Origin of the sequence: Oceanisphaera litoralis (genome assembly GCF_016907015.1) — a bacterium.
Taxonomy (GTDB): domain Bacteria; phylum Pseudomonadota; class Gammaproteobacteria; order Enterobacterales; family Aeromonadaceae; genus Oceanimonas; species Oceanimonas litoralis.
Map to the genome: position 1 here is coordinate 114,665 of NZ_JAFBBE010000007.1, position 45,234 is coordinate 159,898.

The 45,234-nt window shown below is 58.4% G+C and carries 45 protein-coding genes and 1 rRNA gene (1 of these 46 running past the window's edge); 15 read left to right on the top strand and 31 right to left on the bottom strand.

Features of this window, described 5'->3' with window-relative positions:
• Positions 1–306: the 5' portion of a ketopantoate reductase family protein gene (locus HNR62_RS06195; protein WP_204795220.1), read on the bottom strand. It extends 627 nt beyond the left edge of the window; the window shows 306 of its 933 coding nt (coding positions 1–306); it begins with the start codon at positions 304–306; its stop codon lies beyond the left edge, outside the window.
• The gene (locus HNR62_RS06200; RefSeq protein WP_204795221.1) at positions 303–1,136 is read right to left on the bottom strand and encodes a DUF2797 domain-containing protein; all 834 of its coding nucleotides are present in this window, start codon (positions 1,134–1,136) and stop codon (positions 303–305) included. The genes HNR62_RS06195 and HNR62_RS06200 overlap by 4 nt, the downstream gene beginning before the upstream one ends.
• Before the next feature lie 138 nt (positions 1,137–1,274).
• Between HNR62_RS06200 and HNR62_RS06205 the strand changes: the two genes are divergently transcribed.
• A complete protein-coding gene (locus tag HNR62_RS06205) occupies positions 1,275–1,694 on the top strand; it encodes a VOC family protein (protein WP_204795222.1) in 420 nt (139 codons plus the stop codon).
• Here HNR62_RS06205 and HNR62_RS06210 read toward each other — a convergent pair.
• Positions 1,657–3,585 (bottom strand): alkaline phosphatase D family protein, encoded by a 1,929-nt coding sequence (locus HNR62_RS06210; RefSeq protein ID WP_204795223.1) that lies wholly within the window; start codon positions 3,583–3,585, stop codon positions 1,657–1,659. The genes HNR62_RS06205 and HNR62_RS06210 overlap by 38 nt on opposite strands.
• Positions 3,586–3,764: 179 nt before the next feature.
• Between HNR62_RS06210 and HNR62_RS06215 the strand changes: the two genes are divergently transcribed.
• Positions 3,765–4,808, top strand: coding sequence for an AI-2E family transporter (locus HNR62_RS06215; protein ID WP_204795224.1), 1,044 nt, complete (start codon positions 3,765–3,767; stop codon positions 4,806–4,808).
• A gap of 53 nt (positions 4,809–4,861) precedes the next feature.
• On the opposite strand, the gene HNR62_RS06220 is transcribed toward HNR62_RS06215, so the two are convergent.
• From HNR62_RS06220 to puuE, 3 genes are read right to left on the bottom strand one after another with little or no spacing between them, the layout of a single operon-like run.
• The gene (locus HNR62_RS06220; RefSeq protein ID WP_204795225.1) at positions 4,862–5,371 is read right to left on the bottom strand and encodes an ureidoglycolate lyase; all 510 of its coding nucleotides are present in this window, start codon (positions 5,369–5,371) and stop codon (positions 4,862–4,864) included.
• A 57-nt stretch (positions 5,372–5,428) separates the two neighbouring features.
• Positions 5,429–5,944, bottom strand: a complete 516-nt coding sequence (gene uraD, locus HNR62_RS06225) for a 2-oxo-4-hydroxy-4-carboxy-5-ureidoimidazoline decarboxylase (protein ID WP_204795226.1) — start codon at positions 5,942–5,944, stop codon at positions 5,429–5,431.
• The gene (puuE, locus tag HNR62_RS06230) at positions 5,941–6,864 is read right to left on the bottom strand and encodes an allantoinase PuuE (protein WP_204795227.1); all 924 of its coding nucleotides are present in this window, start codon (positions 6,862–6,864) and stop codon (positions 5,941–5,943) included. Before puuE ends, uraD begins: the two co-directional genes overlap by 4 nt.
• Positions 6,865–7,247: 383 nt before the next feature.
• Between puuE and uraH the strand changes: the two genes are divergently transcribed.
• The 5 genes from uraH to HNR62_RS06255 all read left to right on the top strand — a co-directional run bounded on the left by uraH (position 7,248) and on the right by HNR62_RS06255 (position 11,844).
• Entirely contained in the window at positions 7,248–7,601 is a 354-nt protein-coding gene (uraH, locus tag HNR62_RS06235) for a hydroxyisourate hydrolase (RefSeq protein WP_204795228.1), read from the top strand.
• 91 nt (positions 7,602–7,692) lie between these two features.
• Positions 7,693–9,036 (top strand): NCS2 family permease, encoded by a 1,344-nt coding sequence (locus HNR62_RS06240; protein WP_204795229.1) that lies wholly within the window; start codon positions 7,693–7,695, stop codon positions 9,034–9,036.
• A gap of 188 nt (positions 9,037–9,224) precedes the next feature.
• Positions 9,225–11,021 carry a SulP family inorganic anion transporter gene (locus HNR62_RS06245; RefSeq protein WP_204795230.1) on the top strand — a complete coding sequence of 599 codons (1,797 nt, stop codon included), beginning with the start codon at positions 9,225–9,227 and terminating at the stop codon, positions 11,019–11,021.
• A 20-nt stretch (positions 11,022–11,041) separates the two neighbouring features.
• Entirely contained in the window at positions 11,042–11,245 is a 204-nt protein-coding gene (locus HNR62_RS06250) for a hypothetical protein (protein WP_204795231.1), read from the top strand.
• Between the two features lie 74 nt (positions 11,246–11,319).
• Positions 11,320–11,844 (top strand): universal stress protein, encoded by a 525-nt coding sequence (locus tag HNR62_RS06255; RefSeq protein WP_204795232.1) that lies wholly within the window; start codon positions 11,320–11,322, stop codon positions 11,842–11,844.
• A gap of 104 nt (positions 11,845–11,948) precedes the next feature.
• On the opposite strand, the gene HNR62_RS06260 is transcribed toward HNR62_RS06255, so the two are convergent.
• The 7 genes from HNR62_RS06260 to HNR62_RS06290 form a co-directional block, all read right to left on the bottom strand.
• Positions 11,949–13,385: an NCS1 family nucleobase:cation symporter-1 gene (locus HNR62_RS06260; protein WP_204795233.1), complete on the bottom strand. Its 1,437-nt coding sequence runs from the start codon at positions 13,383–13,385 to the stop codon at positions 11,949–11,951.
• A 275-nt stretch (positions 13,386–13,660) separates the two neighbouring features.
• Complete coding sequence (locus tag HNR62_RS06265; protein WP_204795234.1) at positions 13,661–14,401, bottom strand: GntR family transcriptional regulator; 741 nt, start codon at positions 14,399–14,401, stop codon at positions 13,661–13,663.
• 186 nt (positions 14,402–14,587) lie between these two features.
• Positions 14,588–15,910, bottom strand: a complete 1,323-nt coding sequence (guaD, locus tag HNR62_RS06270) for a guanine deaminase (protein WP_204795235.1) — start codon at positions 15,908–15,910, stop codon at positions 14,588–14,590.
• 15 nt (positions 15,911–15,925) lie between these two features.
• The gene (gene xdhC / locus HNR62_RS06275; RefSeq protein WP_204795236.1) at positions 15,926–16,774 is read right to left on the bottom strand and encodes a xanthine dehydrogenase accessory protein XdhC; all 849 of its coding nucleotides are present in this window, start codon (positions 16,772–16,774) and stop codon (positions 15,926–15,928) included.
• A gap of 413 nt (positions 16,775–17,187) precedes the next feature.
• Positions 17,188–19,584 (bottom strand): xanthine dehydrogenase molybdopterin binding subunit, encoded by a 2,397-nt coding sequence (gene xdhB, locus HNR62_RS06280; RefSeq protein WP_204795237.1) that lies wholly within the window; start codon positions 19,582–19,584, stop codon positions 17,188–17,190.
• Entirely contained in the window at positions 19,577–21,022 is a 1,446-nt protein-coding gene (gene xdhA, locus HNR62_RS06285; protein ID WP_204795238.1) for a xanthine dehydrogenase small subunit, read from the bottom strand. Before xdhA ends, xdhB begins: the two co-directional genes overlap by 8 nt.
• A gap of 329 nt (positions 21,023–21,351) precedes the next feature.
• Entirely contained in the window at positions 21,352–21,972 is a 621-nt protein-coding gene (locus HNR62_RS06290) for a TetR/AcrR family transcriptional regulator (protein WP_204795239.1), read from the bottom strand.
• A 320-nt stretch (positions 21,973–22,292) separates the two neighbouring features.
• On the opposite strand from HNR62_RS06290, the gene HNR62_RS06295 reads away from it, so the two are divergent.
• Positions 22,293–22,865, top strand: coding sequence for a superinfection exclusion B family protein (locus HNR62_RS06295; RefSeq protein ID WP_204795240.1), 573 nt, complete (start codon positions 22,293–22,295; stop codon positions 22,863–22,865).
• Here HNR62_RS06295 and HNR62_RS06300 read toward each other — a convergent pair whose 3' ends face one another.
• The 15 genes from HNR62_RS06300 to HNR62_RS06370 all read right to left on the bottom strand — a co-directional run bounded on the left by HNR62_RS06300 (position 22,866) and on the right by HNR62_RS06370 (position 33,998).
• The gene (locus HNR62_RS06300) at positions 22,866–23,330 is read right to left on the bottom strand and encodes a methylglyoxal synthase (RefSeq protein ID WP_204795241.1); all 465 of its coding nucleotides are present in this window, start codon (positions 23,328–23,330) and stop codon (positions 22,866–22,868) included.
• Between the two features lie 182 nt (positions 23,331–23,512).
• Positions 23,513–23,704 (bottom strand): bacterioferritin-associated ferredoxin, encoded by a 192-nt coding sequence (locus tag HNR62_RS06305; RefSeq protein WP_204795242.1) that lies wholly within the window; start codon positions 23,702–23,704, stop codon positions 23,513–23,515.
• 139 nt (positions 23,705–23,843) lie between these two features.
• Positions 23,844–24,290 carry a protein tyrosine phosphatase family protein gene (locus HNR62_RS06310; protein WP_204795243.1) on the bottom strand — a complete coding sequence of 149 codons (447 nt, stop codon included), beginning with the start codon at positions 24,288–24,290 and terminating at the stop codon, positions 23,844–23,846.
• A 149-nt stretch (positions 24,291–24,439) separates the two neighbouring features.
• Positions 24,440–25,624: an elongation factor Tu gene (tuf, locus tag HNR62_RS06315; RefSeq protein WP_204795244.1), complete on the bottom strand. Its 1,185-nt coding sequence runs from the start codon at positions 25,622–25,624 to the stop codon at positions 24,440–24,442.
• A gap of 63 nt (positions 25,625–25,687) precedes the next feature.
• Entirely contained in the window at positions 25,688–27,784 is a 2,097-nt protein-coding gene (gene fusA / locus HNR62_RS06320) for an elongation factor G (RefSeq protein WP_204795245.1), read from the bottom strand.
• 75 nt (positions 27,785–27,859) lie between these two features.
• Positions 27,860–28,330 (bottom strand): 30S ribosomal protein S7, encoded by a 471-nt coding sequence (gene rpsG, locus HNR62_RS06325; protein WP_104486028.1) that lies wholly within the window; start codon positions 28,328–28,330, stop codon positions 27,860–27,862.
• A gap of 84 nt (positions 28,331–28,414) precedes the next feature.
• On the bottom strand, positions 28,415–28,789 hold the full coding sequence (gene rpsL, locus HNR62_RS06330; protein WP_071474210.1) for a 30S ribosomal protein S12: 375 nt from the start codon (positions 28,787–28,789) through the stop codon (positions 28,415–28,417).
• Between the two features lie 135 nt (positions 28,790–28,924).
• Complete coding sequence (gene tusB / locus HNR62_RS06335) at positions 28,925–29,239, bottom strand: sulfurtransferase complex subunit TusB (RefSeq protein ID WP_204795246.1); 315 nt, start codon at positions 29,237–29,239, stop codon at positions 28,925–28,927.
• Positions 29,240–29,246: 7 nt separating this feature from the next.
• Positions 29,247–29,603 carry a sulfurtransferase complex subunit TusC gene (gene tusC / locus HNR62_RS06340; protein ID WP_204795247.1) on the bottom strand — a complete coding sequence of 119 codons (357 nt, stop codon included), beginning with the start codon at positions 29,601–29,603 and terminating at the stop codon, positions 29,247–29,249.
• A gap of 27 nt (positions 29,604–29,630) precedes the next feature.
• Positions 29,631–30,032 (bottom strand): sulfurtransferase complex subunit TusD, encoded by a 402-nt coding sequence (gene tusD / locus HNR62_RS06345; protein ID WP_204795248.1) that lies wholly within the window; start codon positions 30,030–30,032, stop codon positions 29,631–29,633.
• A gap of 49 nt (positions 30,033–30,081) precedes the next feature.
• A complete protein-coding gene (locus HNR62_RS06350) occupies positions 30,082–30,465 on the bottom strand; it encodes a RidA family protein (RefSeq protein ID WP_204795249.1) in 384 nt (127 codons plus the stop codon).
• Positions 30,462–31,196, bottom strand: a complete 735-nt coding sequence (locus HNR62_RS06355; protein ID WP_204795250.1) for a helix-turn-helix transcriptional regulator — start codon at positions 31,194–31,196, stop codon at positions 30,462–30,464. Before HNR62_RS06355 ends, HNR62_RS06350 begins: the two co-directional genes overlap by 4 nt.
• A gap of 120 nt (positions 31,197–31,316) precedes the next feature.
• Positions 31,317–31,628, bottom strand: a complete 312-nt coding sequence (locus tag HNR62_RS06360; protein WP_338044079.1) for a DUF2845 domain-containing protein — start codon at positions 31,626–31,628, stop codon at positions 31,317–31,319.
• A gap of 157 nt (positions 31,629–31,785) precedes the next feature.
• The gene (ilvN, locus tag HNR62_RS06365; protein WP_204795251.1) at positions 31,786–32,280 is read right to left on the bottom strand and encodes an acetolactate synthase small subunit; all 495 of its coding nucleotides are present in this window, start codon (positions 32,278–32,280) and stop codon (positions 31,786–31,788) included.
• The gene (locus HNR62_RS06370) at positions 32,280–33,998 is read right to left on the bottom strand and encodes an acetolactate synthase 3 large subunit (protein WP_204795252.1); all 1,719 of its coding nucleotides are present in this window, start codon (positions 33,996–33,998) and stop codon (positions 32,280–32,282) included. The genes ilvN and HNR62_RS06370 overlap by 1 nt, the downstream gene beginning before the upstream one ends.
• 842 nt (positions 33,999–34,840) lie before the next feature.
• Here HNR62_RS06370 and leuA point away from each other — a divergent pair.
• The 4 genes from leuA to leuD are packed head-to-tail and all read left to right on the top strand — an operon-like array spanning position 34,841 to position 39,516.
• Entirely contained in the window at positions 34,841–36,406 is a 1,566-nt protein-coding gene (leuA, locus tag HNR62_RS06375; protein ID WP_204795253.1) for a 2-isopropylmalate synthase, read from the top strand.
• Positions 36,407–36,408: 2 nt separating this feature from the next.
• Positions 36,409–37,509 (top strand): 3-isopropylmalate dehydrogenase, encoded by a 1,101-nt coding sequence (gene leuB, locus HNR62_RS06380; protein ID WP_204795254.1) that lies wholly within the window; start codon positions 36,409–36,411, stop codon positions 37,507–37,509.
• Positions 37,509–38,906 carry a 3-isopropylmalate dehydratase large subunit gene (leuC, locus tag HNR62_RS06385; RefSeq protein ID WP_204795255.1) on the top strand — a complete coding sequence of 466 codons (1,398 nt, stop codon included), beginning with the start codon at positions 37,509–37,511 and terminating at the stop codon, positions 38,904–38,906. Before leuB ends, leuC begins: the two co-directional genes overlap by 1 nt.
• A gap of 10 nt (positions 38,907–38,916) precedes the next feature.
• Entirely contained in the window at positions 38,917–39,516 is a 600-nt protein-coding gene (leuD, locus tag HNR62_RS06390; RefSeq protein ID WP_204795256.1) for a 3-isopropylmalate dehydratase small subunit, read from the top strand.
• A 61-nt stretch (positions 39,517–39,577) separates the two neighbouring features.
• On the opposite strand, the gene HNR62_RS06395 is transcribed toward leuD, so the two are convergent.
• The gene (locus tag HNR62_RS06395; protein ID WP_204795257.1) at positions 39,578–39,868 is read right to left on the bottom strand and encodes a PilZ domain-containing protein; all 291 of its coding nucleotides are present in this window, start codon (positions 39,866–39,868) and stop codon (positions 39,578–39,580) included.
• Between the two features lie 200 nt (positions 39,869–40,068).
• Here HNR62_RS06395 and thiB point away from each other — a divergent pair, with 200 nt between their 5' ends.
• Genes thiB through thiQ form a run of 3 tightly spaced genes read left to right on the top strand, consistent with a single transcriptional unit; the run spans position 40,069 to position 43,338 of the window.
• Positions 40,069–41,052: a thiamine ABC transporter substrate binding subunit gene (thiB, locus tag HNR62_RS06400; RefSeq protein ID WP_420827143.1), complete on the top strand. Its 984-nt coding sequence runs from the start codon at positions 40,069–40,071 to the stop codon at positions 41,050–41,052.
• A complete protein-coding gene (gene thiP, locus HNR62_RS06405) occupies positions 41,052–42,653 on the top strand; it encodes a thiamine/thiamine pyrophosphate ABC transporter permease (RefSeq protein ID WP_204795258.1) in 1,602 nt (533 codons plus the stop codon). The genes thiB and thiP overlap by 1 nt, the downstream gene beginning before the upstream one ends.
• On the top strand, positions 42,637–43,338 hold the full coding sequence (thiQ, locus tag HNR62_RS06410) for a thiamine ABC transporter ATP-binding protein (protein ID WP_204795259.1): 702 nt from the start codon (positions 42,637–42,639) through the stop codon (positions 43,336–43,338). Before thiP ends, thiQ begins: the two co-directional genes overlap by 17 nt.
• Before the next feature lie 21 nt (positions 43,339–43,359).
• Here the strand turns inward: thiQ and HNR62_RS06415 are convergent, their stop codons facing one another.
• Together HNR62_RS06415 and rrf are read right to left on the bottom strand one after the other, a co-directional pair.
• On the bottom strand, positions 43,360–44,739 hold the full coding sequence (locus HNR62_RS06415; protein WP_204795260.1) for a PhoH family protein: 1,380 nt from the start codon (positions 44,737–44,739) through the stop codon (positions 43,360–43,362).
• 209 nt (positions 44,740–44,948) lie between these two features.
• A 5S ribosomal RNA gene (gene rrf, locus HNR62_RS06420) occupies positions 44,949–45,063 on the bottom strand.
• Positions 45,064–45,234 lie beyond the last annotated feature (171 nt).

The window sequence follows — 45,234 nt, forward strand, 5'->3', positions numbered from 1 at the left end:
CGGCACGCGGCCGCCCCCCAGCCAGCCGCTCAACTGCGCCATCACACCTTCGGTGGCCTGGGATTTCAGCGCCAGTATGATGAGATCAAAGTCGTCGGCAGCCTGGCGCTGCATGACGCCGTCCAGGCTCAGGGCCTGCACCGGCTGCTGGAAGCAAAAGGCCTCGTGCTCCACCCGCAGCCCCTGCTGCTGCATGGCGGCCAGGTGCTCACCGCGGGCCACCAGCACCACCTGATGGCCCGCCTGCTGCAAGCGGGCGCCGTAATAACCGCCGATGCCGCCGGCCCCGATCATCAGAAATTTCATGCCTCTTCTCCCGTTTGCAGGGTCACCTCGTAGCCGGTGAATTTGCGCAGGTTGATCACCCCGGTGTCGAGCATCAGGTACTGGCCCTTGATGCCGAGCAGGGTGCCCGATACCACCGGATGCTTGTCGAAGTTGTGGCTGGCGATTTTGGTCGGGTATTCCAGCACCGGATAGTTCAGCTCGACCACCGCCTCGTCCAGCACGGTGACCGCGTCTTCGCCGTATTTCAGCAGTAAATCACCGATCTTGTCCTGTATTTCCGGCAGCAGCCGTGCGGCTTCGGCCTTCAGATCCCTGTCGGCTTCGCCGCCTTTCAGCATGGCGCGCCAGTTGGTCTTGTCCGCCACCATCTCGGCCAGCGCCACTTCCACCAGGCCGGAGATCTGACGGGTGGCCACCCGCAGAATCGGCAGTGCCTGGGTGGCGCCCTGATCGATCCAGCGGGTCGGCACCTGGGTATGGCGGGTAATACCGACCTTGAGGCCCGAGGTATTCGCCAGATAGACGATATGCCCCACCATGCAATGAGTGTCGCCCCACTCGGGCTCGCGGCAGGTGCCTTCAAAATAGTGACAGGTCTCCGGCTTCATCACGCACATGTCACAGCGGGCCAGCTTCTTCATGCAGGGGAAGCAGTGTCCCTGGGAGTAGCTCTTGCTGGTTTTGCGGCCGCAGGCATCGCAGTAAATGTTGCCGGTGTGGGTCAGGGTCAGCGTCTGGCCCAGCAGGGGGTTGAGATCGATACGATGCTCGCCCAGCGCCAGCTGGTAGAAGACGGGGGCCGCCAGGGTGGCGGGCATTTTAATCAGGGTGCCGGTGATATTGCTCATGCTGCTTGATGATCGGTAGTGAGTTTGCCGTTACTGTAACAGCCACCGCCAACCGGCGCACCCGTCGGACGACCTTTTGGCAACCCGGCCCGACCGCGGCCATACTCGAGATGTCCCCCCTTCAAGGAGACCGCCATCATGTCTGAGCGGCATTATCCCCGCCTCACCCATATTGCCCTGCATGTGCGGGACATAGCAGCGTGTATCGGTTTCTACCGCGACTTCTGCGGCATGATCGAAACCCATCGGCGAGACAAGCCAACGCAAAGCATCGTCTGGCTCGCCGAACCCGGCCGCGAGCGGGACTTCATCTTCGTACTGATGAATGGCGGCGAGGATCTGCAACTGTCCGACCACGATTACCGCCACTTCGGCTTTGCCCTGCCCAGCCGGGCGGCGGTGGACGAGATCGCCCGCCGGGCCGAAGCCGCCGGTTGTCTGCTGTGGCCGCCCCGGGACGAGCCTTTTCCCGTGGGCTATTACTGCGGCGTGAAAGACCCCAACGGCAACCAGGTGGAGTTCAGCTTTGGTCAGCCCCTGGGTCCGGACGCGACCTGAGCGCCGGCTCGGTGCTGGCGTCCGGCTCAATAAAGTCCACCACCCCCTCGGGGGTGATCTGCTGCACACACACCGGCTCGCCCTGCTCGTTAAAGCGCACATAACCGATGCCGGCCCGGTTGAGCAGCCGCTCGCCCCTGGCGGCGCCCACCGGCGAATGGGGGGTAATGCGCAGCCGGCGCCGGCGGGTCAGCCAGTTCAGCGGCGAGCGGGGGGCATACAACCAGCGATTGAGGCGGTCGAGCACGTCCAGCAGCCGGCGCGGAAACTCGTTCTTGATGCCGCTGCTGGTGATCTGCCAGATATGGGGCTCGCCGCCCCTATGCCGTAGCTTGATGTCGTACATAAAGGAATAATGCACGTCGCCGGAGAGGATCACATAGTTGGCCGGGGTGCGGGCGTGGCGAAAGATATTGAGGATCACATTGGCGGTGCCCTGGTGGGCCATCCAGTTTTCCGCGTCCACCAGCAGCGGCTTGCCCAGCCAGGTAAAGATTTTCTGGATCACCTCGATAAGCTTGACCCCGAACACCGGCGTCGGCGACACCACCACGGCGGCGTCCTGATGCAGCATTTCCCCCTGCAACTCAATCAGCGCCTCCCAGTCCATCAGCCCGGAAGGCCGGCTGAAGTTGGACTCGGAGCGCCAGCGCCGGGTGCGGGTGTCGAGCACCAGCAGCCGGGGCTGGGTGTCGAGCTGATATTGCCAGCCGTCAAAGGCCAGCAGGCAGTCGATCAGCCGATCCTGATGTACGCCGGTAGGATCCTCGCTCCAGGCCTGCAGCCGTTCCAGGGGATCGCCGGCAAAGGCGTCGGGATCATTGCCCCAGCCCTGGCAGATCAGGTAGCCCACCAGGGCGTTACCGATGATCCGTTTGGAAAAAGGATGGCCATAGGCGCTTTCTTCCCAGGCGGCGGTGAGGTTCCAGTCGTCGGTGACGTCATGATCATCAAAGATCATCAGGCTGGGCAGGTTGGCCAGCAACCGGCGCACCGCCGGCAGCCCGTCCACAAAGGCCGCCAGCCGCTCCCGCTCAACCTGATAACGCACGGCCAGTTTGCCATCGAGCGCCGGCCGATCCGTGGGCAGCAGCCGCCAGGGCACCGGCGACCACACCAGCAAATACATGGCCAGCACCTCGGCCAGGGTGATCAGATGGTTGTCGGCGCTGCTGGTGGTAAAAATGGGCTTGCGCACGCCCTCAAAAAAACGCTTTTGCAGCGGCACGTTGGCCCGGGTGTCGGGCAGCAACCGGTGGCGCCGGTAGTAGTTGAGCGGGCTGGCAAACAGCTCGTCGCTGTCGGCCACCAGGGCCCCTTCCAGCCGCTCGGGGTACAGCCCCAGCACCTCGATCAACTGGTGAATGGCGGTGAGCATGGGACCGGCCACGTCGTCGGCGTAGATCTGATCGCCGCTCATCATCAGCAGCGCCGGCCGCTGCGCCGGCTGGCGGTGGCGTTCGGCCAGCCAGCCGTCCGCCGCCACCAGGCCGTCGGGAGAAGCGTGGTGGGGCTTGCGACAGGAGCCGTGCAGCAGGCTGTCGAGCCGCTCCCGGATCACCAGCGCCGGCAGGGCTTCGCCGTCGTAACACAGGTCTGCGCCCCAGTCGGCCATGCCGTGCCAATCCTGCTCGCCGGGCCGGTGCCACTGCAGATCGTAGGGCACATGGGTGTCGGTGGGCAGGGCCTCGTCCAGCTTCAGGTCGAGCAGCTGAATAAAGCACGACACTCCCACCTGCAGTTGCCGGTGGCCATCGCCGGAAAATGGCAGGGGAGTGCGCTCGGGCAGGCACAGCCGGAAGGTCAGCGGCTCGCGACTGGCCAGCCAGAACACCAGCCGTTCACGGTTGGCACGGCGCAACAGGGGGCCGGCGAGAATGGTGGAATCCATGAAAAATCCAATGGTTAAATCAACGTCACATCATAACCACTGCCGCCCGGGCTTGAAAGCCGGCGCTCCCCGGCCAGGACGGAGACTGCCGCAGCACACCGGCCTCCGCCATTCTGCTCTGGTCAGCCCCTGCTCCCTTCTTTACACTGGCTGTCCGTTTCTTTCGGATCCTTGCCAACATGCGCGAAAAACTCGAGCAACGCTCCTTTCTGTTTACCCTGCTGCTGGTCAGCCTGCTGTTCGGCCTGGTGCTCAAGCCGTTCTGGGGCGCCATTTTCTGGGCCTGTGCCATCAGCGTGATCTTCTACCCGCTGCAGCACCGCATACTGACGCACATTGGCGCCAAGCCCAACCGGGCGGCCCTGCTGACCCTGCTGATCTGCGTGGTGATCGTGGTGCTGCCGGTGCTGTTTATTGCCACCTCCTTTATTCAGGAGGGGGTGGCGCTGTATCAGCGCATCGACAAGGGGGAAATCAACCCGGCCAGGCTGCTGGAGCAGACCCGCACCGCCTTTCCGCTGCTGCCCGACCTGCTGGCCTATCTCGGCATCGATCTGGAGAGTGTGCGCCAGAAGCTTGCGGAAGCGGCGGTGGCCGCCAGCAAGCTGCTGGCCGAAAAGGCACTCACCGCCGGCCAGAGCACCTTTACCTTTGTGGTGGATGTGGCGCTGATGCTGTATCTGGCCTTTTTTTTGCTGCGCGACGGCCACCAGCTTATTGAGCTGCTGGTGCGGGCCCTGCCCCTGGGAGACGAGCGCGAGCGCAAGCTGTTCGCCAAGTTCTCGGAAGTCACCCGGGCCACGGTCAAGGGCAATATTCTGGTGGCCATGGTCCAGGGCGCCCTGGGCGGCTTTATTTTCTGGGCACTGGCCATTCCCGGCCCGCTGCTGTGGGGAGTGGTGATGGCCTTTCTGTCGCTGATCCCGGCCATTGGTGCGGCCCTGGTATGGCTGCCGGTGGCCATCTATCTGTTCGCCACCGGCGAATGGCTGTCGGGCGCCGTGCTGGTGGCCTTTGGCGCCCTGGTGATCGGCCTGGCCGACAACGTGCTGCGGCCGCTGCTGGTGGGCCGCGACACCAAGCTGCCCGACTACCTGGTGCTGTTCTCCACCCTGGGAGGCATCAGCCTGATGGGGGTCAACGGCTTTGTGATTGGCCCGCTGGTAGCGGCGCTGTTCCTGGTGTTCTGGGATATCTTTATGCGGGAGTTTAACGGCCGGTAAAAAAAGGCCCGCATTCATGGAATGCGGGCCTGTGCCATGCAGCGGGCTGACACTCAGTCCAGCGCAATGGTCAGCTGAACCGACTCGTCGAAGTAGACCTCGTCACAGTTGTTGCCCGGGCCACTGCGATCCACCACCAGAAACTCGTCGTGGTCACGCAGCACCATCAGCGGATGGTGCCATACGCCTCTGTGGTAATTCACGCCCTGGCGACCGCTGGCGCGGAAAACACGCACGGTAGACGGGTCTATGTTCATGCTGCCGTCACCCACCGGCGCCACCACCACCAGGTAGTCGTGACCGAACAGCGGCATAAATACCTGAGATCCAAACGGGTGACGCTCCAGCATTTTGAGCTGCAGCGGGTAGTCCAGCATCTCGGTGCGGAAAATACTGATAATGCCCTGACCCTGTTCGTCCAGCTGCACATCGGCCAGCTGGTGATAACGGCGGGTAGAGCCGTTGTTGATCATGAAATAATCACGACCTTCGGATTCAATCACATCGCCAAAGGGAGCAAAGGCTTCCTTGGTGAGCGGCTCGATCTTGAGCGTGTTGAGCATTGCTGCCTCCTGAAGGAAAAGGAAAGAAGGCGGAGCCTGGCGGCTCCGTCGGCCCGATTACATGTCGCTCAGACGGAACAGGGCGATCTTGTTGATCTCGTTCACGGCGCGATCAAACTCGGTGTCGTAGTCGTTGTGAATGCGCGCTTCAAACGCCGCCAGGATCTGGTGACGGTTGGAGCCTTTGACCGCCATGATAAAGGGGAAAGCGAACTTTTCTTTATAGGCGTTGTTCAGGGCGGTGAAGCGCGCAAATTCGTCGGCGGTGCACTGGTCGATACCGGCGCCGGCCTGCTCCTTGGTGGAGGCCTGGGTCAGCTCGCCCCGCTGGGCGGCCTTGCCGGCCAGATCCGGGTGCGCATTGATCAGATCGAGTTGCGCCTGCCGATCGGCATTCAGCAGCACGGCGCTCATGCGGGCGTGCAGTTGTTCGATCTCGTTGTCGGCAGCGGTCAGGCCCTGGTCAAAGGTCTGCTCGGCCACCCAGGGAGAATGCTCGTAGATGTCGGCAAAGGTATCGACGAATTCATCGCGGTCCAGGGTGCTGGGCTGACAGGTCTTGAACAGGCTCATGACTCATTTCCTTGATAGGGGTGATGTTCGTACCAGTGCCTGGCAATGTCGATGCGACGGGTGAACCACACCTGGTCGTGGCTGCGCGCATACTTGATGAAGCGCTCCAGACCCGCCATGCGGCCGGGACGACCCAGCAGACGGCAGTGCATGCCGATAGACAGCATCTTGGGGGCCTCGGCGCCTTCTTCATACAAGACGTCGAAGGCATCTTTCAGATACTGGTAGAACTCTTCACCGGTGTTGTAGCCACCCTGGCCAAAGCGCATGTCGTTGGTGTCCATCACATAGGGGATCACCAGGTGGCCCTTGCCCTTGTTGTCTACCCAGTAAGGCAGGTCGTCGGCGTAGGAGTCGGAGTCATACAGGAAACCGCCCTCTTCCATCACCAGCTTGCGGGTGTTGGGGCTGTCGCGGCCGGTATACCAGCCCAGCGGGCGCTCGCCACACACGCGTTCGAAGATGTCCAGCGCCTTGTGCAGGTGCTCGCGTTCTTCTTCTTCGCCCATGAACTGGTAGCTGATCCACTTGTAGGCGTGGGAGCAGATCTCGTGACCTTCGTCCATAAACGCCCTGGCGATGTCCGGGTAGCGCTCGATGGCGGTGGCCACGGCAAAGACGGTCAGCGGGATATCGTAGCGCTTGAACAGGCGCAGCAGGCGCCATACGCCGGCACGACTGCCATACTCGTAGATGGATTCCATGCTCATGTGACGCACGTCGGGCCAGGATACCGCCGCCGGCATTTCGGACAAAAAGGCTTCAGACTCGCCATCACCGTGCAGTACACAACGCTCGCCGCCTTCTTCGTAGTTCAGCACGAAGTTGATGGCAATACGGGCATCCCCAGGCCAGTTGGGGTGAGGCGGGTTGGCGCCATACCCGACGAGATCGCGCGGATAGTCCTTATTTGGGTTCATCGGAAACACTCCTTGAAACGCAGGTTGGGACACCAGCCGAAACAAGCTTACCGGGGCTGGCCAGTCATGATATTGATTGTATTGCATGCAATATAATCAATATCTGTAAATAATATGTTTTATTTTTGTATCATATCTCGCGGAATCTTGCTTTAAACCACTAAAGCAAAGACAATCCCGTCTTGTCAGGATAATGCATGGCGCAGTGGCCCCCGTGACTGTAAACATCATGCTTGATAATGTTAATCAAATACGCACCGCAATGTTAAATTGACATAAAATTAATTCTGTCACCGTACCTTCCCACGCCAACAGGCAAGGATAAATGCGAAGGCAGTACCTTGAATTCACGAAGACGCCTCATACGCGCAAGGTAACCCAACGTGGGAAGAGTAACGACACATATCCTCGACGCCGCCAAGGGCCTGCCCGGTTCCGATATCAAAATCGAACTGTATCGGGTCGAAGGTGAGCACACTACCCTGATCAATACGGTGTACACCAACCGCGATGGCCGTACCGATTCTCCGTTGCTGGAAGGTGAAGACTATGTACCTGGTAAATACCAGCTGGTATTCCACACCGGTGCTTATATGAAACAATCAGGCGTTGAACTGCTCGAGCCGGCCTTTCTGGATGACGTGGTTATCCGTTTCGGCATTGCTGCCGGTCAAGAGCACTATCATGTTCCCCTGCTGATCTCACCCTACAGCTACTCTACCTACCGAGGCAGCTAACGGGTAGAGAACAGCCCCTGTCAATGCCGGCAGATGAAACACAGCCCGGCATTGGCAGTCTGCCACTCTATCTATTCGAGGATTTCCGATCATGGAAAATACCAAACACGAGTCGACCCCGCACCCCATCCCTGCTTCCGGGGGCGTGCTGGACAAGTGGTTCAAGTTAAGTGCCCACGGCACCTCGGTTAAAACCGAACTGGCTGCCGGCCTGACCACTTTTATCACCATGGCTTACATCATCTTTGTCAACCCCAACATCATGGCCGCCTCGGGCATGGATGCCGGCGCCGTCTTCGTGGCGACCTGCATCGGCGCCGCCGTGGCCACCCTGTTCATGGGTCTGTACGCCAACTGGCCGGTCGGTCTGGCACCGGGTATGGGCCTGAATGCCTTCTTCGCCTTCACCGTGGTCGGCGACATGGGTTACAGCTGGGAGATAGCGCTGGGCGCCGTGTTCTGGTCCGGCGTGATTTTCACCGCCATGAGTTTCTGGAAGATTCGTGAATGGGTGCTCGAGGCCATTCCCGAGTCGTTGCGCCATGCCATGACCGCCGGTGTCGGCCTCTTTCTGGGGATGGTCGGCCTCAAGACCGCCGGCATAGTGGTACCCAGCCAGGCCACCATAGTCACCCTGGGTAACCTTACCCAGCCCAGCGCCTGGCTGGCTGCCGTCTGCTTCCTGCTCATCGCCATTCTGGCCTATCGCAAGATCTTCGGCGCCGTTTTGATCGGGGTGCTCGGCGTGACCCTGGCCGGCCTCCTGATGAACATAGTGGAATACAACGGCATCTTCGCCATGCCGCCCAGCCTGGCCCCCACCTTCATGAAACTGGATATCATGGGCGCGCTGGAGGTGGGCATGATCACCGTGATCCTGTCGTTTCTGTTCGTGAACATGTTCGATACCGCCGGCACCCTGATGGGCGTGGCCGAGCGGGCCAAACTGCGTCGGCCGGATGGTTCGATTGAAGGACTGAAAAAATCCCTGAAGGCCGACAGTGCCTCCTCGGTTGTCGGTACCTTCGTCGGCTGCCCGCCGGTCACCAGTTATGTGGAAAGCGCCGCCGGCGTCGCCGCCGGTGGCCGCACCGGCCTGACCGCCATCACCATTGCCGTGCTCTTTCTGCTATCCATGTTCCTGGCCCCGCTGGCCGGCATGATACCGCCCTATGCCACCGCCGGTGCCCTGCTCTACGTGGCCTTTGCCATGATGAGCAGTCTGGCCAGGATAAAATGGGACGATTATACCGAGATGGCCCCCGCCGCCATTACCGCCCTGATGATGCCGCTGACCTTTTCCATCGCCAACGGTATTGCCATGGGCTTTGTCAGCTACGCCGTACTCAAGCTGGCCACCGGCCAGGCGAGCAAGGTCTCGGTCGGCGTCTATGTACTGAGCCTGGTGTTCATCGCCAAGTTCATTTACATGTAAGCACCGAGCTACCGGCACTGAGGGCGGCCATTGCCGCCCTTTTTGCTGTCCGCTCCCCGGTTCACCGACCGCCGCTCACGTGCCCGGCCTGTACGACCTTCTCGGTATTACACCACAGGCGAGGGATGACGCCAGCGGTGATATACTGGAAAGACGTCCCCGGCGCCACAACAGAAGGGAGATCCTGCATGGTAAACCAAGCCCAGGGAAAGCCGGGTATCTGGGCCCGGCTGCTGCCGTTCCTGCAATGGGCACCGCTGGTCAATGCCGCCAGCCTGCGGGCGGACGCTCAGGCCGGGCTGACCAACGCCGTTATTGTACTGCCTCAGGGGGTCGCCTATGCCCTGATCGCCGGCCTGCCACCGGAATACGGGCTTTATGCCGCCATAGTGCCGGCCATTATCGCCGCCCTGTTCGGCTCCTCCTGGCACCTGATCTCCGGCCCCACCGCCGCCATGTCCATCGTGGTGTTCACCTCGGTCAGTCCGTTGGCGGAGCCGGGGTCGGCCGAATTCATCGCCCTGGCGCTGACCCTGACCCTGATGAAGGGGGTCTTTCAACTGGTGATGGCCGCAGCCCGGCTGGGTGTACTGGTCAACTTCGTGTCCCATTCGGTGGTGATCGGCTTTACCGCCGGCGCCGCCGTGGTCATCGCCGCCAGCCAGTTGCAGAACCTGCTGGGGTTGTCGCTGCCGACCGACGGCTCCTTTACCGACAACGGCTGGCAGGTGCTCAGTCATTTGTCCCTGATCGATCCCTACAGCCTGTCGGTGGGGCTGCTGACTCTGGTGAGCTGCATACTGATCAAAAAAATCCTGCCGCGCTGGCCCAATATGCTGATGGCCCTGGCGCTGGCCAGCGGCCTGGCCTTTATTCTCGACCCCGGGCAGCAGCATATTGCCATGGTGGGCGCCATTCCCGCCGGTCTGCCGCCCCTGAGCATGCCCGATCTCGGCTTCGGCAGCATGAGCGCCCTGTCCTCGGGCGCCCTGGCCATCAGCCTGCTCGGGCTGGTCGAAGCCTCCTCCATCTCCCGGGCCATCGCCAGTCGCTCCCACCAGCGACTGGATGACAATCAGGAGTTTATCGGCCAGGGCCTGTCGAACCTGGTCGGCGCCTTCTTCTCCTGCTACGCCTCTTCCGGCTCCTTTACCCGTACCGGCGTTAACTATACCTCCGGCGCCCGCACCCCCATGGCGGCGATTTTTGCCTCCTGCTTTTTGCTGCTCATACTGCAGTTGTTTTCCGGCATCACCGCCTGGCTGCCCATCCCCGCCATGGCCGGTCTGCTGCTGGTGGTGGCCTGGAACCTGATCGACTTTCATCACATCAAACTGATCGTCCGCGCGGCCAAATCCGAAACCACTGTGCTGCTTGTCACCTTTGCCGCCACCTTGCTGGTGGCGCTGGAATTCGCCATTTACGCGGGGGTGATACTGTCGCTGGTGTTTTACCTGAAACGCACCTCGACCCCTCGCATCGTCTCCATACTGCCGGATCCGGATGCCAGGCATCCCTTCTTTATCAGTGCCGAGAATAAACGCCTGCCCTATTGCCCCCAGCTGCGCATCATCCGCATCGAGGGCTCCCTGTTCTTCGGTGCCGTCAACCATGTACAGGAATACCTGCAGAATATTCGCGAGCCCCGCTTGCTGATCGTCGGCAACGGCATGAATTTCGTGGATATTGTCGGGGCCGAAATGCTGCTGCAGGAATCGATGCGGCGGCGGGCCGCCGGGGGCGATCTCTATCTGAGTAATCTCAAGGAAGGGGTGCTGCGTGTTCTCAAACGCAATAACCTGATCGAACGGCTGGGTGAGGATCATATCTTCATCAACAAGGGCCGGGCCATTCACCGTATCTACGCACAGCTGGACCCCGTTGTCTGCAAAACATGCACCGCCAGGATCTTCCAGGAATGTCATGTGGCCCCGCCCGGCGAAAAGCCGCGCGACGACACCATTATCACGCAACAGAAAGCCTGAACGTCACCGAGGGCAGAACCATGACCTGTCTTGTTCACGCGCATCCTGGCCGACTGGTGTCGGTACGCGAGCGGCTCAATATCGACTCCGGCGTGTCCGGGACGTCCATAGAGGACATTTCGCTCCGCGCCCTGCCCTTAGCGATCACCTCGGTGATCGCCCTGTTCATCATCGCCTATATAGCGCAGATCACCCTGTTTCTGCCTCGACTGCTGGGATATTAGCGACGGGTTCACTATGATAGACGGGGCCGACCTTTCTCGGCCCCGTCCTTATATTCACGATGAGGAATATGCGTATGTTGCCGGAAATAAACAAGATCCTCTATTGCACCGACCTGTCCAAGAATGCCTCTTACGCCTTCAAGTACGCCGTTTATCTGGCCAGACAGACCGGGGCCGAGATTCATATTCTGAAGGTGGTCGAAGCGCTGTCCAGCGATGAACGACTGACGCTGCAGTCCTACATTCTCAATCAGAGCAGCCGTGAAGAGTTTCTGCATCAGCGCATCAATCACGCCCGGAACCAGCTGCAACAGCGCCTGGACCATTTCTGGGAGCTGATAGCGCCGGAAGAACAGGCCATGCGCAGCAAAATCATCGGCTGCGAGGTGGTGGAAGGCTACCCCACCCAGACCATCCTCACGCGCGCGAGGGAACTGGACTGCGATCTGATCGTCATGGGCGCCCACGAGAAGGGCTGGTTTCATACCCTGCTCGGCAGCGTGGCCAAGAACGTGCTGCGTGAGACCCGTATTCCCACCCTGATAGTGCCCCGCCCCGAAAAAGTCGCAGCGACCGCACAGGCGACCCAAAAGCACTGATCCTCCGCCTTTGTCGCCGGTCATCATGCCCAACAAGACGAGACCGGCGTCTCGTCTTTTTTCATTGCAGTGATGCGGTTCTCGGTGATGCGATTACGGCGGCGCTAGCGCCTGGTACGGGGCATCAACAGATAATAGAAGAGCCCCCCCAGCCCGGCACCGATCAACCAGCCGTAACCGTTGAGGTTACTCAGCGCCGGCACCAGTACCGTCGAGATGGAAAAAACCGCCGCCAGGGCAAAAGCCAGCAGTGCCTTGCCGTTCCAGCCTTTGTTGTAGTAATAGGCGCCCCTGGGATCCGCCGAGAACAACTGCTCCATATCCAGTTCCTGTCGCTTAATCAGATAGTAATCGACCACTATGATGCCGTAAAACGGCGCCACCACAGAGCCCAGCGCATTGACGAAGCCGGGAATACCGATCTGGCTGATCACCGATACCCAGAAGATACCGACAAAAAAGGCCACTATGGCGGTAAGCAGCCCCCCGATACGGAAGCTGATCACCCGGGGGAACAGGTTGGCCAGATCGTAGGCGGGCGGAATGAAGTTCGCCACCAGATTGATGCCGACGGTGGCGGCAAAGAAGGTCAGCGCCGCAATAATGGTCAGCGGCAGGGAGTCGACCCGTTCGACGATATCGGCCGGATTGGTCAGCGCATCACCGAACAACACCAGGGTACCGGCGGTAATGATCAGCGCAATAAAGGAAAAGAAGGCCACATTCAGGGGCAGACCCACCAGGTTGCCGATTTTCATTTCCCGTTCACTGCGTACGAAGCGGGTGAAGTCACCGAAGTTGATCACCACGGCGGCAAAATAGGCGACCATGGTACCGACGATGGCGGTAAAGGCGGCGATATCGCCCCCTTCGTAGCTGGCGCCACCGCTGAAGATGGTGCCAACCGCCGGGATCAGTTCGTCACCGGCCTCGAACCAGACGATGGCCATCAACACCAGCATCACCCCATAAACCAGCGGCCCTGCCCAGTTGAGGAAAATCTTGATCTTGTCGATACCCTGCCAGAACAGGGCAATCTGGAACACCCAGACCATCACGAAAGCCAGCCAGGCGGTGCCGGACATGCCGAGATAGGTGTCGCCGCTGCCCGGTCCCCACAGGGAAGTCAACATCAGGGTGACGGCGGTCGAGGCAAAGTAGGTCTGTACCCCGTACCAGAAGATACCGATGATGGCCCGCAACATGGCCGGAAAGTTGGCGCCGCGCACCCCCATGCTGGATCGGATAATCACCGGGAAGGGAATGCCGTATTGCACGCTGGGCTTGCCGGTCAGGTTGACCAGCACCATGACGATGCAGCCGGCCAGGATAATGGCCGCCATCACCGCCCAGCCATTCAGGCCGTAGGACAGAAACAGGGAAGCGGCCAGGGTATAGCCGAACAGGCTCTGAATATCGTTTGACCAGACATTGAAGATTTCGAACCAGCCCCAGGTTCTGTCCTTATGCTTGATCGGACACAAATCCTCATTGTATAGCGAGGGATCTCTGTGTTTTATTTCGAGCTTGGAATCATCCATAACGCAGACTCCCTGAAAAAATATGTGGCCAATGGGCCATCACTCAGTATAAGCACGGCATGGGAGTTATCGCGTAGTTAACGAAAAGTTGGCGGAGAAGGTTAACGGAGAAAATTAGCGGAGAAAGTTAACGAGCTGACGGGACAATAACAGCATGGCGAAGCCGCTGCACTGCAGCGCAGCGCAGCAGGTTCAGCGGAACATCATCGGGAGGAAAGCTCAAAAGCAGTGGGGCCTGTTACGGCCCCGCACTCAGGGAGATGAATGACGATGACTCAACGACTGCGGCCGGGCTTTTTTTTCACCACGCCGGAAAATACCACATGCAGATCGGTAGAGGCGGACTCGCTGTCCAGGTTCAGCTTGCCTTCGATATGGTCCAGGTGTTGGACCATCATGGCAACGGCCTTGTCCGGGTCACCGGATTCGATGGCCTTCAGCAGCGCTTCGTGCTCGTTAAAAGAGCAGTGCGCCTGGTGACCCACCTCGTACTGGGCAATAATCAGCGAGGTTTGCGACACCACACTGCGCTGAAAGTTGAGCAGCGGCGTGTTGTTGGCCATATGGGCCAACTCCAGATGAAACTCGCCCGACAGGCGAATGCCCTTGCCCCGGTCACCGCCGGCAAAGGCGTCCTGCTCTTCCTGCACCATGGTGCGGATGCGCTGCAGACTCTCGCGCGTGGCATGCTTCACCGCCAGCTCGATCACCGCCAGCTCCACCACCCGGCGGGCGGCAAAAATCTGGCGGGCTTCCTCCACGCTGGGTGCCGCCACCACGGCGCCACGGTTGGGTCTTATGCTGACCACCTGCTCGTGCGACAGGCGCAGCAGGGCGCGGCGAATAATGGTCCGGCTGACGCCGAAGATTTCGCCCAGGGCTTCTTCGCTGAGCTTGGTGCCCGGCGCCAGCCGCTGTTCGAGAATGGCATCGAAGATATGTTCGTAAACAATATCATCCTGAGTATTTGAGCTCGACTTGACAGGTCTTGGCTCCAGTTGACTGAGTGAACTCATACGTTGGATTTCCAGTTAAGGCTGCATTGTCGGGGTTACTAGACCGCAAAGTTTGCCTGTTAGTTAATTTTTTGTATCTCGTATACAATCTTACTGCCTTTTGCACGATACGACAGCCGCAATAGTCAAGACTGTGACTGAACACAAAAAACACCCAATATGGGCGCTTTTTACTTCGTATCGTTATCAGGCCTTGACCGGATCTTCACCCCGACGGTAACGGCAATCGCCGTAAATGTAGGTTTCGGCGATCACCCTATCATCGCCGAGCATCATCAGCACGAACAGTTGTTCGAACAGATTGTGAGCGTTTTTCATCCGCGTCTGTATCAGCGGCGTGGCATGAAGATCCAGCACCAGGAAATCCGCCTCCTTGCCGACCGCCAGGTTACCTATTCTGTCGTCCAGGCCGAGCGCCCGGGCGCCGCCCAGGGTGGCCAGGTACAGTGCCTTCAGCGGATGCAGCCTGTGTTGCTGTAACTGCTGGATCTTGTAGGCCTCGGCGAGGGTCTGCAGCATGGAAAAGCTGGTGCCGCCGCCCACATCGGTGCCCAGTCCAACCCGGACCTGATGGGCTTCCATCTTCGGCAGACTGAACAGTCCCGAGCCCAGGAACAGATTGGAGGTAGGACAGAAGGAAATCACCGAGTCGGTTTCCCCCAGCCGCTCGCATTCCTCCTGCTCCAGATGCACCGCATGGGCAAAGACCGAACGTGCTCCCAGCAGGCCGAAGTGGTCATACACATCCAGATAACCCTTGCGCTCGGGGAACAGTTCCCTGACCCACTCGATTTCCTGCCTGTTTTCCGACAGGTGGGTCTGCAGATAGACATCCGGATATTCTTGCAGCAGCCGACCGGCCAGGGCCAGCTGTTCGGCGGTACTGGTGGGCGCGAAGCGCGGCGTCACCGCATAGATCTGGCGGCCCCTGTTGTGCCAGCGCTCGATCAGCGCCTTGCTGTCCGCATAGCTCGACTCGGGGGTGTCGAGCAGATAGTCGGGCGCATGGCGGTCCATCATCACCTTGCCGGCGATCATGCGCATGTTGCGTTTGTCCGACTCGCTGAAAAACGCCTCCACCGAGGCCTTGTGCACGGTGCCGAACACCATGGCGGTGGTGGTGCCGTTGCGCAGCAGTTCATCCAGAAAGAAGCTCGCCACCCGGCTGGCATGAGCCGGATCGGCAAACTTGCGCTCTTCCGGAAAGGTGTAGTTGTTCAGCCAGTCGAGCAACTGCTCGCCATAGGAGGCGATCATCTCGGTCTGGGGAAAATGAATATGGGTATCGACAAAGCCGGCGCTAATCAGCTTGTGTTCAAAGCGGATCACCTCGAGGTTCGCCGGCTGACGCGCCAGCACCTGTTCGGCCGGGCCGATATCGCTGATATGGCCGTCGGCCACCACCAGCACACCGTCTTCGTGATAGGCGTAGCTGTCATCCAGCCCGACCAGGGCAGGATCGGCCAGGCTGTGCAGAATGGCGGCGCGATACGCGGTCGCTTGCGTCATGTAAAGGCTGCTCCTTTAAACTTGATATGATGGAGACGACGCCGACACGGTGCCGCCTGCCTGGGTATCCTCAGCGGTACCGGGCGCCGTGACCGGCTGCTGATAGGCGGCAATCAGCTCGCCGGCCACCGACACCGCAATTTCCGCCGGGTGCTTGCCGGCGACCTCGGGCAGGCCGATGGGGCAGACCATCCGCGCCAGCGCCGCCTCATCGAAGCCCCGCTCTTTCAGCTTGTAATCGAACCGCTTGCGCTTGGTACGCGAGCCGATGACGCCGAAATAACGGGCATCCCCCCGCTTGAGAATGCGCGCACACAACTCGAGATCAAGCTGATGGTTGTGAGTCATCACCAGATAGAAGCTGCCGGCGGGCTGAGTGTCGATCTCGGCCACCGGATCCTCGCTCACTACCTTGGTGACAGCGGCGGGCAACACGGTGGGAAATTCCGCCTCCCGTTCGTCTATCCAGGTAATGCGAAACGGCAGCGTCGCCAGTATGTGCACCAATGCCCTGGCCACATGACCGGCGCCGAACAGCGCCAGATGATGGCGGGGCCGCACCACCGGCTCCAGCATGAGGGTAGCCATGCCGCCACAGCACTGGCCCAGACTGGCGCCGAGGCTGAAGCGTTCAATCTTCATCCGTGATTCGCCCTGCAGCAGCATGTCTCGCGCCAGCTGCAGCGCCTTGTATTCCAGATGGCCGCCGCCAATGGTGGCGTAGCAGCCCTGCTCGGTCACCAGCATCTTGGTGCCGCTGTCACGAGGCGTAGAGCCCTTGTGCTCGACCACCGTGACCATGACGCAGGGCTCCCCCTGGCGCTCCAGCTCGGCCAGCACCTGAATCCAGTTGTCCTTGAACATAACTTCACCTCTACTACCAAAGCAGTATCGCCAGTCAGCTTCCTAATCCTGCCTTTCAGGAGATTACTTACAGCAGACAGCAGCTCTGAATCACAGGTCTGTCATCTTGTGATTCCGTCCCCAGAGGCAGCAGGGTTACCTTCAACCGACACGCTGCAAGCACATCCCTGTGTCGCTCGGCAAATGCCATCCATGGCATTTGACGGTCGGCTGAAGGTAATCCCTGCCGCCCCTTCCATACTCGGAGTTGTCTGTTGGCAATGCCCTCTGACAACTCCGTGGCCAAGGGAGGGTAAAGGGTGTCTGCTCCGCCGACCATTGGCGCCATGGATGGCGCCGTCGAGCCTCCATGGATGGATTCACGGCGAGTCGTCGGAGTAGTGTCCTTTGGCCGACTGATGCTATATCCAGAGCTACTTGACCAGTACATCCTCGGTCACGGCTTCATCCTGCTCCACCAGCGCCTGCATCTGCTCCACCGCCCACAGCACCCGCTCCGGCGTGGCCGGTGAGTCCATATGCGGATATTTCCGGTAACCCGCCACGCTCGCCACCGCATCTTTCAGCGCACACCACACCGAGATACCGAGCATGAAGGGCGGCTCGCCCACTGCCTTGGAGTGAAACACCGTGTCTTCCGGATTCTTGCGGTTTTCCACCAACCTGACGCGGAAGTCGAGGGGCGTATCGGCCACCGCCGGTATCTTGTACCCCGCCGGGCCCTTGGTCATCAGCCTGCCCTTGTCGTCCCACACCAGCTCTTCGGTGGTGAGCCAGCCCACGGCCTGAATGAAGGCGCCTTCGACCTGACCCATGTCGATGGCCGGATTCAGCGAGTCGCCCACGTCGTGCAGTATGTCGGCACGCAATATCTTGTATTCGCCGGTCAGGGTATCGATGATCACCTCGGAGCAGGCGGCGCCGTAGGCGAAGTAGTAGAAAGGGCGACCCCGGCCGGTGGCATGATCGTAATAGATCTTGGGGGTGCGATAGAAACCGGTGCTCGACAGGGAAATCTGATGTAAATAGGCCAGCTGCACCAATTCCTGAAACGACAGTATCTGCTCCCGGATCTGCACGACGTTGTTCCTGAATATCACTTCTTCCGGGCTCACCCGGAAGTGCCCCGCCGCCCAGTCAATCAGCCGCCGCTTGATGATCCGGGCCGCATTCTGGGCCGCCTTGCCGTTCAGATCGCTGCCGCTGGAGGCCGCCGTGGGTGAGGTATTGGGTACCTTGTCGGTGTTGGTGGCGGTGATCTGGATACGATCAATATCCACCTGAAACTCTTCCGCCACTATCTGGGCCACCTTGATGTTCACCCCCTGGCCCATCTCGGTGCCGCCGTGGTTGAGGTGGATACTGCCGTCGGTGTAGATGTGCACCAGGGCACCGGCCTGGTTGAGGAAGGTGGCGGTAAAGGAAATACCGAACTTCACCGGCGTGATGGCGATCCCCTTTTTCAGGATCGGGCTTTGAGCGTTGAAGGCCTTGATCGCCTCGCGCCGGCTGGCGTATTCGGAAGACAGCTCCAGCTCCGCCACCAGTTCGTGAAGGATGTTGTGCTCCACCGGCTGGTGATAATGGGTGACGTTGCGCTCGTTCTTGCCGTAGAAGTTTATCTTGCGGATCTCCAGCGGATCCTTGCCAAGCTTCGAGGCGATCTCGTCCATTACATGTTCTATGGTCATCATGCCCTGAGGACCACCGAAACCACGAAAGGCGGTGTTGGACGCCGTGTTGGTCTTGCAGCGATGGCCGATCACGGTCGCCTCGCCCAGATAATAGGCGTTGTCCGAGTGGAACATGGCCCGGTCGACAATCGAGGATGACAGATCCGGGGAATAGCCGCAGTTACCGGCCACGATGATCTCCGCCGCCTCGATGCGGCCGTTATCGTCGAAGCCTATCTTGTACTGGTTGAAGAAGGGATGACGCTTGCCGGTCATCATCATGTCGTCGACCCGCGGCAACCGCATCTTGGCCGGGCGGCCGGTCAGCCGTGCCACCACCGCCGCCATGCAGGCGGGGCCGGCGGCCTGGGTTTCCTTGCCGCCGAAGCCGCCGCCCATGCGGCGCATGTCGATCACGACTTTGTGCATGGGCACGCCCAGCACGCCGGCCACCAGTTTCTGGATCTCGGTCGGATTCTGGCTGGAGGTGAACACCATGATGCCGCCGTCTTCGGTGGGCACCACAGAGCTGACCTGGGTTTCCAGATAGAAATGTTCCTGACCGCCGATATGCAGGCTGCCTTCAATCACATGCCTGGCATGCCTGAGCCCGGCGGCGGAGTCACCGCGCTGCTGCTTGTGACTCTCGGTCACGAACAGCTCCTGTTCCAGCGCCGCTTCCACCGACAGTACCGCCGGCAGATCTTCGTACTCGACGATGGCGGCCATGGCCGCCTTGCGCGCCGTGTCCAGATCTTTCGCCGCCACCGCCAGTATCGGCTGACCAACATACTCGACCTTGCCGTCCGCCAACAAGGGATCGCCGGCCAGAATGGGGCCTATATCCAGCTCGCCCGGCACATCGTCGGCGGTAATGGCGATGGCGACGCCGTCAAACCGGTAACAGGGGGCCACATCCAGTTTGGTGATGCGGGCGTGGGCCCGCTCCGACAGCCGCGCATAGAGATGCAGCTGATTGGGAAATTCCAGCCGATCGTCTATGTATTGCGCTTCACCCGCCACATGCATTGCCGCACTGTCGTGAGGCACCTTCTTGCCCACCCCGGTCTGCAGGCTCTGTTTGACCCGTTCCATCATCTCGTCGCTGGTGAGTGTGTTCGGTTGCGTGTTAGACATAAGACGTCACCCTGGTTTCCGGTGTCAGACTCTGCTGCTCGATGAAAAACTTGTAGAGCAGGTTGCTGGCGGTTTTGCTGCGGTATTCCTTGCTGGCCCGGAAGTCGGACAGCGGCTCGAAATCACCGGTCAGCGCCTTCATCGCCGCCTTGACGGTGGCATGGTTCCAGGGCTGGCCGAGCAGCGCCCGCTCACAGGCCGCAGCACGTTTGGGTACCGCCGCCATGCCGCCGAAGCCGATGCGGGCACCGGTCACGGTGCCGTCTTCAATGGTCAGATTGAAGGCGCCACACACCGCAGAAATATCGTCATCCAGTCGTTTAGACAGTTTGTAGACCCTGAAGTGCTGATTGGCCGTCGGCTTGGGCACGATGATCTGCTCGATGAATTCGCCTGCTTCCAGCGCGGTCAGCTTGTATCCGAGGAAATATTCTTCGATGGGCAGATCGCGCACAGTGTCGCCCTTGCGCAAGACCAAACGGGCGTTCAGGGCCATCAGCACCGGCGGCGCATCGCCGATGGGAGAGGCGTTGCCGATATTACCGCCCAGGGTGCCCTGGTTGCGGATCTGCAGGGAAGCAAAACGGTGCAGCAGCTCACCGAGGTCGGGAAAGACCCGGCTCAGCGCCTCATAGCTGTCGCTCAGGCTGCGGGCGGCGCCAATCACCAACTGGTGTTCATCTTCTTCCAGCTGTTTCATGTCGGCTACCTTGCCCACATAAATCATCTTCGGCAGTTCGCGGTAGAGCTGGGTCACTTCCAGCGCCAGATCGGTACCTCCGGCCAGCAGACGGGCGTCCGGGTGCTGTACCAGCAGCGCCGCCAGCTCATCGCTGGAGACCGGCGAGTAGCATACCTGGCCGTTTCCGTTCAGGGTAATCTGGGTATCGACCTGAATCCGATCGAGCGCGGCCAGTATCTCGGCCTCGTAGCGGGAGAAGTCATCGGCCCGCTGCGGCTGCTCGGCAATGGCCAGGGCTGCATCGACGATGGGACGATAACCGGTGCAGCGACACAGGTTGCCGCCCAGGGCTTCGAGAATATCGTGCCTGTCGGCCGAGGGCGTGTTTTTGCTGAGCGCAAACATCGACATGATAAAGCCGGGCGTACAGAAGCCACACTGGGAGCCGTGAAAGTCCACCATCGCCTGCTGCACCGGGTGCAGACTGCCGTCTTTCGACTTGAGATCTTCCACCGTGATCAGCTGCTTGCCGTGCAGTGCCGAGACGAAGGTCAGGCAGGCGTTCACCGTTTGATAACGGATGTGCTCCCCTTCCCGTTCGCCCAGCACCACGGTGCAGGCGCCGCAGTCGCCGGACGCGCACCCTTCCTTGGTACCGGTCTTGCCCACTCGCGTACGCAGGTAATTGAGCACCGTCATGTTTGGCGAAAGGTCTTGCTCCTCCCGCATCTCCCGGTTAAGCAGAAACTGAATCACGGCTTGCCTCCTTCCGCGAATACACGGCACACATTGCCGACCACCGGTGGTAGTAGTATCTTCACCTGTAATTAAAGTTAAACCTGACCAATGGTTCAATAAACATTGTGTCATCCGACAAGCTGAACCTGCACCCCGTCGTGAAGCGATGGTCATCACCGGAGCTTCATCGATTAGAGGTACCGGTGACGGTGGCAGGTTTTTTCGCCTTTTATATGCAGTGTAGAGGGAGCGGTGCCGGATAAGGGTGGGAAAGGAAGTGACTGCAGCGGCAGAGAGTGACGTCAGCACAAGGTACCGACGTCGTCGCGGTGGGAGGCAGCTCCTCGTCAGGCGCCGGGCAGGGACTGCACCTCGCAACCCCCGATCACCAGCCGGGTGATCAGCTGGGCCGCCCGTTCGAAATCGTCATCGTCCAGCTCCTCCTTGCCCAGCGCCATGGTGATCTGCCAGTTGAAGTCGGCATAGGTCTGGGTCGAGGCCCAGATGGCGAACAACAGATGATGGGCATCGACGGGGGCCATCAGCCCCTGCCCCATCCAGTCGGTCAGCTTGCCGCTCAGGGTGCGGGTCTGTTCGCTCAGTCGTGCAACGATATCTTCCGGCAGATGCGGAGCCCCGTGCATGATTTCATTGGCAAACACCTTGGAGGCATAGGGGTAGTCTTTCGAGATCATCAGCTTGGATTTGATATAGGCGGTCAGCGCCATGACCGGATCCCGGTACTCGATAAAAGGCGCCGAGGCCGCCAGCAGAGGCTCGGTGACACTTTCGAGCACGGCGCGATAGAGTTTTTCCTTGCTGCCGAAATAATAGTAGATATTCGGTTTCGGCAGTTCGGCCAGCTCGGCAATGGTGGCGGTCTTGGTGGCCGCATAACCGTTTTCGGCAAAGACGCGGCTGGCGGCACGGATGATGATTTCTTCGTTTTTAGCTCTGATCCGGGACATACTGATTTTCAGGCTCCAGGCCATAAAATAAAAAGTGATATTCGCTAACCATACCCGAGTTCGGACACGAGTTCGGCAGAAAAACACAAAAGACACGCAATGCTAACGTAACCGGAAAACATTTAACATGAGGGTGATTTATTTATTACTCGTTGACCAATACCCATTCCATGACGCATCTGAACCTATTGAAGCCTCGGACCAGAGGCAACACAGCCGCCTCCCTCGACACGCCATAAACCCATCCATGGCACATACCTTGCTTTGTACTGGCGTGAGTATTGCGACTTCAGACGGCCGTCTGGATTGTGGAGAAGAAGATGCTGGATGTACGACAGGTTTCACCGCTTAACTGGTTTATGTGCTGGCTACTGCTGAGCTGTATCCTGATGACACTGCTGCCAAGCCGCCTGTTTTCCGGTGCCTTCGGCCTCTGGCTGAATGACTATCGGCTGCTGTTTGTCCTGGCGATGGTCGCGTCTGCAGCTTATTTTTTATCTCACGCTGCCATCATGCTGTTTCAGCACGTGTTTTATCGCAAGCAGCGCCTGATGCAACAAAAGCTGTTGAAGGAATTACTGGACTACCTCGACGCCAGCGAAAAGGCGGTGCTGCGAGAGTTCGTGATCCAGCGTAAAAACGTCATAAAATTGCCGGTGACCGAAGCTGCCGTCAAAAATCTGCTGGAACAGGGCATTCTGACCTACGCCTTTGGTGAGCCGGGAGAAGCGGGGCTGAATGCCATCAAGCCCTTGATGATCACCATGGCGGCACGGCCCCTGCTCACCTTCAAGGTGCTGGGTCTGAACCCGGCCAACATGACCGAGGAGCAAAAGCACCAGATACTCAACAACAGACCCAGATATGCCTACAAGCAGCTGGACAGGCACTAATCACAGCTCTTTGGTTCTTTCCCTCAGATAGCCGTCGTAATCCGGTATGCAAATGCTGAAATCCCGGCTCATCTGCACGCTGTCCATCAGCATGTCGGCCGTCGCCATATTGGTGGCCACCGGTATGTTCCACACCGTAGCGAGGCGCAGTAACGCCTTCACATCCGGATCGTGAGGCACCGCATTGAGCGGATCCCAGAAAAAAATCAGCACGTCGATTTTACCTTCGGCGATCAGGGCGCCGAGCTGTTGATCGCCCCCCATTGGGCCGGACATCAGGCAGCGCACCGGCAGCCCAACCTGGCGGCTGAGCATGCTTCCGGTCGTGCCGGTGGCGTACAGGTGATGCAACTTCAGCGCTTCGGCCCGACGGTCGACCCAGGCCAGTAATTGCTCTTTCTTGTGATCATGCGCCACCAGCGCCACATTCTTGTGGGCCGACAAGGTTCTTTGCGTCTCTTTCATCGATATCCAGGTCCTGGCAAAAAAAGTCAGACCCATACTAGCCAAAGCGGCGTCAAATAAGCAGCCCTAAACGCAAAAAAGCCCCTTCTCGGGGCTTGTTGCGGCGGGTAAAGAGGTTTGGCGATGGCGTCTTGAGCAGCTTCTCTACTTAAGAGACTTCCCTGCTTAAGCGACTTCCCCGCTTAAGCAACTTCGTAGTAGAGGTGCGTCTTGGCATTTTCTTCTGCCAGTATGGCCAGGGCAACCGGAATGCATTTTCCGCATTGAGCACCGACGCCGAGCTCCTGTTTCAGATCCCTGAATTCGGTGTTGCCTTCTGCCACCGCGGCTTTCAGCTGACGTTCGGTAATGCCCCTGCACAAACACACATACATCGATAAACCCTCCGCTTCAATCCGGTAAATCTAAATGATAGCGGTTATCAATGCAAGAATTTATTTGTCGAAAAAAACGACTCACATCACAGATCCCGGCACCACCCTCTCGGCGGAAAACCGGCACAAGAGGCCAGGATCATTCAGGTTTGTCTATGCTCCCCGCATCAGCGTCCAGACGAGGCGACAGGCTCGACAAGTCGTAACCGGCACCGGCTGCGAGCTGTAACAACTCCACCGTCGATTGCTGCCCGCCCCGGGCCTGGGCCAGGGCCCACAGGGTGATGGAACGGGTTCCGGTACGGCAGAAGGCCAGCACCGGCTCCTCTTTGCCGGCCAGCGCCTGCGTAAAGGTGGCTACCGCTTCGTCGGTGAACTGACCGGACGAGATTGGGATCCAATACCAGTCGAAACCTTGCGCTCGCGCCTCGGCTGCCAGCGCTTCCGCCGCCGGCTGTCCTTCTGCCTCACCGTCGGGTCGGTTGCAGATGAGAGTTCGATAGCCTGCCGCCTTCAGCGGCAGTAAATCGGCGGCGGTCACCTGATCGGCAACCGAGAAAGAGGAAGTGACCGGTTTGATATCCATATAACACCTCGGTGAATTGGCTGAATCGTGAAGATAACAGCATACGGCAAACCAATAACATTAGCATATCCTGATGTTATTGGTTTGCCGTCACGCAGCAACAAAAAAGGAGGCCGAAGCCTCCTTTTTTGTGCAATCAAGGAACGTTATTACTTAACGATCTTGGCTACAACGCCGGCACCTACGGTACGGCCACCTTCACGGATGGCGAAACGCAGACCGTCTTCCATCGCGATAGGAGCAATCAGGCTAACAACCATTTTGATGTTGTCGCCAGGCATAACCATTTCAACGCCTTCCGGCAGTTCGATGGTACCGGTCACGTCAGTAGTACGGAAGTAGAACTGGGGACGGTAGCCTTTGAAGAAAGGAGTGTGACGACCGCCTTCTTCCTTGGACAGCACGTATACTTCGGATTCGAAGTCGGTGTGCGGGTTGATTGAACCCGGCTTGGCCAGAACCTGACCACGCTCAACGTCTTCCCGCTTGGTACCACGCAGCAGAACGCCTACGTTCTCACCGGCACGGCCTTCGTCCAGCAGCTTGCGGAACATTTCAACGCCGGTACAAGTGGTCTTGACGGTATCCTTGATACCAACGATTTCCACTTCTTCACCAACTTTAACGATACCGCGCTCAACACGACCGGTAACAACGGTACCACGGCCCTGGATGGAGAACACGTCCTCGATCGGCAGCAGGAAAGCACCGTCAACGGCACGCTCGGGCTCGGGGATGTAGGAATCCAGAGCGGCAGCCAGTTCCAGGATCTTCGGTTCCCACTGGGGGTCGCCTTCCAGGCCTTTCAGAGCAGAACCCTGGATAACCGGAATGTCGTCGCCCGGGAAGTCGTACTCGGACAGCAGTTCACGCACTTCCATTTCTACCAGCTCGAGCAGCTCTTCATCGTCAACCATGTCACACTTGTTCATGAACACAACGATGTAAGGTACGCCTACCTGGCGGGCCAGCAGGATGTGCTCACGAGTTTGCGGCATGGGACCATCGGTCGCAGCAACAACCAGGATAGCGCCATCCATCTGAGCAGCACCAGTGATCATGTTTTTAACGTAATCGGCGTGTCCAGGGCAGTCAACGTGGGCGTAGTGACGTGCTTCGGTGTCGTACTCAACGTGAGAAGCAGCGATGGTGATACCACGCGCTTTTTCTTCGGGAGCGTTATCGATCTGGTCGAAAGCGCGAGCGGCGCCGCCCCACTGCTTGGCCAGTACGTTGGTGATGGCTGCGGTCAGAGTGGTTTTACCGTGGTCAACGTGGCCGATAGTACCTACGTTTACGTGCGGTTTGTTACGTTCAAATTTTTCTTTAGACACGGACTAGTCCTTCCTAGTTTGATCCCATCCATTATAAGGATGGGGAGTTTAAACAAAGATTAGTTAACCTTTACGAGCAATAATCGCTTCAGCCATGCTGGCAGGTACTTCGGCGTACTTGGCAAACTCCATGGAGTAAGAAGCACGACCTTGCGACTGTGAACGCAGGTCTGTAGCGTAGCCGAACATTTCAGACAGCGGCAACACGGCATTAATAACCTTGCCTGAAGGGCCATCTTCCATGCCTTCGATGATACCACGACGACGATTCACGTCACCGATAACATCACCCATATACTCTTCCGGCGTCTCTACTTCAACCTTCATCACAGGTTCAAGCAGCACGGGATTACATTTCATGAAGCCCGCTTTAAACGCCATGGAACCGGCGATTTTAAAGGCCATTTCTGAAGAGTCAACATCGTGATAAGAACCATCGTACAGCGTGACCTTGATGTCTTCAATCGGATAGCCCGCCAGAACACCCTGCTTCATCTGTTCCTGAATACCCTTGTCTACAGCGGGGATATATTCCTTGGGAATAACACCACCGACAACGGCATTCTCGAACGTGTAGCCGGTCCCTTCTGCTTGCGGCTCTATCTTGATCCAGACATGACCAAACTGACCACGGCCTCCGGACTGACGAACGAACTTGCCTTCCTGTTCGATACTGCCACGGATGCTTTCGCGGTAGGCCACCATGGGTTTACCCACGTTGGCTTCTACCTTGAACTCACGCTTCATGCGGTCGACGAGAATATCCAGGTGCAGCTCGCCCATACCGGCGATGATGGTCTGACCCGATTCTTCGTCGGTCCATACGCGGAAAGACGGATCTTCCTGCGCCAGACGACCCAAAGCCATACCCATTTTTTCCTGGTCGGCCTGAGTCCTGGGTTCCACGGCCACGGAGATAACCGGTTCCGGAAACTCCATGCGCTCCAGAATGATAGGCGCGTTAGGGGCACACAGGGTGTCACCCGTGGTCACGTCTTTCAGACCGATAGCGGCGGCGATGTCACCGGCACAAACGGATTTGATCTCTTCACGCTTGTTGGCATGCATCTGTACGATACGGCCGAAACGCTCACGCTTGCCCTTGACCGAATTCAACACGGCATCACCGGTGTTAACCACACCGGAGTACACGCGGAAGAAGGTCAGGTTGCCCACGAAAGGATCGGTCGCAATCTTGAACGCAAGTGCAGAGAAAGGAGCGGTATCGTCGGCCGGACGCGTGTCCGGCGTGACGCCGTCTTCTTTCAGACCGCTGATGGCGTGAACTTCTACCGGCGACGGCAGATAGTCGATCACCACGTCCAGCATGGCCTGTACACCCTTGTTCTTGAATGCAGAACCGCAGGTGACCAGGATGACTTCGCTGTTCAGCACACGGCTGCGCAGAGCAGACTTGATTTCTGCTTCCGACAGCTCCTCGCCTTCCAGGTACTTGTCCATCAGCTCTTCATTGGCTTCGGCAGCCGCCTCAACCAGATTCTGATGCCATTCGTTGGCCAGCTCTTGCATCTCGGCAGGAATGTCGTCGTAGACAAAGGTGGTACCGTTGTCTTCTTCACTCCAGCTAATGGCCTTCATCTTGATGAGATCAATAACGCCTTTGAAATTTTCTTCTGCGCCGATCGGCAGCTGAACAGGCACAGGCACGCCCTTCAGACGTGTCTTGATCTGCTCAACCACCCGCAGGAAATTGGCGCCGGTACGGTCCATCTTGTTGACGAACGCAATACGCGGCACCTGGTACTTGTTAGCCTGACGCCATACGGTTTCAGACTGGGGCTGAACGCCACCGACGGCACAGTAGACCATAACGGCACCATCGAGCACCCGCATGGAACGTTCTACTTCGATGGTGAAGTCAACGTGCCCCGGGGTATCGATGATGTTAATACGATGCTGTGGATACTGGTGCGCCATACCATCCCAAAAACAGGTAGTAGCGGCAGAGGTAATGGTGATACCACGCTCTTGTTCCTGCTCCATCCAGTCCATGGTAGCAGCGCCATCATGGACTTCGCCGATCTTATGGCTTACACCGGTGTAAAACAGCACCCGTTCGGTGGTTGTCGTTTTACCGGCGTCAATGTGAGCGCTGATGCCGATGTTACGATAGCGCTCAATGGGAGTTGTACGAGCCACAATAATATCCTCTTGCTAAGGTCTATTGTCCTTAGTAAGCAACCAAACGGGTGCGGCAATGCCGCACCCATCCAATTACCAGCGGTAGTGGGCAAACGCTTTGTTTGCTTCAGCCATACGGTGCACGTCTTCACGCTTCTTGACCGCAGAACCTTTGTTTTCAGCAGCATCCAGCAGCTCGCCAGCCAGACGCTGAGCCATGGATTTTTCACCACGCTTACGCGCAGAGTCTACCAACCAACGCATGCCCAGGGCATTACGACGTACCGGACGTACTTCAACCGGCACCTGGTAGGTAGAACCACCGACACGGCGTGATTTAACTTCAACTGTAGGACGAATGTTTTCCAGCGCTTCTTCAAACAGCGCCAGATGCTCCTTGCTGGTTTTTTCAGCAACGATTTCCAGAGCACCGTAAACAATCTTTTCAGCAGTAGACTTTTTGCCGTCTATCATCAGGATGTTTACGAATTTTGCCAGCAGCTCGGATCCGAACTTGGGATCCGGCAGGATTTTACGCTGGCCGATTACGCGACGTCTTGGCATTGCAAACTCTCCGTAACTTCAGGGATAACCCAAAACACAACAGGTTAAAAAATAAAATGTTTGGCCTTACTTAACGGAGAACCATTAAGACTTGGGCTTCTTGGCACCGTACTTGGAACGGGCCTGGCGACGAGCGGAAACACCTGAGGTGTCCAGTGCGCCACGTACGGTGTGATAACGCACACCGGGCAAATCTTTAACACGACCGCCACGGATCAGAACAACGGAGTGCTCCTGCAGGTTGTGGCCTTCACCACCGATGTAGGAGTTGACTTCGAAACCGTTGGTCAGTCGAACACGACATACTTTACGCAGTGCGGAGTTCGGCTTCTTCGGGGTGGTGGTGTACACGCGGGTACATACACCGCGTTTCTGCGGGCACGCTTCCAGCGCCGGCACGTTGCTTTTAGCTACGGCTTGTTGGCGAGGCTTGCGAACCAGCTGGTTAATAGTTGCCATTAACAGCTCCTGAAAAATATCGTTCTACAGTTGTGAAAAATCTATCCCCAAAAGCGGGGACGCAAAATTCTATGCTTGCCGTGCTGGCGAGTCAAGATTTATACAATTTATGGCGGATGATTTGTGCAAAATTCATCACCAGGCCTGAGAACCGCCCAGTTCTACCACCAGATCGACCAGGCCTTCCATTGTTATGGGCTCACCTGTTATGGGCTCACCTGTCATGGGCTCACCCGCATCATGAGACAGCCCCCGCGCCTGCAGGTCTTCCTGCATCACATAGAGGCGGCCGCTGTCGGCCAGCGCCTGTAACCGTGTCTGCCAGACGGGTACGGTTGCGGCAATCACCGCGTCCTGCCAGAGCAGAAGCCGATCCTGTTCCTGCAACTGCCCCAGCGCCTGCACCAGACTCTGATGACCGAAAGGAGAGTGCTTTACCGTATGTAGCATGACGTCCTCAGAAACTCAGCCGTACATTGTAATCCGCCAGCCGTTGCTGCAGCTCATGCTGTGACAGCACCGCCGCCTCGATGGCCAGCCGTTCCGCCGGCAGGCCCCGCTCGGCCAGTGCCTCTGCACTGATATAGACATTATCTACATCATACAGTTCAAGCAGGCCGAAGGTGGGGGCATGGTTGCGCCCCAGCACCAGAGACGGCTCCTGCCCGAACAGCAGCTGGTAAACACCGTCGTCGATAAAGAAGACGCCGATGTCTTCACTCAGGGCCGAGGTGGCCAACACGGCGTCCAGCCCTTCCCGGCCGGAAGCCGAACCATGGGGCGGCGTTCTGAAAATAAAGGCGACCCTGTTCATAAACCACCGTCCATCAAAGTATGACCATTAAAACTGTACCACCCGGTCGGCGCTCAGCGCCGCCTGCGCCAGCGAACCCAGCCCGCTCAAGATGAAGGGGGGAGCCAGATTCCACTGCGCCAGCCCGGCCTGGGCGGCAGAGTCCCTGTCGCTGACTCCTCGACGCAGCGCCGCCGCCACACAGACATCCAGCGCCAACTCATGCTCAAGGGCCAGATTGACCCAGGCCTGCTGCAGATGCGTTTCATCGCCGGCCGGCTGCACCAGCAGGTTGGCGTTGTGTACCCCTTCCTGGTAGAAGAAAATCTGACTGATCACATGGCCCTTCTGCAACAGGGCGCGGGCAAACCGATAGGCGTCCGCCGACGACTGGGTGCCGTAACAGGGGCCTGTGACCAGGAGCGCAAAGCGCAGGGAAGCTGATTTCATGACGGGATCCGGACAAAATGGGGCAACCGAGGGCCGCCCCGGGCAAGACTTATTCGACGTAGGCAACCGCTTCCACTTCTACCAGCACGTCTTTGGGCAGACGGGCCACTTCCACACAGGAACGCGCCGGTGCACCCAGGGTGAAGTAGCTGGCATAGACTTCGTTGAAGGCGAGGAAGTTGTTCATGTCGGACAGAAAGCAGGTGGTCTTGAGCACGCTGGACGCATCGGCACCGGCTTCGGCCAGTACTGCCAGCAAATTGTCCATGACCTGTTTGGTCTGGGCTTCGATGCCGCCTTCAACCACATCCATACTCACAGGATCGAGCGGGATCTGGCCGGAGGTATACACCATATTGCCGATGCGGGTAGCCTGAACATAAGGACCGATGGCGGCGGGAGCCTGGTCGGTGGCGATGATTGTCTTAGTCATGGGTTCTCCTGATGATGCGATGGTTCTTCGTCTTCGCGTTTTTTTTGTCGAATATAAAGATAAACCGTGTGTTTGGATATGTTGAGCTTGTTCGACACCATGGCGATGGCATCCTTGATGTCGAAAATCCCCTTTTCATACAGGGTGGTAACAATTTGCTTGTTCTTGGCATTGTTGGCCACATCCGGATCGGCATTGATGGCGTCTATGGTCCGCTCCACGGTCAGGGTCACCAGCTCCTCGACGTTGTTGTTGAAGTTTTCCGGCGAGACTTCGGCCCGCTCCGCGACCCTGGGCAGGAAGTCGGCCATCAATTCATGGAAAGGGGCACCCAAATGCAGGTTGATGCACAAGAGGCCGATGACGTCTCCGCGCAGATTGCGCAAAGCCTGAGTCGAGGATTTCATCGGGGTGCCGAGTCGGCTCTGGGTAAAACGGGTCTGCCCTTGCGCCTCCTCTTGTCGTTCAAGCTCGGGTAACAGCCGAAGGGCCTGTTCAGTCAGCGGTGCGCCGACCTGACACCCACTGTGGCCGCCATTGACAACCTTGAGTACCGAGCTGTCCGGATCTGCCAGCGAGTGCAATACCACCTCACAGTGCTTGCCGAACATCTCGGCCAGCCCTTCGACCAGACCGCCGTACAGATCCAGCAACTGCCGGTCTTGCTGACAGAGGGTACTTTTGGCTGCACTTTTTGTAAGAGAACGGGCCGTCCCACTTTCCGCTGGCATTTATGGCTCCCACCAAACATCTGGCTCTGATTCTCAACTGCTGATGACAGATGTCAACTATTTTTGAAGCCAGCCGGGAGCCCGCTCGCGCTGTCAGCGGTATTTAAGCCACAGACCCGGTCAACCCCGGGGGCCATTTTCAATGCTGACAATTTTTCCCCGTCTGATGGTCACGATTTGCATGAACTGATAGCGACCAAAATGATAGGTCCAGCGTTCTCCGTCCGGCTCCTGATACCAGCGACCGTAACGAGTGCGATAATGACGCCAGGCCGTCTCCCGCACCAGGGGTTCACCACAGTAGAGCAGCAAGAGAGCCACTGGATCTCCGTCGGTGATCAACCGGTTGTTACAACGCATGCTGTCTGCCTGGGCCGGCGCCAGCGCCAGCCACAACCAGAGCAGCCCCCCTAACCACCCGTAGCGCATCATCACCTCCCTGCTCCAAGCATAGCTCCCTCGCCTCGAAGCAAGGCGGTCGCCAGGTAATAAAAAACCGCCCGCAGGCGGCTTTTCAATAGCGATTTTTCAACGCCGTTTTTTTAGCACTGTTTTTAAACACTGTTTTTCAACATGGAGCGACAGGCGTTCAGGCGCGCAGGGCTTTCTCGCCGCGCGACACACCACAGACGCCGCTGCGAACCACTTCCACCACTTCCGTGGTGTCACTCATGTTGCGAATAAAGGCATCCAGCTTGTCGCTGGTGCCGACCAGCTGCACCGTATACAGGTGCGGGGTCACATCGACTATCTGGCCACGGAAAATATCGGCGGTGCGCTTGACTTCATCGCGGTTGGCGCCATCGGCCCGCACCTTGACCAGCACGATTTCCCGCTCGATATGCTCACCTTCGCTCAGGTCACTCACCTTGAGCACATCCACCAGCTTGTTCAGCTGTTTAGTGATCTGCTCGATGACCCGCTCATCACCGGTGGTGACGATGGTCATCCGCGACAGAGTCGGATCCTCGGTGGGGGCAACCGTCAGGGTCTCGATGTTGTACGCCCGCTGGGAAAACAGACCCACGACCCGGCTCAGCGCCCCGGACTCGTTTTCCAGCAACAGGGATATAATACGCCGCATCAGGTTCTCTCCGTTTTGCTTAACCACATTTCATCCATGGCTCCGGTCTTGATCTGCATGGGATACACATGCTCTTCCGGATCGATCACGATATCCATAAACACCAGCTTGTCGGTCAGGGAGAAGCATTTCTCCAGTGCCGCCTCCAGCTCTTTCGGGTCCGAGACTCGAATGCCCACATGGCCATAGGCTTCGGCCAGCTTGACGAAGTCGGGCAGTGAGTCCATATAGGAGTGACTCTCGCGTCCTTCGTAAAACATCTTCTGCCACTGTTTCACCATGCCCAGAGAGTGGTTGTTCATGGAGATGATCTTCACCGGTATGTTGTATTGCATACAGGTGGACAGTTCCTGAATATTCATCTGAATGGAGCCGTCACCGGTCACGCAGACCGACACCGCATCGGGTCGCGCCATCTGTGCGCCCATGGCAGCCGGCAGACCGAAGCCCATGGTGCCGAGACCACCGGAGTTGATCCACTGGCGCGGCTTGTCAAACGGATAGTAGAGGGCGGCAAACATCTGGTGCTGGCCCACATCGGAGCTGACCATGGCCTCGCCCTTGGTGATGCGATAGACAGATTCGATGACCTGCTGCGGCTTGATGTACTGCTCACTGGTTTCATATCGCAGACACTGACGGGCGCGCCATTGTTCAATTTGCTCCCACCAGTCACTCATCGCCTGCGGATCGGTTTTCAGACCCAGCTCGCGAATGGCTTCCAGCATTTGCGCCAGCACCGTATCGGCAGAGCCGACGATGGGAATCTGGGTCTTGATATTCTTGGAGATGGAAGTGGGATCCACATCCACATGCACTATGGTGGCATGGGGGCAGAACTTCTCGACGTTGTTGGTCACCCGATCGTCGAAACGGGCCCCGATGGCCAGGATCAGATCCGAGTTATGCATGGTCTTGTTGGCTTCATAGGTACCATGCATACCGAGCATACCAACAAACTGCTTGTGCGTGCCGGGCATGGAGCCCAGCCCCATCAGGGTGTTGGTGACCGGCAGATTGAACAGCTCGGCCAGCTGAATGACCAGGGCGCTGGCTTCGGCGGTGACGGCACCACCACCGACGTACATCACGGGCCGCTTGGCATCGGCCAGCGCTTTCATCGCCTTCTTGATCTGGCCCTTGTGCCCTACCCCGGTCGGGTTGTAGGAACGCATGTCCACCGAGCTGGGGTACACATAGGGATGTTTTTCTTTCGGGTTCTGCACATCTTTGGGCAGATCCACCACCACGGGACCGGGACGTCCGGTGGCGGCAATGTAATAGGCCTTCTTGATGGCCTCCGGGATATCCGTGGCTTTCTTGCACAGGAAGCTGTGCTTCACGATAGGCCGCGAGATACCGATCATATCGGTTTCCTGGAAGGCATCGTCACCGATATAGAAGGTGGGCACCTGACCGGACAGGACAACCATGGGAATGGAGTCCATATAGGCGGTGGCGATACCGGTAATGCAGTTGGTCGCCCCCGGGCCCGAGGTCACCAATACGGTACCGACCTTGCCGGTGGCGCGGCTGTAACCATCGGCCATGTGTACGGCGGCCTGTTCGTGGCGCACCAGCACGTGTTCAATCTTGCTGTTTTCAAATAAGGCGTCATAGATATCAAGCACTGAACCGCCGGGATAACCGAATAAATGCTCGACTCCCTGATCTTCCAGCGCCCGCACTACCATTTCCGCGCCTGATAACATCTCCATGATAAGCCCTCCAGGCTCTACTCTGTTCACTTTGCCATCTTTCGCCGTCAGGGCAACCCGGCCGGCTGCCGTAACATGACAAAGCAATCAGTTTTTTATCTTTATAAAACAAATACTTCTGCCTGACAGGATACAAATAAGCAGAAAAAGGATCAAAAATCACCTTAACCTGCTTTAAATCGCTTGTCTACGAGCTTTATAAAAAGCGCCGTCCAACCACACCGGGGCAGCGCTCTCGCCACTTTATGGCACGGCCGCCATCAGAGAAACGGGGCCGGCTTCGATCCTGAAGCCAGACCAAATCACGGTGTGTGCCACACCCCTATCCCTGCTGCCAGACCGTGGAATGAGCCGGCACCTGTGATAGTGCAGCATGCAGCGAGCCACCAGGTCCCATGGTCGTGCGAATCGATGACACCCTTATTACCGCTTTTCCTGCAAAAAAAGCACCGCCAACACAAGCGTTACATACACCCATAAAAAGAGAATTAATCAGAATTAAAACCCAAACAATAACGAAACAACCAATACAATAGACCAAATTAAGACCCCAAAACCCCTCCTCGGCCTGCTGGCGCCCCCCTATTGATAATATTGCCATTATTGACACCATCATCGTTTCCCGTTATTGGTATAGCATTGTTAACGGATTCTTCCTCGGTGATGAGTGATATGTATCAGCACATTCAGCTACTACTACTAACCTCAAAGGTGCTCACGCGCACGGGTCGGGCGTAGCTGGAATTCATCATCCATATATTCTCAAGTTAAAAACCCGTGCCATCCGCACGGGTTTTTTATATCTGTCGCGGAAGGCAAGGATCCAATAGAGGGAAAGCGACATGTCGAACCAAGTCATTATATTTGATACTACCTTGAGAGACGGTGAGCAGGCGCTTTCCGCCAGCCTGACGGTCAAGGAAAAATTACAAATTGCCTATGCGTTAGAGCGCCTGGGCGTAGATGTGATGGAAGTCGGCTTCCCCATTTCATCACCCGGTGATTTCGAGTCGGTGCAGACCATCGCCCGCCACATCAAGAACAGCCGGGTCTGTGCCCTGTCCCGCGCGCTCAAGCCGGACATCGATGCCGCCGCCGAGGCGCTGAGGGTCGCGGATCAGTTCCGCATCCATACCTTTATCTCTACCTCCGACATTCATGTGCAGAGCAAGCTGCGCAAGGACTTTGAATCTGTGGTGGAAATGAGCGTGGCCGCGGTCAAGCACGCCCGGGGTTACACGGATGATGTCGAATTTTCCTGTGAAGATGCCGGCCGTACCCCCATCGACAACCTGTGCCGCATGGTGGAAGCGGTGATCAAGGCCGGTGCCCGCACAGTGAACATTCCCGATACCGTAGGCTACACGGTGCCGAGCGAGTTTGGCAGCATCATTCAGACCCTGTTCGAGCGGGTACCCAACATTCATGAGGCGGTGATTTCGGTGCACTGCCATGACGACCTCGGCCTGTCGGTGGCCAACTCCATCGTCGCCGTGCAGCAGGGCGCCCGCCAGATCGAATGTACCATCAACGGCATCGGCGAACGGGCCGGTAACTGCTCGCTCGAAGAAATAGCCATGGTGATGAAAACCCGCGGCGATTTGCTCGGGGTACACACCAATATCAAGAGCCAGGAAATCTATCGTACCAGCCAGCTGGTTCGCAACCTGTGCAACATGCCGGTGCAGCCCAACAAGGCCATCGTCGGTGCCAATGCGTTCGCCCACTCCTCCGGTATTCACCAGGACGGGATGCTGAAGAACAAGAACACCTACGAAATCATCACCCCCGAGAGCATAGGCCTGCCCAAGAACCAGCTCAACCTGACCTCTCGCTCCGGCCGTCACGTGATCAAGCATCGCATGGCCGAGATGGGTTACACCGAGCAGGACTATGATCTCGACAGCCTCTACACCAGCTTCCTGGCCCTCGCCGACCGCAAGGGCCAGGTGTTCGACTATGATCTCGAGGCGCTGGTGTTCTTCAGCCAGATCCACGAAGAGCCCGAGCAGTTCAAACTCAAGTACCTGAGCGTACAGTCCGGCAGCAACGTCATGTCCACCGCCAGCGTACGGATGGAAGTGGGTGGTGACGTCGTCAACGAAGCCGCCGTCGGCAACGGCCCGGTCGATGCGGTCTACCAGTGCATCAACCGCGTTACCGGTTACGACATCCGCATCGACAAATATGAACTCAAGAGCAAGGGTGAAGGCAAAGATGCCCTCGGCCAGGTAGACATCGTCGCCGAATACAAGGGACGCAAGTTCCACGGTATGGGGCTGGCTACCGACATCGTCGAGTCTTCTGCCCAGGCGCTGGTGCATGTGATCAACAGCATCTGGCGAGCCGAGCAGGTCGCCGAAAAGAAACAAGAAATTCAGAAGAAAATTCGTATGGAGACAGTGTGAGTATGAGTGCAAGTTACAAGGTCGCCGTCTTGCCCGGAGACGGCATTGGCCCCGAGGTGATGGCAGAAGCCCTCAAGGTATTGGACAAGGTACAGGCGGAGTTCGGCTTCGGCCTGGAACTGAGCCACCATGATGTGGGTGGCATCGCCATCGACAACCACGGCACTCCTCTGCCGGCGGCGACTCTGGCCGGCTGTGAAGCCGCCGACGCTGTGCTGTTCGGCTCGGTGGGCGGCCCCAAGTGGGAAAACCTGCCCCCCAACGACCAACCGGAGCGTGGTGCCCTGCTGCCCCTGCGCGGTCATTTCAAGCTGTTCTGCAACATGCGTCCGGCCCGTATCTATCAGGGGCTGGAAGGTTTCTCGCCTCTGCGTGCCGACATCAGCGCCCGCGGCTTCGACATCGTCTGCATGCGTGAGCTGACCGGCGGCATCTACTTCGGCCAGCCCAAGGGGCGGGAAGGCACCGGCGCCAACGAGAAGGCGTTCGACACCGAGGTCTATCACCGTTTCGAGATCGAGCGTATCGCCCGCCTGGCCTTCGAGGCCGCTCGCGGTCGCCGCGGCATCGTCACCTCGGTCGACAAGGCCAACGTGCTGCAGGCCTCCATCCTGTGGCGGGAAGTGGTCATCGAGGTCGCCAGGGATTACCCGGACGTGACCCTGAACCACATCTATATCGACAACGCCACCATGCAGCTGATCAAGGATCCGTCCCAGTTCGACGTCATGCTGTGCTCCAATCTGTTTGGCGACATCATCTCCGACGAAATGGCGATGATCACCGGTTCCATGGGCCTGCTGCCCTCGGTCAGCCTGAACGACAAGGGCTTTGGCCTCTACGAGCCCGCCGGCGGCTCCGCCCCGGATATCGCCGGTCAGGGCATCGCCAATCCCATCGCCCAGATCCTGTCCGCCGCCCTGATGCTGCGTTACAGCTTCCAGCAGGAAGAAGCGGCTCAGGCCATAGAGCGCGCCGTGAGCGAAACCCTGGCCGCCGGTTACTTCAGTGGCGACCTCTACAGTGCCGACGCCGCCCACCCGGTGCAGACCACCAGTCAAATGGGTGAGCAGATCGCCAGCCGTATCAGGAGAGCAAACTAATGGCCAGCACCCTCTATCAGAAAGTATTCGATGCCCATCTGGTGCGCGATCAGGCCGGCGAAACGCCCCTGCTCTATATCGATCGTCACCTGGTGCACGAAGTGACCTCGCCTCAGGCTTTCGACGGCCTGCGTGAAAAGGGCCGCAAGCTGCGTCGCCCCGACCGTACCTGGGCCACCATGGACCACAACGTGTCCACCGAAACCAACGATATCGCCGCTTCCGGTGAGATGGCCCGCATCCAGATGGAAACCCTGGCCAGGAACTGCGAAGAATTCGGCGTGCCGCTCTATGATCTGCACCACAAGTACCAGGGCATAGTGCACGTGATTGGTCCCGAGCTGGGCCTGACCCTGCCCGGCACCACCATCGTCTGTGGTGACTCCCATACCGCCACCCACGGCGCCTTCGGCGCCCTGGCCTTCGGGATCGGCACCTCCGAGGTGGAGCACGTGATGGCTACCCAGACCCTGAAACAGGGCCGGGCCAAGACCATGAAAATTCAGGTCAACGGCGAGCTCAAGCCGGGCATCAGCGCCAAGGACGTGGTACTGGCCATCATCGGCAAGGTCGGCCATGCCGGCGGCACCGGCTATGTGGTGGAGTTCTGCGGCAGTGTCATCGAGTCGCTGTCAATGGAAGCCCGCATGACCATCTGCAACATGGCCATCGAGCTCGGTGCCAAGGCCGGCCTGGTTGCCCCCGATCAGACCACCTTCGACTACCTCAAGGGCAAACCCTTCGCCCCCGAAGGTGCCGACTGGGAGCAGGCCGTCGCCTACTGGCAGACCCTGAAGTCCGACGCCGAGGCCGAGTTTGACGCCGTGGTCGAACTGGACGGCGCCGATATCGCCCCCCAGGTCACCTGGGGCACCAACCCGGGCCAGGTGATGCCGGTCAACGGCACCATTCCGAAACCGGAGGACATCAAGGATCCCACCGAGCGCCAGTCTGCCGTCAAGGCGCTGCAATACATGGACATTCCCGCCGGTGGCAAGCTCACCGACGTCAAGATCGACAAGGTGTTTATCGGCTCCTGTACCAACAGCCGTATCGAAGACTTGCGCGCCGCCGCCGCCATCGCCCGGGGCCGCAAGGTGGCCGCCGGGGTACAGGCACTGGTGGTACCCGGCTCGCAGCAGGTGAAGGCCCAGGCGGAAGCGGAAGGTCTGGACAGGATCTTTATCGAAGCCGGCTTCGAATGGCGCCTGCCTGGCTGCTCCATGTGTCTGGCCATGAACAACGACCGGCTGGCGCCGGGCGAGCGCTGTGCCGCCACCAGCAACCGCAACTTCGAAGGCCGTCAGGGCCGCGGTGGTCGCACTCATCTGGTGAGCCCGGCCATGGCCGCCGCCGCCGCCATCTTCGGCCACTTTGTCGACATTCGGGAATTATAAGGGGTATAACATGAGCGGATTCAAGCAATTAACCGGTATTGCCGCCCCTCTGGATGCGGCCAACGTGGATACCGATCAGATCATCCCCAAGCAGTTTCTGCAGAAGGTCACCCGTTCCGGCTTCGGCAAGCACCTGTTTCACGACTCGCGCTTTCTGGACGATGCGGGCGAGCAACCCAACCCGGAGTTTGTGCTGAACCAGCCCCCTTACGACCAGGCGGTGATCCTGCTGGCACGGGAGAATTTCGGTTGTGGTTCCAGCCGCGAGCACGCCCCCTGGGCTCTGGCCGACTTCGGCCTGCAGGTAGTCATCGCGCCCAGCTTTGCGGATATTTTCTACGGCAACGCCATCAACAACGGCATGGTACCGGTACGGCTGACCGACGCCGAGGTAGACGCCCTGTTTGCTTATATCACCGCAAACAAGGGTGCCAGCATCACGGTGGATCTGGAAGCCCAGCAAGTACGTGCCGGCGAGCTCTGCTTCTCGTTCGAGATCGACGAGTTTCGCCGCTATTGCCTGCTCAACGGCCTGGACAACATCGGCCTAACCCTGCAACACCAGGAGCAGATCGACGCCTTTGAAGCCAGGCAGCCTAGCTGGCTGTAAGCGTCTCGACAGTCATATTTCAACGCCGGCGCAAGCCGGCGTTCTTGTTGATAGCGATGACTCAGTGCACATCACTCAATGCCAGCGCCACCATATCCGTTCTCTCACCGGCATCCACCCGGATCACGCTGGCGGTAGCAATCAGCGGTTCAACTGCCGAATCGGCAGAGGGCAGCACCAGTCGCCATTCCTGTCCTTGCTCACATTGACCGGCGGCGACCTCCATCAGGACGCCCTCGGCACTGAGGTTGTGACAAATCCCTTCCACCCTTTCCCTGGTCGTAGCCAGAATCACCCTGGCATTCAGTCGCATGCGACTGAATAGACGCTGTTCCTCATAAGCAGGCATCATGCTTCACCTTCCTTGTTAGATTCTGGTTTATCAGAGACGGTTGATAAGACACTGGTTTAGCAAAAAGAATAAACCTACAATAGCGCGCACTCTAAAACGGGGTGCGGCCAACCGCCGAGATAATACTCGTACATCACCCCCGGCTCGTGCCGGCGCAGGGATCCAAGCTCTCGGCCCTACCCATCCACAAGGAGTGGCCTGTGAACAAGTTTCTGATTGCCCTGTCCCTGCTCGCTACCAGCCAGGTCGCGGCACAAATACCCACCCTGACAATTTATACCTATAGCTCATTTGCATCCGATTGGGGTCCGGGGCCCGCCATCAAACAAGCATTTGAGGCCGAATGCGACTGTCACCTCGAGTTGGTATCGCTGGATGATGGTGTCTCGATTCTTAACCGATTACGACTGGAAGGCCGTCATAACAAGGCCGATATCATACTGGGGCTCGACAACAACCTGCTGCAGGCCGCCAAAGATACCGGCCTGCTGGCCGAACATGGCCAGTCGCTCGACGGCATCAGGGTGCCCGGCGGCTGGACAGACACCACCTTCGTGCCCTACGACTACGGTTATTTCGCCTTTATCTACAACGCCGACACGTTAAAGCAGCCCCCGCAAAGCTTCGCCGAACTGCTCGAACGCCCGGAGCTGACCCTGCTGTATCAGGATCCGCGCACCAGCACGCCGGGCCAGGGCCTGATGCTGTGGGTACAGAAGCTGTATGGTGACGAGGCGCCCGCCGTGTGGCAGAACCTGGCCAAACGTACCGTGTCGGTGACCAAGGGCTGGAGCGAGTCCTATGGGATGTTCCTCAAGGACGAGGCTGACCTGGTGCTCTCCTATACCACGTCGCCGGCCTACCATATCGAGGCCGAGCAGAAAACCCAGTATCAGGCAGCCGCTTTCGAAGAAGGGCACTACCTGCAGGTGGAAGTGGCGGCCATGGTCAATAACAGCAAGGAGCCGGAACTGGCCAGACAGTTTATGCAGTTCATGGTCAGCCCCGCCTTTCAGCAGCATATTCCCGCCGGTAACTGGATGTACCCGGTGATCGACACCCCCTTGCCTGCCGGATTCGACTCCCTGATCAGCCCCGAGCACACACTCGACTTTAGCGCCGAAGAAGTAGCGACACACCGCAGCCGCTGGCTCCGACAGTGGCTGGGTGCCGTCACCCGCTGATGCAACGAAAATACTGGTGGATACCGGGCTTCCTCAGTCTGCTCGCTATCCTGCTGCTGACCGCAGGGCCCATCACGGCCCTGCTGGTGCAAGGCACCCGGAGCAGCCTGTCCCGCCTGCTCCACGACGACTACCTGCACCATGTGATCTGGTTCAGTTTCTATCAGGCACTGTTGTCCACCCTGCTGAGCCTGCTGTTGGCCATCCCGCTGGCTCAGGCCCTGTCCCGCCGTCATTTTCCGGGTCGGGGGCTCCTGTTGCGGCTGTTCGGGCTGTCACTGGTGCTACCGGTGATCCTGGTGGTATTCGGCATCGTCACCGTTCATGGCCGTCAGGGCTGGGTGAACCAGCTGCTACAGACACTCGGATTCGAGTCCGTCGGTTACCTTTATGGCCTCACCGGCATACTCCTGGCTCACGTGTTTTTCAACATGCCGCTGGCGGCGCGTATCCTGTTGCAAGGTATTGAAAGCATTCCCTCCAGCCAGTGGCGCATCGCCAGTCAGCTCGGCTTCAATGGCTGGCAACTGTTCCGCTGGCTGGAGTGGCCGGTGATCAGAAGCGCGCTGCCGGCCCTGGCCAGCATGATCTTCATGCTCTGCTTCACCAGTTTCGCCACCGTCATGGCCCTGGGCGGCGGGCCCAAGTCCACCACGCTGGAAGTGGCGATTTATCAGACTTTGCGCTTCGACTTCGATCTGCCACTGGCGGGCCTGCTCGCCTTGCTGCAACTGCTGTTCTGTAGCGGTTTTCTGCTGCTGCAATACGCACTGACCCGGACGGCTCCGGAGTCACGCACCCATACCGGCCTGGCTATCCGTCCGGATCGACAGCGTCTCGGGGTTCGCCTGTGGGACACCCTGATACTGAGCCTGGGCCTGGGGCTGTTCCTGCCCCCCTTGCTGGCCATCATTAGCAGCGGTCTCAATACTCAATTATGGGCCGCCTTGAGCTCGTCCCGGCTGTGGCACGCCACCCTCACCTCCGTGCTCATCGCCGGCTGCGCGGCACTGCTGTCGGTATTGCTGACCCTGGGCTTGCTCAGCAGCAGCCGCTACCTGCGACTGCAGTTGCAGCGCAGACGGAGCGCCGCCCTGATGGAAGCCACCGGCTCCGTCATCCTGGTACTGCCGGCGGTGGTGCTCTCGACCGGATTGTTTATTTTGCTACGCAATGTGGCCGACATTTTTACCCTGGGGCCGGTGCTGGTGTTGCTGGTCAACGCCCTGATGGCATTGCCTTATGGGCTGCGCGCCCTGCAGTTGCCGATGGAGCGGATATCTCGCCAATATGGCCGACTCTGTACCAGCCTCGGCGTTCAGGGGTTGGCTCGGCTCAGGCTGGTGGAATGGCCCCTGTTGCGAAAGCCGGTGGCCTTGGCACTGGCGTTGGCAATGATGTTGTCGCTCGGCGATCTCGGCGCCATAGCGCTGTTCGGCAGCCAGTCGCTGCAAACCCTGCCCTGGCTCTTGTATCAACAGCTGGGCAACTATCAGATGATAGATGCGGCGGCCACCGCCCTGGTGTTGTTGCTGCTGAGTCTGGGATTATTTGGCTTGATAGAAGGTGTGCTGGGAGGCAAAGATGCTGCAACTGAATAACCTCTGCTCCCGCTACCCGGAGCAGGAACTGTGTTTTACCCTCTCGGCCGGCGCCGGAGAAATCACCGCCCTTATCGGCCCCAGCGGAGCCGGAAAATCCACCCTGCTGGCCATGGTTGCTGGCTTTGCCGCCATCGATTCGGGACAGCTGTTGTACGATAATCGTGAGCTGTTGCCACTGACACCGGCCCAGCGGCCGATCACCACACTGTTCCAGGATAACAACCTGTTCTGGCATATGACGGTGTACCAGAATATCGCCATCGGTCTGTCACCCTCGTTACGGCTGACGCCGGCACAAAAGGCCACAGTACAACAGGTGGCTGGCCAGGTCGGTATAGAGGCCTTGCTGAATCGCAAGCCATCGAGTCTTTCCGGTGGTCAGCAACAACGTGTAGGACTGGCTCGTTGTCTGGCACGCCGGCAACCGGTGTTACTGCTGGATGAGCCCTTCTCCGCCCTGGATCCGGCCTTGCGCTTCGAGTTGCTGGAACTGCTGCGCAGCCAAACCGATCAACTGCAGCTCACCGTCCTGTTGGTGACACACCACCCGGACGAGGCCGCAATAATCGCCGATAACATTGCTTTTGTTCATAACGGGCACATCATAGAGAGTGGAAACAGGGAGCTGCTGTCAGCTCCCCGCACTGCAGAGTTAAAGGCTTATCTTGGTCGAAAGCAATGATCTCGCTCCCCGCCTTCTGGTTTAGAGGTTTTCTTCCGCGAAGGAGGCCAGGCGGCTGCGAACCACGCCGTTGAGGTATACGTTGGCACTGCCTTCGAAATCCTTGAAGCGCTCCACAATATAGGTCAGCCCGGAGGTCACCGGGGTCAGGTAGTTGGAATCAATCTGGGCCAGGTTACCCGAACACACCAGCTTGGTGCCCTCACCACAGCGGGTGATGATGGTTTTCAGTTGCGACGCCGTCAGATTCTGGCACTCATCCAGCAGCACGAAGGTGTTCTGGATGCTGCGTCCCCGCATGAAGTTGACCGATTTGAACTGGATGTTGGCCTTGCCCATGATGTAACTGAGTGAGCCATCCATGCATTCATCCTGCTTGTGCAGCACTTCCAGGGTATCGGTGACAGCCGCCAGCCAGGGCGCCATTTTTTCTTCTTCGGTGCCCGGCAGAAAGCCGATGCTTTCGGCGATTTCCGGCGTATTACGGGTGACGATCACCTTGTCGTAAATCCCTTTTTCAATGATCATTTCGAGTGCCGACGCCATGGCCAGTAGCGTTTTTCCGCTGCCCGCAGGGCCGGTCAGGATCACCATTTCGATCTTGGGATCAAGCAGCGCATCCAGTGCCATGGCCTGATAGATATTCTTGGGATGAATACCCCAGGCCTTGCGCCCCATCATCCGCTCCCGTCCCAGATCGACAAAGCGCACCTTGCCCTCGGCCTTATCCAGCACGCGACCGGCAAAGTCGTTGGTATCATCAATCAGATACTGATTGGTGTAGACTCCCGGCAACAACTCGTCGGCTACCGTATGGATCACTTCCCGGCCGTGGGTTTCGCTGTCACATTCTCCCACCCTGTCCCAGAAGCTGTTTTCCTGATGATAAAATCCCTTCGACAACAAGCGGATATCGTCAACCAGCTGATCGGAACGATAGTCCTCCACATATTTCAGGCCAGCCCCTTTGGCCTTGAGCCGCATATTGATATCTTTGGTAACCAGTACCGCCAACCCTTCCGTCGTATGCTTCTGCAGATAGAGGGCCGTGTTGATGATACGGTTATCGGCTTCGTCATCGGTAAACACCGCGTAGCCTTCGGGCAGGTGTCGGTCGGTGATGATGGCGATGGTGCCCGAGGCCTCATCGTCCTGAAGGCCAAGAGGCACCCCGGCTACAATCTGCTCCGGGGTTGCATCGTGAAAAATCCCCTCCAGCGTCCGAATGGCCACCCGCGCATCCCGGCTGACGTCTTTTTGTCGGTCCTTGATGCGATCCAGCTCTTCGAGCACCGTCATGGGGATGACGACGTTATGTTCCTTGAAGGAATAAATGGAGAGGGGTTCGTGCAGCAGTACGTTGGTATCCAGAATAAAGCGTTTACGGTCATTGTCGTCCATAGACATGCTCCCTCGGGCTTGGCCCTTATCATGGTCATTGCCCACCCAGTTAAGGCACAGTGCAATGACAGCTTTATTACAACCTAACGCTATGCCGTTTTTCCACTTCAGGCAAGCAATCTTGTCTGATGGGTAAACATGAATGACAGCTCACTTTTTCGAATACGAAAAAAAGCCCGACACTTTCGTATCGGGCTTTTTAATTGGGTGCCTGGCAGTGACCTACTTTCACATGGCAGCTGCCACACTATCATCGGCGCGGCTGCGTTTCACTTCTGAGTTCGGCATGGGATCAGGTGGGACCACAGCGCTATCGCCGCCAGGCATAAACTGGTGCTTGTTAATCTTCTGACTAACAAACGCTGGAAAACTGATGTCTTGTTGAAATAATGTTTAAGTAGCCTTGACCGCAAGGTCTCACACTTCTTGGGTGTTGTATGGTTAAGCCGCACGGGTCATTAGTACAGGTTAGCTCAACACATCGCTGCGCTTACA

Excerpts from the sequence above, each read along its gene's own strand:
- leuA (WP_204795253.1), top strand. The coding sequence starts at position 34,841 with ATGTCGAACCAAGTCATTATATTTGATACTACCTTGAGAGACGGTGAG.
- xdhB (WP_204795237.1), bottom strand. The coding sequence starts at position 19,584 with ATGTCTAACACGCAACCGAACACACTCACCAGCGACGAGATGATGGAA.
- tusB (WP_204795246.1), bottom strand. The coding sequence starts at position 29,239 with ATGCTACATACGGTAAAGCACTCTCCTTTCGGTCATCAGAGTCTGGTG.
- leuC (WP_204795255.1), top strand. The coding sequence starts at position 37,509 with ATGGCCAGCACCCTCTATCAGAAAGTATTCGATGCCCATCTGGTGCGC.
- HNR62_RS06395 (WP_204795257.1), bottom strand. The coding sequence starts at position 39,868 with ATGATGCCTGCTTATGAGGAACAGCGTCTATTCAGTCGCATGCGACTG.
- rpsG (WP_104486028.1), bottom strand. The coding sequence starts at position 28,330 with ATGCCAAGACGTCGCGTAATCGGCCAGCGTAAAATCCTGCCGGATCCC.
- guaD (WP_204795235.1), bottom strand. The coding sequence starts at position 15,910 with ATGACGCAAGCGACCGCGTATCGCGCCGCCATTCTGCACAGCCTGGCC.
- HNR62_RS06265 (WP_204795234.1), bottom strand. The coding sequence starts at position 14,401 with ATGAGTTCACTCAGTCAACTGGAGCCAAGACCTGTCAAGTCGAGCTCA.
- xdhC (WP_204795236.1), bottom strand. The coding sequence starts at position 16,774 with ATGTTCAAGGACAACTGGATTCAGGTGCTGGCCGAGCTGGAGCGCCAG.
- HNR62_RS06215 (WP_204795224.1), top strand. The coding sequence starts at position 3,765 with ATGCGCGAAAAACTCGAGCAACGCTCCTTTCTGTTTACCCTGCTGCTG.
- HNR62_RS06245 (WP_204795230.1), top strand. The coding sequence starts at position 9,225 with ATGGTAAACCAAGCCCAGGGAAAGCCGGGTATCTGGGCCCGGCTGCTG.
- leuD (WP_204795256.1), top strand. The coding sequence starts at position 38,917 with ATGAGCGGATTCAAGCAATTAACCGGTATTGCCGCCCCTCTGGATGCG.
- HNR62_RS06355 (WP_204795250.1), bottom strand. The coding sequence starts at position 31,196 with ATGCCAGCGGAAAGTGGGACGGCCCGTTCTCTTACAAAAAGTGCAGCC.
- HNR62_RS06415 (WP_204795260.1), bottom strand. The coding sequence starts at position 44,739 with ATGGACGACAATGACCGTAAACGCTTTATTCTGGATACCAACGTACTG.
- tusC (WP_204795247.1), bottom strand. The coding sequence starts at position 29,603 with ATGAACAGGGTCGCCTTTATTTTCAGAACGCCGCCCCATGGTTCGGCT.
- HNR62_RS06370 (WP_204795252.1), bottom strand. The coding sequence starts at position 33,998 with ATGGAGATGTTATCAGGCGCGGAAATGGTAGTGCGGGCGCTGGAAGAT.
- HNR62_RS06205 (WP_204795222.1), top strand. The coding sequence starts at position 1,275 with ATGTCTGAGCGGCATTATCCCCGCCTCACCCATATTGCCCTGCATGTG.
- HNR62_RS06350 (WP_204795249.1), bottom strand. The coding sequence starts at position 30,465 with ATGACTAAGACAATCATCGCCACCGACCAGGCTCCCGCCGCCATCGGT.
- HNR62_RS06305 (WP_204795242.1), bottom strand. The coding sequence starts at position 23,704 with ATGTATGTGTGTTTGTGCAGGGGCATTACCGAACGTCAGCTGAAAGCC.
- HNR62_RS06360 (WP_338044079.1), bottom strand. The coding sequence starts at position 31,628 with ATGATGCGCTACGGGTGGTTAGGGGGGCTGCTCTGGTTGTGGCTGGCG.
- leuB (WP_204795254.1), top strand. The coding sequence starts at position 36,409 with ATGAGTGCAAGTTACAAGGTCGCCGTCTTGCCCGGAGACGGCATTGGC.
- HNR62_RS06310 (WP_204795243.1), bottom strand. The coding sequence starts at position 24,290 with ATGGATATCAAACCGGTCACTTCCTCTTTCTCGGTTGCCGATCAGGTG.
- tusD (WP_204795248.1), bottom strand. The coding sequence starts at position 30,032 with ATGAAATCAGCTTCCCTGCGCTTTGCGCTCCTGGTCACAGGCCCCTGT.
- rpsL (WP_071474210.1), bottom strand. The coding sequence starts at position 28,789 with ATGGCAACTATTAACCAGCTGGTTCGCAAGCCTCGCCAACAAGCCGTA.
- HNR62_RS06200 (WP_204795221.1), bottom strand. The coding sequence starts at position 1,136 with ATGAGCAATATCACCGGCACCCTGATTAAAATGCCCGCCACCCTGGCG.
- HNR62_RS06210 (WP_204795223.1), bottom strand. The coding sequence starts at position 3,585 with ATGGATTCCACCATTCTCGCCGGCCCCCTGTTGCGCCGTGCCAACCGT.
- HNR62_RS06220 (WP_204795225.1), bottom strand. The coding sequence starts at position 5,371 with ATGCTCAACACGCTCAAGATCGAGCCGCTCACCAAGGAAGCCTTTGCT.
- ilvN (WP_204795251.1), bottom strand. The coding sequence starts at position 32,280 with ATGCGGCGTATTATATCCCTGTTGCTGGAAAACGAGTCCGGGGCGCTG.
- puuE (WP_204795227.1), bottom strand. The coding sequence starts at position 6,864 with ATGAACCCAAATAAGGACTATCCGCGCGATCTCGTCGGGTATGGCGCC.
- HNR62_RS06295 (WP_204795240.1), top strand. The coding sequence starts at position 22,293 with ATGCTGGATGTACGACAGGTTTCACCGCTTAACTGGTTTATGTGCTGG.
- thiQ (WP_204795259.1), top strand. The coding sequence starts at position 42,637 with ATGCTGCAACTGAATAACCTCTGCTCCCGCTACCCGGAGCAGGAACTG.
- HNR62_RS06290 (WP_204795239.1), bottom strand. The coding sequence starts at position 21,972 with ATGTCCCGGATCAGAGCTAAAAACGAAGAAATCATCATCCGTGCCGCC.
- HNR62_RS06250 (WP_204795231.1), top strand. The coding sequence starts at position 11,042 with ATGACCTGTCTTGTTCACGCGCATCCTGGCCGACTGGTGTCGGTACGC.
- HNR62_RS06240 (WP_204795229.1), top strand. The coding sequence starts at position 7,693 with ATGGAAAATACCAAACACGAGTCGACCCCGCACCCCATCCCTGCTTCC.
- uraD (WP_204795226.1), bottom strand. The coding sequence starts at position 5,944 with ATGAGCCTGTTCAAGACCTGTCAGCCCAGCACCCTGGACCGCGATGAA.
- HNR62_RS06255 (WP_204795232.1), top strand. The coding sequence starts at position 11,320 with ATGTTGCCGGAAATAAACAAGATCCTCTATTGCACCGACCTGTCCAAG.
- thiP (WP_204795258.1), top strand. The coding sequence starts at position 41,052 with ATGCAACGAAAATACTGGTGGATACCGGGCTTCCTCAGTCTGCTCGCT.
- HNR62_RS06260 (WP_204795233.1), bottom strand. The coding sequence starts at position 13,385 with ATGGATGATTCCAAGCTCGAAATAAAACACAGAGATCCCTCGCTATAC.
- HNR62_RS06300 (WP_204795241.1), bottom strand. The coding sequence starts at position 23,330 with ATGAAAGAGACGCAAAGAACCTTGTCGGCCCACAAGAATGTGGCGCTG.